The following is a 57122-nucleotide window of genomic DNA, read 5'->3' as shown; positions in this document are numbered from 1 at the left end:
CTGCCGGGCAACCGCTTCCGGCTCGAGATCGAGGACAAACTGATCTTGCCGCGCACCGCCGGCGGCAGTGTCGACGTCCATGGCACCACCCAGCTGCTCAACGACGTGGTCGAGCGCTGGGTGCGCGAGGATCCCGGCCAGTGGATGTGGTTCCACAAAAGATGGGAAATCAGCGGCCCGCGCGGGCAGCACAAGCGGGCGAGGAACCGCGGCGAAGCCGCCTGAGTAGAAGTGAGTGACAGCAATTATGCTATTGTTGGCAATGTTCTATTGCGCCACCGACCCCGCCCGGTTGCCGAGGCGGGTTTTTGTTTGGTCACCGATCACTCTGTGGCCTGTCCTGGCAAGACCAATCAGCCAACCGAAGGGGCGCCATAGCGAAGCCCGTCCACCAGCAAGCCAACCATCCGTCGTGCCTGGTCGGGGCCTCCGCCATAGCGGTCTGGTGAGCAGAGCCTGGCAATCGCGAACAATAGTTCTTTCGCATCAACGTCCGAGCGAACGTCGCCCGCTTCGGTCGCGGCATCCAGCAAGCTCTGCAGCGCGGGCCGAAGTTTCTCAAGAAAATACAGCGGCAAGGACTCATATGCCGGATCGCCGGAGGAGAAGGCCGCGGCGAGTCCACGCTTGGCAGCGATAAAGTCCACGTAACGCTGCATCCATCGGGCGAGCGCTTCGCCGGGTTCATATTCGGCGGCAATGGCAGATGCAGCATTTGCGCAGGCATCCACTTCGTTACGGAAGACCGCCACGATCAGGTCCGAACGCTGCGGAAAATGCCGATAGAGCGTACCCACGCCAACGCCGGCCTTATCGGCGATCTCTCGCACCGGAGCATCGACCCCCGAAGCTGCAAACACTGCCATTGCCGCTTCGAGCAGCGCCTTGGAGTTGCGTTGCGCGTCCGCACGCACGCGTCGATCCGTCGAGTTTACGGGCTCCAAGCCACCACCCCGCTCCTCCGATTTGTCGTCCATGATTTTTCCACTTGATAAACGGAACGATGTTCCGTATAAAACGGAATGCAGTTCCGATTGGGAAAATTAGCACAGCATGGCGCCGTTGCCTACACGTCAATGCAAAAAGAGGAGATCACCATGCGGGTCAAACCTATTGCCCTGGTCACTGCGGCCAACAAGGGAATCGGCCTCCAGATCGCCAGGGATCTGGCGACGCACGGCCTCACCGTGCTCGTAGGGTCGCGCAAGCTCGAGCATGCGAAGACGGCTGCAAACAGCATCGGCGCGGATGCCCGCGCCGTCCAACTCGATGTCACGAAACAGGCCTCGATTGCCGCCGCGGCAAAGCGTATCCGTAACGAGTTCGGTCGCCTCGACGTCCTGGTGAACAATGCAGGCACTTCCGATGCGGGAAAGCAGGGCATCTCGCATGCGGCGCCCCTCGAGGGACGCGCGGTGTTCGAGACCAACGTGTTCGGCGTCGTCGCCGTCACGCAGGCGATGTTGCGGCTGCTTGGTGAAGCGCCGGCGGCACGCATCGTCAGCGTCGACCCGTCCAGTCCACAGCGCGCGTTGTTCGGCCCTGTTTACAGCCCCTCGGAGACTGCCCTCGATGCGACGACGCTCGCCTTCGCCATCGAATTTGAGGATGCCGGCGCCGACGCTGCCTGCCCCGGCTTCACTTCGACGAACCTCAACAGCTTCGAGGGCACGGCCGAACGGGCCGCGTGAGTCCTTCGCCTCGCGCTCCTCGACGCTAACGGGTCCGATGGGCATGTTCCCCCAGGATCAGGCGGCGCACCCTGGCTCCGGTGCCGATCGAGCCCACGTCGTGATCTGCGATCTTGGGGCGGGTCGAAAGGGTCTATCGAGATTGATACCGGAAAGCCGCGACAAAGGCTGCAAACGCCGGCGATTGATTGCGTCGGCTGGGATAGTAAAGATGATAGCCTTGAAAGGTCGGGCACCAGTCGGCAAGGACTTCCTCGAGCCGACCACCCTCAACATGGGGTTGAACAAGAGCCTTCGGCGCATAGGCCAAACCGATGCCGTCGAGGGCCGCGTCAAGTGCCGGCGCGATATTGTTCAGGGTCAGCTGGCCGTCCACACGGACGCTGAACTCGCGTCCGTTCTTCCTGAATTCCCAGGCATATAGCGCGCCTGAGCTGGGAAGCCGCAGGTTGATGCAGTTGTGGTCGGTCAAGTCCTGAGGGCTTTTCGGCGCAGCCCGACGAGCGAAATAATCGGGTGAGCCGGCGACGCAATAGCCGACATCGGGACCAATGCGAACGGCCACCATGTCGCGGGCGATTGCCTCGCCAAGTCGAACACCGGCATCGAACTGACGCTCGACGAGTTGGTGAAGCCGTTGTCGACAATGAGCTCCACATTGATGTCCGGGTAGTTTCGCAGGAACGCTGGCAGCCTGGGGCGAAAGACCAGATTGACGGCATCATCGGGGCACACGATACGGATCTGGCCCGAGGGCTGGCCGCGCAGGGCGCTGATCGCGCTGATCCCGGCGGCAATGCTTTCGAAATGCGGCTCGATGCTTTCGACGAGGCGTTCTCCGGTCGCCGTGGGCGCCACATCGCGGGTCGTGCGAGAGAGCAGACGGACGCCAAGCCGTTCCTCCATTGCCCTGATCGTATGGCTGAGGGCCGATCGGGTAACACCCAACTTGGCCGCCGCTCGCGTAAAACTGCGCTGCCGAGCGACCTCAAGGAAGGCTCGCATCTCACTGAACTCGTCACGCGGCATTGGTGAGCTCCGTTCACTACGACATGCAGATTATAGCTGCTAGTCTGACAAGACCAGGCCCGGCTACCTAGTCTGTCGACGGACAAGAGCGCACGAATGCCCATCGACCTGACACTGGATGACACGCTGGCGGCTGAAAGTGCGGTAACGCCGTGGGCCGCCGTCACCTGCCTCTCGTTTTTGACCTTTCTCCTGGTCGGCCTGGAATTCATGCCGGTGAGCCTGTTGACCCCGATTGCGCAGGACCTGGCCATCTCGGAAGGCCAGGCCGGACAGGCGATCGCCGTGTCGGGGCTCTTTGCCGTGATCACCAGCCTGTTCGGCAATGCGCTCCTGGCCAAGCTCGACCGCAGAACCGTCGTCCTGCTCTACACGGCAGTGCTGGTCGCATCGAGTTTGGCTGTTGCCCTCGCTCCCAACTTCCTGGTTTTTCTGGCCGGACGGGCCCTGGTCGGGATCGCGATCGGCGGCTTCTGGTCGCTCTCCACGGCCATTTTGGCGCGCCTGGCCTCAGGCTCCGACCTGCCCAAGGCGATCGCGCTGCTGCAGGGCGGAACTGCATTCGCGATCGTCATCGCCGCACCGCTCGGCAGCTTCCTCGGCGAATTGATTGGGTGGCGGGGCACCTTCTTCATCACAGTCCCAGTCGGCCTCGCGGCGCTCCTCTGGCAGTTCGCCGTTCTGCCGAAGATGCCGCCGAAGGAGGCCGTTTCGGTATCCAGCATGTTCCGTCTGCTGCGCAATCGGACATTCACCATCGGCATGGCCGCAACGGGGCTCGCCTTCATGGGAATGAATTCGCTGTCGATCTATCTGCGCCCATTCCTTGAAAGCGTCACCGGCCTCGACGTGAACGTCCTGTCGCTGGTGCTCCTGGGCCTCGGCCTAGGAGGCCTGGCGGGACTGTCCATCGCCGGCTTCGTGCTCCGGCGAAACCTCACCCCAGTGCTGATCGGGTTGCCGAGCGCGCTTGCGCTCCTCGCCCTGCTCCTGATCGCAGTGGGACCGGTGCTTTGGGCCACGGCTTCGCTTCTGGTTCTTTGGGGGCTGTTCAACACCCCGATTCCGGCGGCGTGGGGTACATGGATGGCTCAGATCATTCCCGACGATCTTGAAGCTGGAGGCGGGCTGCAGGTCGCATTGATCCAGTTCGCCATCGCCGGCGGCGCCTCCGCGGGCGGCATGCTGTTCGACGCTGCCGGCTGGTGGAGCGCCTTCCTGCTCGCCGCCGCCCTGCTGGCGGGCTCAGCCCTGCTCGCCGCTGCCGCCAGCCCTCGCGCTGCTGCGGTGCAGAACCTTTGATCGCGGAGGGACAGCGCCCGGACAGTGAAGGATCACTACAGAGCGCTTTTATTCTGAACCGCCGCATTCTTGGCTGGGCTGGGCATTGCTGCGCTGCCCGACTTCCTTACCGAGGTGCCGATCGCGGAGGGTACATTGAGACAAGTGATGGCGGATCATCCCTTGCCAGAGGCGGGGATCTATGTGGTGCGGCCACCTGGCGGGATTGCGCCCAGAAAGGTGCGTGCGCTGATTGACATCCTCATCGAATGGTTCGGCGCCCGTTGAGCGCAATCATTGCGACCTTCGGGTGGTGATCGCGGCGCAACAGCGAGAAAGCGCAGCCAACACCGGTCCCTTCGCCATCTCGGGCCACAATCTCGATGGACTTAGAGCGGGTGGTTTTAGCCGCATTTCTGCGACGCCAGGAGAAAAGTGATCCTGATTGGTCAAAGCATTGCCTCATCGGCCGTAAGTGCATGCTCTCGCGTGCCGGAGACGATGATCTCCAGGACCTCATGCTCGTCGGTGTTTTTGATGTAGCGATCGCCGACGTTCTCGCCGCGCTTAAGCACCATCACGCGGTCGCCCACAGCGAAGATGTCAACGAGGCGGTGGGAGATGATGATCTGGGCAACGCCCTGCTTTTTCAGTTCCAGCATGGTTTCGAGCAGCCGCTCGGTCGCCATCACCGAGAGATTGGCGGTCGGCTCGTCGAGTATCACCACGCGCGGCTGAAAGGAGATAGCGCGGGCAATCGCCACCGATTGCTGGCGGCCCCCCGAAAGGCTCTCGACCTTTTGATAGACGGAGTTCACGTCGACCTTGAGCCGCTTCAGCACACTGTCGGCTTCCGCGTACATTTTCCGCCGATTGACGAAAAGGCCCCTGCGCGGCCAACGGCCAAGAAAGATATTCTGACCGACATCCATATTCCCGCAAAGAGCGAAATCCTGGTAGATCATCTCGATGCCGGCGTCGCGGCTTTCGTGCGGGCTCTTGAAGTGCACCGGCTGCCCGGCGACGAAGATCTCGCCGCCCGCGTCGCGCTGGTAGGCGCCGGTCAGGATCTTCATCAGCGTCGACTTGCCGGCCGAGTTGTCGCCGACGAGGCCCAGGATCTCGCCTGGATAGAGCACGAGGTCGACGTTGCGGAGCGCCTGCACCGCACCGAAGGCTTTTTCGATGCCCCGCATTTCTACGATCGGTGCGGGCCTGGTCGCGTCACGCATGGGTCGTTTCCGCCGTTCTTGTGCGCCGCGCGAGGCGCGCCCGCAGGCGGCCGAAGATGTTGGCCTGGCGCACCCAGATGTCGATCAGCACCGCCACGATCAGGATGCCACCGATGAAGACGTTGATCCAGTGCTGCGGCATAGTAAAGCCTTGGACGTTGAGCTGCAGCAGCGCCCGGATCAGGGTGATCACCGCCGCCCCGGCGAGCGCCCCGATCACGGTGCCGTAGCCGCCGAAGATCGAACCACCGCCGATGATCACCGAAGCGATGGCGTCGAGCTCGCGGAACTGGCCGGCTACCGGGTTGAAGCTGCGGAAGTAGGCGACGTTGATGATCCCGGCCATTGTCGCGCAGAGCGCCGCCAGCATGAGCGCGAAGAACCGCACCCGGTTGGTGTTGATCCCGGCATAAGCGGCGGCGCGAATGTTGCCGCCGGTCGCATAGACCTTCTGCCCGAACGGCATGTAGGCGAGCACGACGCCGGCAATGAGGGCGACCAACAGCATCCAGATAGTCTGGACGCTCACCACCTCGGCGATCGAGCGCAGCAGCCCGTCCGGCAGCGAGATGCGGTAGTGCAGCAGGATGTCGTTCACCTTGCGGCCAAGCAGGTTGTAGCCCTCGGGCCAGCCGGTGAGCTGCTGCCCGGCGACGAACCAGGCGGCGAGGCCGCGGGCGATGTAGAACATGCCAAGCGTGGCGATGAAGGCCGGCAGCTTGAAGCCGACGGTGACGATCGCGTTGACAAGGCCGGCGCACATGCCCGCCAGCAGGCCCATCGCCACGGCGGTCACGGGGTCGGCGCCGAGGACCTTGAGGAAATAGGCGGCTGTGCTGCCGGCGAGGGCAAGCACCGCCCCGACGGAGAGGTCGATATCGCCGGCGGCAATGACGTAGGTGAGCCCGATGGTGATCAGCGCAAGCTCGGTGTAGTTGAGCAAGATAGCGAAGCTGTTGGACAGGTTCCACCAGTAGTCCGGCCGGAGCGCGAGGCCGGTCAGCCACAGGAGCGCGGTCAGGATGATGGCGAGCGCGTCGCGCCGGGCGAGGAACTTGCCGAACCCGGTGGCCGACAACGCCATGTCGGTCGCCATCGCGCCCTTGGTCTGCACCCCCTCGATCGCGATACCGCCGATCTCGTAGGCCGGTGGCGGCGGCCGGCCGCGGAGCCAGGCCCAGAGGCGCCCTGCCACCTGGCGGCGGATGAGATAGGGCTCGATGAGCACAGCGACGACGAGTAGCAGCCCGAGGAACACCGGCACCGCGCCGACCGGTAGCGAGAAAACGGCGTTGACCGTGATCTCCTCGTCGACGATCTTGATGATGCGCGTGATCGGCCAGCCCTCGCGCAATACCTTGTCGAGCAGCACCACCAGAAGGGCGCCAAGGCAGGATCCGGCGACCCGGCCGCGGCCGCCGAGGATCGAGGCGCCGCCGATGATCACGGCGGCAATGACGGTCAGCTCACCGCTGACGCCGTAGAGCGGCGTCACGCCCTTGTCCTGCGCAGCTGACATCAAGCCGGCCAGCGCCGCGCAGAGCGAGGAGATCAGGAAGGCTCGGATGCGCACCCAGTTGGTCGGGATGCCGGCATAGGACGCCGCCTGCTCGTTGCCGCCCGTGGCGAAGGTCTCGTAGCCCCAGCGCGTCTTGGCAAGCACATAGGCGCCGATCACGGCGACAACGAGGAAGATCACGATCTGGTTGTTGAAGCCGAGGAGGTTGGTCTCGCCGAGGTGAAAAAAACCCGGATAGCCGGTCGCCTTGGCAGGGTAGTAGATCGCCTGGCCGTGAGTGAGCGCCAGCACGAAGCCGCGGCCGATGAAGAGGACGGTCAGCGTGGCGATGAACGCCGGCACCTTCAGGATGGTGACGAGCACGCCGTTGATCAGCCCGATCAGCGTGCCGAGCAGCAGGCAGAGGATCGCCGACGTGACGACGCCGAGGTCAAGGAAGTTCGGCGCGAACAGCCTGGCAAAGACGACGGCGACTAGGCCGTAAGTTGAACCGACCGAAAGATCGAGGTCCTTGTTGACGATGACGAAGGTCACTCCGACCGCGATGATGGCAACCCGCGAGGTGTCGCGGAGCAGCGAGTGAAACGCTCCTGTTGACCCGAAGAACGCGGGATTGACGAGAGCGCCGCCGAGATAGAGCAGCAAAAGCAAGGCAACGAGCCCCACCTCCCAGCCGCCGACAATCTGGGACGGCGCACGGCCGAGCGATGTGGTCGCGGTAAGCGCCATGATCTCTTCTGGTCGATTTCCTGCTGCCGCATTGCGGGAGAGCCTGCGCTCTCCCGCAATGATTTCAGACGTTCCGAGTGGACTCAGTTCTCGAAACGCTTGCCGACGTCCTCGACGGTCTCCTTCGTCACCAGTTGGGCGCGTGTGTCGAGGTTGGCCGCCGCGATGCCGCGGTCGATCTCCAGATAGAGCTGCATGACCGGCCAGAAGCCCTGCAAGAAGGGCTGCTGCCCGAGCGCGCCGGTCAGATCGCCGCTCTTCATCGCGTCCTGCTGGGCCGGGCCGAGGTCGAAACCGTAGGCGCAGATCTTGCCGGTCAGTCCGGTCTGAGCGACGGCCTTGGCAAGCGCCGGCGTGAACACGTTGTTGCCGGCGAACGCGCCAACGACGTCGCCGCGCGATTCAAACAGCGTCACGATGCCGTTCACCGGGTCATTCGGATTGGTGTCGATACCGGTGTTCTCCGGACCCGCGTCGACCTTGAAGGCATCAAGCTTGCCGGCATCCTTCAAGCCCTTGACGATGGCGTTGAAAGCCGAAGTGACGCGGTTGTTCACCTCGATGTTGCCCATTGCGGTCGACGACGGCAGGACGATCGAACCCTTCTCTATACCCTTGTCCGCGAGGCACTTGACGAGCGCCTCGCCGGCGATTGCGGCAGCGGAGGCGTCCTGGCCGGTGTGGCCGATGCCGCTGCGGTTGAGGATCGTGCCGTCAAAGGAATTGGTCGTAGCGACCGGTATGCCCTTCGCCTCGGCGGCCTTGACGATGTCGTTATAGGCGCCGACCTGGGGCGTTGTCATGATCAGCCCGTCGATCGTCGGATCCTGCACGATCTGGTTCAGGATTTCGATCTCGCGGGCAGGGTCGTCAGTCGGCGATTCCGAGCCGAGCAGCAGGACCTTGGCGCCGATCAGGTTGCCGGCGACGGTCGCGCCGACATAGACCGGATCGAAGAAGCCATTGCCGGCAGTGTGTGTCACGATAGCGAAAGTGAGGTGACCATCGGCCGAATGGAAGTCCTTGGTACCGGGGGCCTCCTTTGCGGCTTCTTCAAAGCTGTAGCCGCCGACCGCCTTGTCGACGCCGCCCGATTGTGCGTAGGCGTTCGACACGCCGAGCGATAACGCCGCGGTACACGCCGCGAGCGAGAAAATACGTTTCATGAATATCCTCCCTTGCAACCAACGGTCGGAAGCCGTTCGGGCGCATTATTCAGGGATTCCGAATGCTTCCTCCCACCCCGTATATTCTGCCCAAAGTCTGCCCACGTAAATAGTGCTAGCGCGACGCGGTGTCAGACAGACGAGGAGACTTGGTGTACTATGATCCCTACCTGGGCCGCATTTCAAAAGGGAGCGACACGGAGAGCACCAAAAAAAGTTTCACAAACGCGCAGGGAGGATACCGCGATGAATCTGCGACCAGACCCCACATTCTATCCGTCACCTCGGCTGGCTATGGAAGGGCCGCCGGAAACTCTGGCCTACACGTTGATGCTTAGCCCGGACTTCTCGCAACCCGACGGTTTGGCTGTGGTGAATGTCGATCCAAATTCGCCGGATTTCGGCAAGATCGTCCACACTGTGATCATGCCAAACAAGGGCGATGAGTTTCATCACTTCGGCTGGAATGCGTGTTCTTCGGCGCTATCACCACTGACTGGCCACGCCTTTTTGGAGCGTCGTTATCTGATCATTCCGGGCATTCGTTCGTCGCGCATCTACATAATTGATGTGAAGGGCGGGCCGACAGCCGCCAAGATTCACAAGATCATCGAACCCGCAGAAGTCTTTGCCAAGACGGGCTATTCCCGCCCGCATACGATCCACTGCGGACCCGAGGGCATTTATGTCTCGACCCTCGGCGGCGGTGGCAAAGACGGTACCGACGGTCCTCCGGGCATTTTCATCATGGATTGCCAGACCTTCGATGTCATTGGCCGCTATGAGATAGATCGTGGCGCCCAGGACAAGCACTACGATTTCTGGTGGAACCTGCCGCGCGACTACATGGTCAGTTCCGAATGGGCTCTGCCGCCGCAGTTCGAAAACGGCATCGTCCCTGAGGATCTACTGTCCAACAAGTACGGCCACCGCATGCATTTCTGGGATCTGCGTGCGCGTAAGAACATTCAGACGATCGATCTGGGCGCCAATCACCAAATGGCGCTCGAAATCCGCCCGGCGCATGATCCAGTCCAGCAATACGGCTTCTGCGGCGTTGTGGTCGATACCACCAATCTCGAAGGCTCGATCTGGACTTGGTGGCGCGACGCAGATGGCAAGTTCCAGGCCAAGAAGACGGCGGTCATCCCGCCTCAACCGGCCAATGCCGACGATCTGCCGGATCTTCTGAAGGGTTTCTCGGCGGTGCCCCCTCTGGTCACCGACATCGACCTCAGCCTCGACGACAAGTATCTCTATGTGGCTTGTTGGGGTACGGGTGAAATGCATCAATACGATGTCAGCGACCCGATGAAGCCGGTTCTGGCGGGCAAGGTCGAACTGGGTGGGATCGTCAAGAAGACCAAGCACCCCTGTGGCAAGGTCTTCGGCTATGGGCCACAGATGGTCGAGATTAGCCGCGACGGCAAGCGTGTCTATTGGACCAATTCGCTCTACTCGACCTGGGACGATCAGTTCTATCCCGGTGAGCGCGGCGGGGCGATGGTGAAGGCCGATGTTGGCGCCAATGGTGGGCTGACGCTCGACACCAACTTCTTCGTCGAGTTCCCCAAAGGCTATCGAACGCACCAGATCCGGCTTGAAGGCGGCGACTGCTCTACCGACAGTTTCTGCTACCCATCGGCCTAGGTGTCGCCCGAACTCCTTTCGACCACAGCCGGCCTTTGGCTTGCTGTGGTCGCCAGCGGGATTTACCATGGCGTAAACCCGGGTATGGGCTGGCCGCTTGCTGTTTCGGCCGCCCTGATGGAACGGCGAGCCCATGCGCTGCCGGGCGCGCTTCTGGCGCTGGCGTTCGGGCATCTTGTCGCCATGACGGTGGTCCTCTTGCCCTTCGCGCTGATGACCATGCTGGTTGATTGGCAAACCGAGATCCGCGTTGGCGCAGGTCTAATTGTCGTCGCGCTCGGAGTCTGGCTGCTCTTCAACCGGCGGCATCCTAGATTTCTGGCGCGCGTGCCGCCGTCGCGACTGGCGCTCTGGTCCTTTCTCGTCGCCGTCGCGCATGGCGCCGGCCTGATGCTGGTGCCGATCTACCTCGGCCTGTGCGGCGTCGTTGAAACGGATGCCGGGCACCGTGCCGCGACCGCCCTCATTACACGAACTGCAGCGCTCTCGATCGGCGTGGCAGCGGTCCACACCGGCGCGATGATCACTGCGGGCGGCGCTTTGGCCTTCGGCGTCTATCGGTGGCTGGGATTAAGGTTTCTTTCGAAAAGCTGGTTTGATCTGGATGTGATCTGGGCGCTAAGCCTGGTTCTGGTCGGGGCGATCGGCGTGTTTTCCGCGCTCTAGTTGGTCACCACGATCCGCGTGTTGCGAAAGCCAGCTTGCCGCACCATGGAATAGAAGGCGGCGGCATTGGACGGGTGCAGCCGCACGCAGCCATGCGACGCTGGGCGCCCGAGAGATTTTACTGCGCCTGTGCCATGGATGGCATAGCCGCCGCGGTAGAAGACCGAATGAGGCATCGGCGACATGTCGTATTTGCGCGAATACCACATCCGTGCCGTTCGTTGCGGCCGGTAGCTGCCGCGCGGCGTGATATAGCCTTTGCGCGCCGTGGATACGCGCCATCGGTAGACCGCCCTGCCGTATCTTACAGTCATCGTCTGCGATGACACGTCGATCCTTGCAACCAGCTTGGCTGCCCAGCCCTCGACCGAAGAACCGAACAGCATCGTTGCCAGTGCCGCTGCCATGAGAACGGTCTTTTTCATGCGATCAAACCCCTTTGATTGCCCTTGCCTGCCTGCCTTCACGCTATTCTTCATCCTTTAATCGCAAGTGAATGAGGTAACCACACACCTCTGACGAATTCACCAATCCAAAGCAGCGAATTTGAACGATTTCCCGCGATAGTTGCCGTGGCGACATGTAACCACATAACTAGGGCGCGACCCGCCAACAGGCTTGCCAAAACGCACCGTTGGCTGCTCAATTCGTCGAATGAACGAACTCCTGCTGAAAGCGGTCGATGATCGGGTCGACGACCTGGTCGCGCTGACCGCGGACCTGATCCGCTTTCCGACTATCAACCCGCCCGGCGAGGCCTATCGGCCATGCGCCGAATACGTCGGAGCGCGGCTGAAAAAGCGCGGTTTCGAAGTCGAATTCATCCGCGCCGATGGCACGCCCGGCGACACCGACCGCTACCCGCGCGTCAACGTCGTCGCCCGCTTCGATGGCCCCTCGCCCGGCGCCTGCGTGCATTTCAACTCGCATATCGACGTGGTCGAAGCCGGCGACGGCTGGAGCTTCGATCCCTTCGCCGGCATCGTCAGGGATGGCAAGGTCCATGGCCGCGGCGCCTGCGACATGAAGGGCGGCCTGGCCTCCTCGATCATCGCCGCCGAGGCCTTCATGGAGGTTTTCCCCGACTTCCCGGGCGCCATCGAGATTTCGGGCACGGTCGACGAGGAGTCCGGCGGTTTCGGCGGCGTCGCCCATCTGGCAAAGCTCGGCTATTTCTCCAAGCCGAAGGTCGACCACGTCATCATCCCCGAGCCGTTGAACAAGGATCGCATCTGCCTTGGCCATCGCGGCGTCTGGTGGGCGGAGATCGAGACCAAGGGCGAGATCGCGCACGGCTCGATGCCGTTCCTCGGCGACAATGCGGTGCGCCATATGGGCGCCGTGCTAAGGGCTTTCGAGGACGAGCTGTTCCCGTCGCTCGACCGCAAGGTGACGCGCATGCCGGTCGTGCCCGACGGGGCCAAGCGCTCGACCATGAACATCAACTCGATCCATGGCGGCCAGACCGAGGATTTCCGGCCCGGCCTGCCCTCGCCCAATGTCCCCGATTCCTGCCGGCTGACCATCGACCGCCGCTTCCTGCTCGAAGAGGACCTTGGCACGGTCAAGAGCGAGGTGACCGATATCCTCGACCGGCTGAAGCGCGAGCGCAAGAAATTCGACTACGAGATCCGCGATCTCATGGAGGTGCTGCCGCTGATGACCGAGCGCGATGCGCCGGTGGTCAAGGCGGTGGCGCGGGGCATCATGGAGATATTCGACCGCGAGCCCGCCTACGTGATCTCGCCCGGCACCTACGACCAGAAGCACATTGCCCGCATCGGCCACATCTACGACTGCATCGCCTATGGCCCGGGCATTCTCGACCTCGCCCACAGGCCCGACGAATGGGTGGGGATATCAGACATGGTCGAATCGGCCAAGGTGATGGCGATCGGGCTCAACGTGCTGCTGAGGGGCGGGGGCGCTCGGTAGCCGGTGATGGGCGGAAAAACATTCCTGCCGGCGCCGCCGGAAAGCACGAAACGCAATTTACTCCTTGGTGAAATCACGCTTCTATCCACCGGGTTTCGAGCATGTTTTTGAGCATATCGGGAGTTGCACGATGAAATTGTGGAAAACTATTCTCACCGCTGCGGCCCTGGTGCTGTCTGCCGGAACATCGGCATTTGCCGCGCGCGATCTGGTCATCGGCATCACGCTCGAACCTCCGCATCTCGATCCGACCGCAGGTGCTGCGGCGGCGATCGACGAGGTGCTTTACGCCAATGTGTTCGAGGGGCTGACCCGCATCGGCCCGAACGGCGAGGTGCTGCCGGCTCTCGCCGAAAGCTGGACCGTTTCCGACGACGGCAAGGTCTACACCTTCAAGCTGCATAGCGGCGTGAAATTCCATGACGGCACCGACTTCAATGCCGACGACGTCAAATTCTCGCTCGATCGCGCCCGTGCCGACAACTCCGTGAACGCACAAAAGGGCCTGTTCGCCGCCATCGATACGGTCGAAATGGTCGATCCGGCGACGGTCAGGATCACGCTGAAGAACCCGCAAAGTTCGTTCCTCTACAATATGGGCTGGGGCGACGCGGTCATCGTCGCGCCGGAGACAGCCGACACCAACAAGGAAACGCCTGTCGGCACCGGCCCGTTCAAGTTCCAGAACTGGGCCAAGGGCTCGTCGATCACGCTGATCAAGTCCGACGCTTACTGGGGTGCCCCGGTCTCCCTCGACAAGGCCGAGTTCCGCATCGTCACGGATGCCGCAGCCGCCGTTCCGGCGCTGCTTTCCGGCGATGTTCAGGCCTTCCCGTTCTTCGATCCCGACAGCGTCGCCCAGATCCAGGGCGACCCGCGCTTCAAGGTGGTGATCGGCGCGACCGAGGGTGAGACCATCCTCTCGATGAACAACAAGAAGCCGCCTTTCGACCGGCTGCAGGTCAGGCAGGCGATTTCGTTTGCGCTCGACCGCAAGGCGATCATCGACGGCGCCTCGGCCGGCCTTGGCGTGCCGATCGGCTCGCACATGTCGCCCGCCAACAAGGCCTATGTCGACCTCACCGGTCTCTATCCGCACAATGTCGAGAAGGCCAGGGAACTCTTGAAGGAAGCCGGCCTGGAGAACGGCTTCAAGGCGACGCTGAAACTGCCACCACCCCCCTATGCGCGACTTGGCGGCGAGATCATCGCGTCGCAGCTTCGCGATGTCGGCATCGATCTGCAGATCGTGCCGGTGGAATGGGCGCAGTGGCTGGACCAGGTCTTCACTAAGAAGGACTACGACCTGACCATCGTTTCCCACACCGAACCCAACGACATCGATATCTATTCGCGCAAGGATTATTACTTCAACTACGACAACCCGACCTTCGACAAGATCATCGCCGATCTGAACCTCACCTCCGATGAGGCCAAGCGCATGACGCTGCTCGGCGAGGCGCAGAAGATACTGGCCGACGATGGCGTGGTCGGCTTCCTCTACGAACTGCCGAAAGTCGGCGTCTGGGACGCCAAGCTCGAGGGTTTTTGGGCAAATGCGCCGATCCAGGCCAATGATTTGACCAAGGTGAAGTGGACGGAGTGAGGGGCTGCTGGCCAAAGGGGCGAAGCTTGCAGCCGGTGGCACCCCCCTCTGTCCTGCCGGACATCTCCCCCTCAAGGGGGGAGATTGGCAGTTGCCATGCCGGTGCTAGCCCTGCAACGCTGATGATTAGCGAAAGCATCAATGAGGGCTTAATCTCCCCCCTTGAGGGGGAGATGTCCGGCAGGACAGAGGGGGGTTGGCGGGAACGCAACCTTCATCCAGTTGCCGCGCTGAACGGACCTGCGGTCCTCCCCCCATGACCGCCTATCTCCTCAAGCGTCTTGCCATCGCGCTCATCACGCTGGTCCTGGCCTCGACGGTGGTCTTCGCCGTGCTGGAGATCATTCCCGGCGACCCGGCGCGGCTGATGCTGGGCATGAATGCCAGCGCCGACCAGGTCGAGTTACTGCGCAACCAGATGGGCCTCAACGCGCCGCTCGCCGCGCGCTATCTGCACTGGGCCGGCGGCTTGCTGAGCCTCGATTTCGGCCGTTCCTACACCTATTCGGTGCCGGTCATCGACCTGGTCCGCGAGCGCATCGTGGTCTCGCTGCCGCTGGCCCTGATCGCGCTGGCGCTGTCCACCATCATCGCCATTCCGGTCGGGCTGTTTTCCGCCGGCCGGCACGGGCGGGCCGGCGACACGATCGCGATGGGCGCCGCCCAGCTTGGTGTTGCCGTGCCGAACTTCTGGTTTGCGCTGATGCTGATCTACCTGTTTGCCGTCTGGCTGCGGCTGGTGCCGGCCGGCGGCTTTCCGGGATGGAGCGCCGGCGTCTGGCCGGCGCTGAAATCGCTGGTCCTGCCGGCGATCGCGCTCGCGCTGCCGCAGGCGGCGATCCTCGCCCGCGTCACCCGCTCGGCGCTGATCGAAGTGCTGAACGAGGACTATATCCGCACTGCCCGCGCCAAGGGTCTGCCCCATCGCGCGGTGCTGTGGCGGCACGCGCTGCGCAACGCAATGATCCCGGTGCTGACCATTCTCGGCCTGCAGTTCGCCTTCCTGCTCGCCGGCACCATCATCATCGAGAACGTCTTTTATCTCCCCGGCCTCGGCCGGCTGGTGTTCCAGGCGATCACCCAGCGCGACCTGATCGTCGTCGAAAGCGTCGTCATGCTGCTGGTCGCCGCCGTCATCGCCGTCAACCTGCTTGTCGATCTCTCCTATGCGGTCGTCGATCCGCGGCTGAGAAGCCGCCAATGACGCTGCGCTTCGACATCCCGGAGGAAAATTTTGCCGACATCCTCGTCAAGGCTTTCACCAACCGCTCGTTCCTCACCGGCTTCGTCATCACTGCACTTGTGGCGGCGGTCGCCATCGTTTCGTTCTTCTGGACGCCTTTTGACGTCACCAGGCTGATCATCGCCGACAAGACCCAGGCACCCTCGCCGGCGCACTGGTTCGGCACCGATCATTTCGGCCGCGACATTTTTTCCATGATCATGGTCGGGGCCCGCAATTCGATCGCCGTGGCGCTGGTGGCGGTCGGTATCGGCATGGGCGTTGGCGTGCCGCTCGGCGCCCTTGCCGCGGCGCGCGGCGGCGTCGTCGACGAGGCGGTGATGCGGCTGAACGATGTCGTCTTCGCCTTCCCTGCCCTGCTGTCGGCGATCATGATCACCGCCATCTTCGGCCCGGGCGCGCTCAACGCCATCATCGCCATCGGCATTTTCAACATCCCGGTCTTCGCCCGCGTCGCCAGGGCCGGCGCGCTGGCGATCTGGCCGCGCGAATTCATCCTCGCCGCGCGTGCCGCCGGAAAAGGCAAAGCACTGATCACCATCGAACACGTGCTGCCCAACATCGTTACTTTGCTCCTGGTGCAAGGCACCATTCAGTTCGCGCTCGGCATCCTGGCCGAAGCCGGGCTTTCCTATGTCGGGCTCGGCACACAGCCGCCGATGCCGAGCTGGGGGCGGATGCTGTTCGACGCCCAGACGCGCATGGGGATGGCGCCGTGGATGGCGATCTTTCCAGGCATGGCGATCGTCGTCACCGTGCTTGGACTGAACCTGCTCGGCGACGGTATTGCCGACATCCTCGACCCAAAATCGCGGCGGCAGCGATGAGCCTGCTCGAAATCGAGAAATTGTCGCTGACGATCGGCGACACGCCGATCCTGAGGGATGTCGAACTCGCCGTCGCGCCCGGCGAGGTGATGGGGCTGGTCGGCGAATCCGGCTCGGGCAAGTCGATCACGGCATTGACGGTGATGCGGCTTCTGCCCTGGGCGGCGCGCGCCAGCGGGCGCGTCGTCTTCGACGGCATCGACATCCTCGCGGCCAGCGAAGACCAGATGTGCGCGCTGCGCGGCGATGATATCGGCATGGTTTTCCAGGAACCGATGACGGCGCTGAACCCGGTCAAGACCATTGGCGAGCAGGTCGCCGAAGGCATCCGCTGGCACACCAGGGCAAGCCGCGCCGACGCCGAGGACCGCGCTCGAAAAATGCTCGACCGGGTCGGCTTGCCCGCAGCGCAATTCCCGCTGTCGCGCTATCCGCACGAGCTTTCCGGCGGCCAGCGCCAGCGCGTCGTCATCGCCATCGCCTGCGCGCTGAAACCAAAACTGTTGATCGCCGACGAGCCGACGACGGCGCTCGACGTCGTGCTGCAGGCGCAAATCCTCGACCTGTTGCGCGATCTGGTTTCAGAAAACCGCATGGGTCTGCTGTTGATCTCGCATGACCTCGCGGTGGTGACCGAAATGGCGGAGCGCATCACCATCCTGCGCCACGGCGAAGTGATGGAGGCCGGCGACACGGCCCGCACCCTGTCCGAGCAGCTTCATCCCTACACAAGACAACTGGCGCAGGCCTCGATGCATGTGCCGGCGCGTGCCAGGACAAACGAGGTCGGCCAAGACAACCCCATGCTCCAGGCCAAACCTCTGCTTCAGGTAGAAAGCGTGACGCGGGACTATCCGGGACGGCGCAAATCGCTGCTGAAGCGCGCGGTTCCGACCCGCGCCGTCGACGATGTCTCGTTCTCGATCGATCCTGGGCAGTCTGTGGCGCTGGTCGGTCGTTCCGGTTGTGGCAAGTCCACGCTTGCCCGCATGGTCCTGGCGCTGGACGGGCCGACATCGGGAACGATCCGGTTTCGCGGCGACGTCATCACCGACAAGAGCGAGGCGGAGCTCAAGCCGGCGCGCCGCGACATGCAGGTGGTGTTCCAGGACCCATACGGCTCCTTCGATCCGCGCCAGAAGGTGGAAAAACTGGTCGCCGAGCCACTGCATGTCCTGGAGAAAAGGCCGACGAATGCAGAGCGGCGCGAGATGGTGGCAAAGGCCTTGCACGAGGTCGGCCTTGGTCCACGCGACATGGACAAATATCCGCACGAATTTTCAGGCGGCCAGCGCCAGCGCCTGTCGATCGCCCGCGCCATCATCACCCGCCCCAAGCTGGTCGTCGCCGACGAGCCGGTCTCGGCGCTCGACGTCTCGATCCGCGCCCAGATTCTCGATCTGTTCGCCGAGCTCAACCAGAAGCTCGGCGTTGCGTATCTGTTCATCACCCACGATCTGACCGTTGCCCGCGCCATTACGGACCAGGTGATGATCATGCATGCCGGCAAGATCGTCGAGCGCGGCAGGACGAGCGCGGTTCTCGACCATCCGCAGTCCGAAGCCGCCAAGGCGCTGGTCGCTGCGGCCCCGGACCTGCACCGCGCGATTGCCCGGCGGTTACAGGAACAGGGGTAAACAGCCGACCGTCGGGAGAGGCTTACTCTTCGGCCTTCACCACATCGGCGGGGCTGATGTCGAGCAAGTCGAGGGTGCGGCGCAAGAGCTGCATCTCTGTCCCGGCAAGTTGCGAATCGGCCTTGGCGATCTCGGCCATATGGCGGGCAAGCAGGCTGCGCCTCTCGACGTCGAGGTCACGGAACTGCGCGATGGCTTGCGAGCCGTTGGTCTCGTAGCCGAACTCGTTGAGATACTCGATGACGCTGTCGATGCTGGCTTCCGGAATGCCGAAGGCTTCCCGGCAGATGCGCCTGAAGGCGGCCATTTCACTCTCGTTGACCGTGCCGTCGGCCAAAATCATGCGAAACAGCATCAGCAGTTCCGCCGACAGCACCGGATCGTCCGCGACCTTGCGCACGCCGGGATCGCCGTCGAAGATCGAGCGTATCTGCTCCAGCAGTGCGAATGCCATCAGCGACCCCTTTCCGATTCGTTGCAAATAGGTAGCGCGGAATCGGCCTTGCGCAAATGGTCGGCTGTGGTTCGACAGAGCAATCGCTCCTGCCTGCCGGCATCCTCTCCCCGTATAGTGACGGGGAGAGGGGCGCTCCCATCGAAGGTTTCGCCAATCACCAGCGTTGCAGAATGTTCACCGAGGTCGCCACCGCCCTCTTCTCCCCGTCCCTATACGGGGAGAAGTGCCCGGCAGGGCGATGAGGGGCGGCGCCAAGATCGACAATTGGTGGTCTCCGCCGCTGCGCACGCTGATTGGTGTGTGAACGGGGCGCCTGATAGGATGCGGTTGTACGAATCATGTCGGAGGAGCCACACATGAATCTCAGTGCGCCTACGCAGCTTATTTTCATCATATCCCTTGTTATCGCCATCATCGGTCTTCTCGCCGCTCTCGGCGTTTTTGCGTTCATTCCCCTGGCCGCCGTGTGGATCGTCCTCATCGCTTATGTCGTGCTTGCCGGCGGCTGCCTGGTTCGCGGCGTTTAAGCCCTCAGATCTCTCAGGCAACTCGGAGCGCCCGGCCACAAGCCGGGCACTTTTGATTCTGAGGGTTGGTCTGCTACCATCCGCGGGCGGAGGAAAGCTCATGTCTGCCCAGAGCGAAGACGGCAGCAACCAGCACAGTCCTGGCCTCGACCGGTTCGAGATGGTTCGGCGTGTGCCTGGCCCTTGGCTCCAGGGTTCAGTCACTGACATCTGCGGCTACCGCGAAACCATGCCCGGCCATTTCCGCAACGTCGAATACGCATCGCTGACCGTGCCGCTGGTCATCAGCTTTGCCGAACCCTTCGCCATCGGGCTCGGCAAGGAGCCGGGCGACAACGACCGCTTCGCCAGTTTCGCCGCCGGCCTCTACGCCGGTCCGGTGGTGATCGAATCCCGCGGCGGCGCCTGCTGCATCCAGGTCAATTTCACCCCGCTCGGCGCCCGACGCTTCTTCGGCCTTGCGATGAGCGAACTGACCGACCGCATGGTCGGCCTCGACGATGTGCTCGGGATCGAAGGCATCGCGCTGCGCGAAAAAAATTGGCAATGCGCACGGCTGGAGCGCACGTTTTGCCATTGTCGAGACGTTCGTCGCCGCGCGGCTGACTGACGCCCGCGAAATGCAGGCCGAAATCGCCTGGGCCTATGACCGGATCATCGTCTCGGGTGGCCGCATTCGCGTCGCATCGCTCGCCGACAGGCTGGGCTGGAGCCGCAAGCATCTCGCGGGAAAATTCTCCAACGCGATCGGCGTCGGCCCCAAGACGCTGTCGCGCATCGTCCGCTTCAACCGGGCGCTCGGCCTGTCAAGGCAGCGCAAATCCGATTGGGCTGATATCGCCGCCGATTGCGGCTATGCCGACCAGGCGCATCTGGTGCGCGAATTCCGCGACCTTGCCGGCGAAACGCCGACGGCGCTGGCCGCCCAGGCATAGAGGCGCAGGTAACATTTCTTCAAGACGTGGGAAAAGCCTTCGCCCAGACTGGATTATCGTCCAATCCAATTGAAGGAGATCGTCATGACCATGTCAGTCGAACCGCCCAGGCTCTATCCGACCTTGCGCTACCGCAATGCCGCGAAAATGATCGACTGGCTGGGTGAAGCCTTCGGCTTTGCCGTTCATGCCCGCGACGGCGAAGGCGACATCGTCCAACACGCCGAACTGACTTTCGGCTCCTCGATGATCATGCTGGGCACCGCACGCTACGACAAGTTTGGCCAGATGGTCGGCGCACCGGGCCCCGGTGGCGGCAGATCGGTCTATGTTGCCGTCGACGATGCCGATGCCGCTTATGCCAGGGCCAAGAAGGCCGGCGCCGAAATACTGGAAGTGCTCACCGACCGCGACTATGGCAGCCGCGAATTCATCTGCCGCGATCCGGAAGGCAATGTCTGGTCGTTCGGCACCTATTGGCCAAAGGCCGGTGAGCCCGCCAGCTAACGCGCCAGACCAAAGATGGCGTCGCAGTCGAGGTGGGTTTCCAGTTCGGCTGCGACCTCGTCCAATGCCCGTTCGACCTCGGCGCGATAATCGATGCCGCCGCCTTTGACGCCGAGATTTTCCAGGAATTTCGCCCGAAAAGCGTCGGCGGAAAACAGCCCGTGCAGATAGGTCCCCGACACCTTGCCGTCGGCGGAGACGGCGCCGTCATCGGCGCCGTTGATGACGGCGGACGGCCGCAGCGTGTCGGGACCGGTGGTGCGGCCGAGATGGATCTCGTAGCCCTCGAGCGGCAGATCGAACTGGACCGAGCGCGCGCTGACATTGCGCACCGTCTTTTCCGGTTGCATCACCGTTTCGACGTCGAGCAGGCCGAGCCCCTCGGTCTCGGTGGCGCTGCCCTCGATGCCGTCGGGATCGCGCACGACACGGCCGAGCATCTGGAAGCCGCCGCAGATGCCGACGACGTGGCCGCCGCGCTTGCGGTGGGCGACAAGGTCGCGGTCCCAGCCATTCTCGCGGAATCTTAGCAGATCGCCGATCGTCGACTTCGAGCCGGGAATGACCACCAGCCCAGCGTCGGCCGGCAAATGCTGGCCGGGCGGCACGAAGACGACCTCGACCTGCGGCTCGGCCTTGAGCGGATCGAGGTCGTCGAAATTGGCGATGCGCGAAAGCATCGGCACGGCCACCTTCAGCGCGCGCTTCTCGCCGGACGCCAGGCGTTCGAGCACAACCGAATCTTCCGAGGGCAGCCGCGCCGCCGCCTTCAGCCACGGCACGACGCCAAAACAGCGCCAGGCGGTGAAGCTCTCGATCGCCTTGATGCCGTCATCGAACAGCGAGACATCGCCGCGGAACTTGTTGATGAGATAGCCGACGATCATGCGCCGGTCCTCTTCCGGCAAGATCAGATGGGTGCCGGCGACCGAGGCGATGACGCCGCCGCGATCGATGTCGCCGACCAGGATCACCGGCACGTTGGCGCGCGTCGCAAAGCCCATATTGGCAATGTCGCGGCTCCTGAGATTGATCTCGGCCGGCGAGCCGGCGCCTTCGACGATGACGAGGTCGGCACCCTCGCCGACCTTGGCCCAGGAGTCGAGCACGGCATCCATCAGCCGGGCTTTCAGCGCCTGGTAGTCGCGTGCCCGCGCCTCGCCGAACACCTTGCCCTGCACCACCACTTGGGCGCCGATATCGGTCTGCGGCTTGAGCAGCACCGGGTTCATATGGACGGTGGGCGCAACGCCGCAGGCGATCGCCTGCAGCCATTGGGCGCGGCCGATCTCGCCGCCGAGTTTGTCGCCCGGTATATAGGCGACGGCGGCGTTGTTCGACATGTTCTGCGGCTTGAACGGCCGCACCTTCAGCCCACGCTTTTTCGCCACGCGGCAGAGGCCCGCGACCAGCACCGTCTTGCCGACATCGGAGCCTGTGCCCTGCAGCATGATCGCCTTGGCCGCCATTAATTCCTGCCCTGTGAAACGCTGCCGGTGATCGTGGATTTCGCGGCCAGTGGTCCGCCGCGCCAGATGTAGAGCGCCAGCAGAGGCTCCTTGCCGGTGCGCATGGCATGGCTGACATCAGAGGCATGGTGGATCACCTCACCCGCCTCTCGCTTGCGAAAGTCGTCTTCGTCCATGCGCCATTCGGTGCCGCCGGTCAGCGGAATGTAGATCTCCTCGGCGACATGATGGTGGTCGGGATAGACGATTTCAGGTCCGAGGATCAGAAAGCCGGCCGCGACCTCGTCGTTGACGAAATGGCCGCGCATGCCGAAGACCTCCAGCCAGCCGTACTTGTCGATGAATGTCTTGCCGAGATCCGCCTCGCTGTAGGTCTGCCCCCAGCGCAGCTCGCCGCGACGCTCCGCAAGCAGCCGCGCCAACGGCTGGGCGTTGGCCGGAGCAAGCTCGACGATGCGGTCGAGCTCGCGCAGGCAGGCAAGCGGACGCGGCTCGAGCGGACGCGCCGGCATGGCCCAGCCGATCCGGGCCACCGCATCGCGCACCAGCGCATCATCGAATGTTTCGAGCGTGGCGTGGAACCGTTCAAGCAGCTCATCGAAATTTGTCGTCACGCCTTGCCCCAGACACGCATTATCACACAGCCGCCCCCAGATCGTTGGATGGAGCTAGTCGGCTTGCGCGGCGGCATCATTGGTCTAGATTGAACCGCGCGCAAAGCCAAAAACGACAGGCCAGGAGGCCGAAGACATTACGGAGCACGCCATGGACGCCGCTGTTGATGCGGGCACCAGCCAGTTCGAACTCAACGAGGACCAGCGCGCCATCCAGCAAATGGCCGGGGCCTTCGCTGCCGATCGCGTTGCGCCGAACGCGCTCGACTGGGACCGCAACAAGCATTTTCCGGCGGACGTGATCCGCGAGACTGGCCCGCTCGGGCTTGGCGGCATCTATGTCGGTGACGATGTCGGCGGCTCAGCGCTCGGCCGGCTCGACGCGGTGCTGATCTTCGAGGCGCTTTCGCGCGCCGATCCGGCCTTCTCCTCCTTCATCTCGATCCACAATATGGTGGCTTCGATGATCGACCGCTTCGGCAGCGACGAGCAGCGCCAGCACTTCCTGCCGAAGCTGACCTCGATGGAATGGCTGGCGAGCTATTGCCTGACCGAGCCGGGTTCGGGATCGGATGCTGCGGCGCTGAAGTCGCGTGCAGTGAGGAGCGGCGGCGACTATGTGCTGAACGGCGTCAAGCAGTTCATTTCGGGCGCCGGCGACAGCGACCTTTACATCGTCATGGCGCGCACCGGCGCCGACGGTCCGAAGGGTATTTCGACCTTCGTCGTGCCGAAAGATGCGCCCGGCCTGTCTTTCGGCGCCAACGAGCACAAGATGGGCTGGCACATGCAGTCGACCCGCCAGGTCGTCTTCGAGGACTGCAAGGTGCCGGGTGAAAACCTGCTCTCGGACGAAGGCGCCGGCTTCGGCATCGCCATGGCCGGGCTCGACGGCGGCCGGCTCAACATCGCCGCCTGTTCGCTGGGCGGGGCGCAATCGGCGCTCGACAAGGCGCTGTCCTACACCGCCGAACGCAAGGCCTTCGGAGCCAAGATCAACCAGTTCCAGGCGCTGCAATTCAAGCTGGCCGACATGGAGACCGAGTTGCAGGCAGCACGGATATTCCTTTACGCCGCTGCCTCGAAGCTCGACCGCAAGGCCGCGGACGCCTCGAAATGGTCGGCGATGGCGAAGCGCTTCGTCACCGACGTCGGCTTCAACGTTGCCAACGACGCGCTGCAACTGCATGGCGGCTATGGCTATCTGCACGATTACGGCATCGAGAAGCTGGTGCGGGATTTGCGCGTTCACCAGATTCTCGAAGGCACCAACGAGATCATGCGCGTCATCATCGCACGCGCCCTCATCGGCCGGTAAGGCAGTAGGCAGTAGGATGACCGGCAAGATCAGTTCGTACAAGGATCTCATCGTTTGGCAGCAGGCGATGGATCTGGCCGTCACCACCTACGCCTTGACCAGGGCATGGCCAAAAGAGGAATTGTATGGGTTGACCAGCCAGATCCGCCGCTCGGCAACCTCTATCCCTGCAAACATCGCGGAAGGTTATGGCCGAGACAACCGAGGCTCTTATCAGCAATTCCTCCGGATAGCCCAAGGGTCGTTGAAGGAGTTCGAGACGCACCTGCAGATCGCTGAACGCATTGGCCTAGCTACGCATGATCAAGCTTATCAGGTGCTGCTAGCGACCGAGGGCATCGGAAAAATGCTTCGCCAACTTATTAGCAAACTCGCGCCCGAATAGGCCGCCTACTGCCTACTGCCTACTGCCTACTGCCCACTGCCTACTGCCTTACCCACACCACGGAGTGCCATCATGACCACCATCGCCTTCATCGGCCTCGGCAATATGGGCAATCCGATGGCAGCCAATCTCGTCAAGGCTGGATATGCCGTTCACGGCTTCGACCTGATCCCGGAAAATCTCGCCAACGCCAAGGAGCATGGGGTCGTCGTCATGGCCAATGCCGTTGCCGCGGTGAAGGAGGCCGATGTGGTCATCACCATGCTGCCGGCCGGCAAACACGTTCTGTCGGTCTATGAAGACATCGTGCCAAAAGCGAAAAAAGGCGCGCTGTTCATCGATTCCTCGACCATCGACGTCGAATCGGCACGAAAAGCCCACGCCATTGCCGCCAGACACAAGCTGCTGTCGATCGACGCGCCGGTTTCCGGCGGCACCGGCGGCGCCGCCGCCGGCACGCTGACCTTCATGGCCGGCGGCGCGAAGGAAGCTTTTGCCAAGGCCGAACCAATCCTCAAGCCAATGGCCGGCCGCATCGTCCATTGCGGCGATGACGGCGCCGGACAGGCGGCAAAGATCTGCAACAACATGATCTTGGGCATTTCGATGATCGGCGTCGCCGAAGCCTTCGTTCTGGCGGAAAAGCTCGGCCTGTCGCACCAGGCGCTCTTCGACGTCGCCTCGAACTCGTCGGGCCAGTGCTGGTCGCTGACCACCTACTGCCCGGTCCCTGGTCCGGTGCCGACATCGCCGGCCAACAATGGCTACAGGCCGGGGTTTGCCGCGGCACTGATGCTGAAAGACCTGAAACTGTCGCAGGAAGCCGCGCAAAGCGCCGGTGCGGTGACGCCGCTGGGCGCCGAGGCCGCCCAGCTTTATGCGCTGTTCAACGCCCAGGGGCATGCCGCTGCTGACTTCTCCGGCATCATAAATTTCCTGCGCGGCACCCCGGCGTAATGCATGTCGCCCAAAAGCTTGGCTTAACCCCCCAAGGGTGCGCAAAGCGTGCGCAGCAGACGCGACGCGCTTTCAGCCTCGAACTCGACCGGCTTTCGGTTTCCGGCAAGAAACGCGGAAATTTAGATTTGCTTAAACTATCGATAACCACCCGGTAACGATGTCCCTGTAGAACGGAGTGCGAGGCGGCCTATCGCAACCGCCCGGCGCTCCGGATCAGGTCTCGCGTACCGGAGCCCGTAAGTTTCGCCAAGTGTTCAGTCAGCGAAGCGCCATGCGTATCTGGCAAAGCCGCGTTCCCGATGGAGCGCGGTTTTTGCATTCACGCAATGCGGTTCAATCCAACATGGCCGGGCAGCAGATCAAGGAAGAGGCCAAAAAAACGAAGCCGACCGCATCCGCGCTGACGTGGAGATCAAGCGGCTTGAGCGGACATCATTGAAACCTTCTGATTTCCAAGCCGTTATCGCCGGTATGTCCGGGGCTAAATCCAAGCCGAAATCGGTCTCCAAATCACGCGATGCCGAGAAGTCGCGCCAGGAGAAGCAATCGACTGTCGAAGCCGCGTCTGAGACCGTCGGCGCGGCCCCGCCGCCGCTGGAGTTCGTCGAACCCGATCCGGAGCTGACCCCTGAGGAGGCCGAGCAGGCGCGCAAGAGATACTTGCTGAGGCGTTTCTGGATCAGCGCGCGCGGTTACTGGGGCCGCGGAGGCGATAGGCGGGCTTGGCCGTACACGATCGGGTTATTGCTCCTGATCGTCATCAATGTCGGCTTCCAGTATGGGATCAATGTCTGGAATCGCGCAATTTTCGATGCCCTTGAGCAACGCAATGCGCGCACCGTCTATGTCCTGAGCGCCGTTTTCGTGCCGCTCGTGCTCGGAAGCGGAAGCCTTGTCGTTGCACAGGTCTTCCTTCGCATGACGATGCAGCGCCGCTGGCGTTCCTGGCTCACCAACGCGGTCATCGCGCGGTGGCTTGCAAGCGGCCGCTACTTTCAGTTGAACCTCGTCGGCGGCGATCACCAGAACCCCGAAGCCCGCATCACGGAGGATTTGCGGATTGCCACCGAATCCCCGGTCGACTTCATCGCCGGTGTCATCAACGCGTTTCTGTCGGCCTCGACCTTCATCGTGGTGCTCTGGACGATCGGCGGGGCCCTGACCCTGACGATCGCAGGTTCGACGGTGACCATTCCCGGCTTTCTCGTCATCACCGCGGTGCTCTATGCGGCGATCACATCCACCTCGATGGCGGTCATTGGCCGCCATTTCGTCCACCTCTCCGAGGAAAAAAATCAGGCGGAAGCCGAATTCCGCTACACGCTGACCCGCGTGCGGGAAAACGGCGAGAGTATCGCATTGCTCGGCGGCGAGGAGGAAGAGCGTAGCGGCATCGACAAGACGTTCGCCTATGTGCTCAGGCAATGGGCGCTCCTTACAGGTCAGCACATGCGCACAGCGCTGGTATCGCAGGGGGCGAGTCTGTTTGCGCCTGTCGTGCCGGTTTTGCTTTGCGCTCCAAAGTTTCTCGAAGGCGGCATGACACTTGGCCAGGTCATGCAGGCTGCCTCTGCCTTTGCCATCGTGCAGGGCGCGTTCGGATGGCTGGTCGACAACTACCCCCGTCTCGCCAATTGGAACGCCTGTGCACGGCGCATCGCCTCGCTGATGATGTCGCTCGACGGGCTCGAGCGCGCGGAACAGAGCAACACGCTCGGACGCATAAAGCGCGGCGAAGCTGCAGGCGATGCGATGCTCAGCCTGAACAATCTGTCCGTGTCGCTCGACGACGGCACCGCCGTGGTCAAGGAAACCAAGGTCGTGATCGAATCAGGCGAGCGGGTGCTCGTCGCCGGCGAATCCGGCTCAGGCAAGAGTACGCTGGTGCGGGCCGTCGCAGGTCTGTGGCCGTGGGGCGGCGGCAGCGTCAACATCCACGCCGACAGACGGCTGTTCATGTTGCCGCAACGGCCTTATGTCCCCACCGGGACGCTTCGCCGCGCAGTCGCCTATCCAGGCGCCGCCGATCGCTGGACGCTGGACGAGATCAAGGCTGCCCTCGAAAAGGTCGGGCTCGATTATCTGAACGACAAGATCGAGGACGACGCGCCATGGGACCAGACCCTCTCGGGTGGCGAAAAGCAGCGGCTCGCCTTCGCGCGTCTTCTGCTGCACAGCCCCGATATCATCGTGCTGGATGAAGCAACGTCAGCACTCGATGAAAAGAGCCAGGACAAGATGATGGAGATGATCGTTCACGAATTGCCGAAGGTCACCATCATAAGCGTGGCGCATCGCGCCGAGCTGGAAGCCTTTCATAGCCGCAAGATCACCTTGGAGCGGCGCGAGGGCGGCGCAAAGCTTGTCAGCGATATCGATCTTGTCCAGCGCAAGAGAAGACGGAACTTGCTTGAGCGATTTATGCGGCGCCGGCGCGCCGCACCGAAGCGCAGCACGACCTCGAGCAAAGCGGCGCTGCCCGAGACAGAAAAGTGAAATCCGCCGATCGGGCCTTGGTGAGCGGCTCCTCCGGCTGGCAGAATCCGGCATTCAAACGCCGGGCGTCCGGTTGCAGGACGCCCGGCGATCGTTTTATCTCACAGCTTGCGCAAATCCGCCTGCGCCAGATCAAGCGCCTTGGCGATGCGGCCGCAGGCCATATCGATCGTCTCGCGCGTCCAGATCAGCGGCGGCGACAGGATCATCGTATCGCCGGTGGCGCGCAGCATCATGCCCTGGGCAACTGCGTGGTCGCGGACGGTCACGGCCGCGCTCCCGGCCGGCAGGAAGCGCGCCTTGGTCGCCTTGTCGCTGACGATCTCGATCGCCCCCATCAGGCCGATCGAGCGCACCTCGCCGACCAGATCGTGACCGCCGACGTGCTCCTGCAGCGCCTTGGCGAAATAGGGTCCGGTGTCGTTCTTGACCCGATCGACCAAACCCTCCCGCTCGATGATCTCGAGGTTCTTCAGCGCCACAGCGCAGGCCACGGGGTGGCCGGCATAGGTATAGCCGTGATTGAACTCGCCGCCCTTCTCGACCAGCGTCGCGGCGATGCGGTCACCGACCAGCAGCGCCGACAGCGGCTGATAACCGGAGGTCAGCGCCTTGGCGGTGGTGACGGTATCGGGCTCGATGTCGAATGTCTGAGCTGCGAACCACTCGCCGGTGCGGCCATAACCGGTGATGACCTCGTCGAGCATCAACAGGATATCGTATTTGCGGCAGATGCGCTGCACTTCCGGCCAATAGCTCATCGGCGGTATCTTCACGCCGCCTGCTCCCATCACCGGCTCGCCGATGAAGGCGGCGACCTTGTCGGCGCCGGCTTCGAGGATGGCATCCTCGACGGCCTTGGCCGCGCGCAGGCCGAAATCATGGTCGCTTTCGCCGGGCAGAGCCAGCTCATAGGCATAAGGCAGCATCACATGGACGATGTTGGGAACCGCGCCGTTGAGCTGCTTGTGCATCGGCTCCATGCCGCCCAGCGACGTGCCGGCGATGGTCGAGCCGTGATAGGCGCTCTTGCGCGAGATGATGCGGTTCTTCTCCGGCTTGCCTTCCAATGCCCAATAGTGGCGCACGAGGCGCAGCGCCGTGTCGTTGGCCTCCGAACCGGACGAGCCGAAGAACACCTGGTTGACATGCTTCGGCGCCAGTTCCGCCAGCTTTTTGGCCAGCAGCACCGGTGTAGGGGTCGAGCATTTGAAGAAGGAATTGTAATAAGGCAGTTCCTTCATCTGGGCGTAGGCGGCGTCGGCCAGCTCATCGCGGCCGTAACCGATGTTGACGCACCACAGCCCGGCCATGCCGTCGAGGATTTCCGTGCCTTCGGAATCGTAGATGAACGGCCCGTTGGCGTGGGTGATGATGCGTGAGCCGGCCTCGCGCATCTCCTTGTGGTCGGTGAACGGATGAAGGTGATGCGCAGCATCGATCTGCTGAAGCTGCTTCAGCGAATAATTCTGATAGGTCATGTCTGATCTTTCTCTTGAACCAATCCGGCAATTGCAGACAATCCGGCAATTGCAGCGGGGGCGGATTCGTCAGAGGAAGGCGGGCGGCGAATAGCCGATGCGGGCGCAAAGCCGCAAAAGCTCGGCGCGAAGCGTGCGCGGCGACGGCGTCACCGCCACCCCAAACGCGCATGATGCCTTCATCCAAGCCATGCAGCATCTTAGGCGGTCTGATGCGATCAGTTCAAGCCGTTCCGTTCAAGCCGTTCCGGCCAGCGCCCGTTGCAGGAAGACATACTTCATCGCCGCCTGTGCCGCTTGCGGCCGGCGATCGCCGCGCCCGCCATGGCCGCCCTCGGTCTCCTCGAAAAACAGCGTCTTCGCGTGGCCGGCAGCCTGCAGCCGCGCCGCCATCTTGCGCGCATGGCCGGGATGGACGCGGTCGTCGGCCGTCGATGTCGTCAGCAGCACCGGCGGATAGGCGGCATCGGGCTCGACATGCTGATAAGGCGAGTAAGCCGCCAGCGACGCCGCCTCCTCCGGCTTCGCCGGATCGCCATACTCGGCCATCCAGGATGCGCCGGGCGGCAGTTCGGTGTAGCGCAGCATGTCGAGCAGCGGCACGTCGATGATCACCGCGCCGAAAAGCTCGGGATGCTGGGTCAGCGAAACGCCGGTCAGCAAGCCGCCATTCGAGCCGCCCTGGATGCCGAGCGTCGCCGGCGTGGCGATGCCGCGTTTCACCAGGTCTTGCGCGACCGCGGCGAAATCGTCGAAGGCGTTCTGGCGATTGGCCTTGAGCGCGGCCTGATGCCAGTTCGGACCGAACTCGCCGCCGCCGCGGATATTGGCCTGCACATAGGCATTGCCCTTTTCCAGCCACAGCCGGCCGCGCACGCCGGCATAGCCGGGCAGCAGCGGCACTTCGAAGCCGCCATAGCCGTAAAGCAGCGTCGGCACCGGCCCGTCCTGGTCGCGCCGCCTGACGACGAAATAAGGGATTTTGGTGCCGTCCTTCGAGCATGCCTCGAACTGTTCCGAGACCAGCGACGACGCATCGAAACGCGCCGGCTGCGATTTCACGGTTGTCAGCATCGCTGCATTGTCGTCCGACCAGATGATCGAGCTCGGCGTCAGGAAGTCGGTGAAGGAGAAGGACACGCTGGAGCCGAAACGCTCGGCGTGGCTGATGCCGACACTGCCGTTTTCGGGCAGCGCCACTGGCTGCAGCGACCAGCCGCTGCCGCTGCGATCGCAGGCGACGACCTTGCCGCGCACATTGTCCATCAGATTGATGAACAACCGGTCCCGCGTGCGGGCAATGCCGGCAATCGAGACACGATCCGCCGGCTCGAGCACGGTCTCGACAGGTCCGAGCGCATTGGTCTCGATCCAGCGCGCGAAGTCCAGCGAATAGAGGCCATCAGGTTTGCACAGCGTGCCGTCCGGCGCCGTCCACGGGCTGCGCACTCCAAAGACGAACTGATCCCTGAACAGCACCGCGTCGGTCACGTCGTCCGGCAACGGGATGCGCCTGTTTTCACCGGAGGGCAGACGCAGAAAACTGTGCGAGGCAAAGAAATCGAGCGTCCGGGTCAGCAACAGATGACGCTTGTCGCCGTCGAATTCGAGGGAACCGCCGGCGGCGAGATCCTGCTTCTGCGCCTCAAAAATCGGCGTCGCATCCTCCAGCCTGGTGCCGCGCTGCCAAAGCTTGACCACGCGCGGATAACCGGACTGGGTTTTTTCGTCCTCTTCGAAGGCAGCCGAGACGATGACCGTGTCCTTGTCCAGCCAGTTGAAGCCCGACTTCGAGGCAGGAGCACGAAAGCCGCCCTCGACAAAGGACTTGCTGTCGATGTCGAATTCGCGCATTTCGCTGGCGTCGCCGCCATCCGGCGACAGGCTGAGCAGGCAGCGGCTGAAATCGGGGTAAAGCCGGCTGGCGCCGCTGAACACCCATTTCACACCCTCTTTGGCTGACAGACTGTCGAAGTCGATGATCGTCTCCCATTCCGGCTTCTCGGTCTTGTAGGAAGCGACCGGAGTGCGCCGCCAGAGGCCGAGCACGTTGGTCTTGTCCTGCCAGAAATTATAGACGTGGCCGTTGAGCGCAGACCCGACGGCAATGTTGTCTTCGGCCGTCATCAGGTCCAGTGCGGTTTGGAAGCAGGTCTGGTAGGATGGATCGCCCTGCAACTCGGCGACCGTGATCTCGTTCTGACGGTGAACCCAGTCGAGCGTTTCCTTGCCCGTTCTGTCCTCCAGCCAGAGAAAGGGATCCTCAGTCGCCGAATTGGGACGCGCCTTTGTGTTCGAACTGGTCATGTGGTCTCCGATAAATTCGTCAAGGCTCGGCAACGTCGTCTTGCCACTATCGGTAGTCAACTTGGAACGCAAAAGGAGCCATTGCGCTGTTGGCCTCCTAAGGTGGGGCCGCCTGCCGCCCGCAGGCCACGAGGGAATCCATGCAACATCTGTACATTGCCAAAGAGAAGTTCGGTCCTTTCAGCGGCACTGCTTGGACCATGTACATAAACTGGTCCGGCCTCACCCAATTAAGCGAGGTCGTCTCACTCGATGGAATGCTCGGGCCGGTCGCGCTGGGAGAGGTAAAGGACAGCTACTGGCCCCATATTGTTAACGAGGACTACATGCTCGATTTCTTTGTGGACCTGGACTTCCTCCTTTCGGAGTTGGCCGATCCGGGCGACTTGAATGTCCTTAATGTGATCCGAAGACCATCGCTTGACGTGCGTTCACTCGACTGGAACGGATTTACCTTCCTGGGCTACGACTTGTTGGATCAAGACGTCTCCATAAGCGCTCTGACCAACTGCGGAGGATTTCCTGACGTGTTTGCGAACACGGAACTGTCCGATGTTGGATTGATACCCGATTTTGATCGTGCCGTTGAAATTCGAGACCTTCTACGCAGGATGCATCCCTCTGAACACCATGCCGAATGTGATTTATGGGCGATTTCCAGATGGCAAGGAAATGAAGGCACCCCGCAATTGTATTAATGCATGTCGCGCAAAAGTGTGCAGCGGTTTTGCGGTAACGACATGCATAAAAACAACAACCTAAAGCGCGTCGCATGAGGCCGTTCAAATGTGACGCGCTTTAGACCGCTCGCCCCCGCAATACGGTTGTGACCGCCAACGCCAGACAAATGGCGCCAAGCGTGATCGGCAGGCCGTCCGCACCGAGAATATCCATGGCGCCGCCCGCCAGCGGCGGCACGGCGATGCCGCCGACGCCCCACATTAGCGAGAAGGCGGCGTTGCCGGCGACCAGTGCCGAGCCGGTGAACCGCTCGCCAAGCTCGATGATCGACATCGTGTAGATGCCGTAGGAAACCGCACCCCAGACAAACACGCACGGCCAGATCAGCGGCGTCTCGATGAGAACCGGCAACAGCACGCATCCAAGCACCGTTAGCGATACACAGATAAATCGCACCAGACGCGCCGTCAGCCGTTCCGCCAGCAGGCCGAGCGGCACCTGCATTGCGATGTTGCCGGCGATCATGACAGACAGCAGCGCCGACATGCGCGCCTCCGCGATGCCATAATGCGCTCCGTAGACCGGCAGCAGTGCCAGCACCCCCTGTTCGAAACCGGCGGCCACCACCACCGCCGACAGCAGCAGCCATGCCATCGGCATGAACCCCATCACCGAAACCTGGTGCCCGGCTTCATCGACCTTTGGCAGCCGTCCCAGCACCAGCGCCAGGCAGGCGCCGCAAAAAACGAATGCGGCGATGCCGACGAGAAACGGCGGCCATCCTTCGGTGCCGACCGCAAGCAGGCACAGCGGGCCGGCCGCGAAACCTGCCGAAATGACTGTAGAATAGATCCCCATCACGCGACCGCGGCGCGCCGGAGGCGCCAGCGCGATCACCCAGATCTCGCTCAGCACATAGAGCGGATTGGTCACCACGCCGATCAGGAAGCGCAGTGGAAACCAGAGATAGACATTTTGCGTCCAGCCGATCAGCGCCAGCATGATCGCGGAAAGGGCCGCGCAGGTCAGCGCCGTGCGCCCTGCCCCGAACCGGCGCGCCAGCGCCGGGATAAGCGGCGACGAGACGATAAAGCCGACCGGCGTCATTGCCGCCGACAGGCCGATCATGGCCGGCGAGACGCCCTGGCGCTGCAGGATGAAGCTCAGCAGCGGGTAGCTCAGCCCTTGCGCGATGGCGAACACCGAAACGGTGGCGATCACGCCGGTGATCGCCGCCCACTGCATTGTCTGGTCGCTGTTCTGTTCCGCCCGGTCCATGATCCGCACCACGAAGCCTGCACGATTAGCGCTTCGGCGGCGTGCCGGGAAGCACCGGCGGCAGGAACCGCTTGCGCCAGCCAGAGCATGCCTTGTAAGGACTCCGCGACGCCATTCAGGCCACTACGGAAAATACCGGGCAATCGCCCCCTTCCTGCCCTCCGCGTAAGGCTTCAGCCACTTGTCGTCGATGGAGAGCCCGTCATTGTCCGACGGTCCTTCTCCAATCGTTCTGCGCCAGGCGCGGAACTTGTAGTGGTCGAACACGTCGAGCATATGCACCGCAAAGGCCGCAGCGAACGCCTTGTCGCCTTCGACGATCACCATGTTCTCGTCGTTTTCATAGGACGCCTTGTAGCCAAGGTTGTGGCTGCCGGCGATGACGGTCGCATTGTCGGCCATCGGATCGATGATCACGATCTTGTCGTGCACGATCGCATGGCCGACGGTCAGCACTTCCGCCTGGAAATCTCGCGCAACGGAGGCCCCCGTCAGGTTGGCCGCCCTGACGATGGAGACGTTCGGCGCCTCCCAGGCCTTCTCCGGAAAGACGAATGGCGACTTGCCGTCCTTGTTCGATTTGTTGGTGACTGGATCCCGGGTCGGAGCAATATAGTTGGGCATGGCAGTGTGATCGCTGATTGCGCCCTGCACGATCAGCTTTGGATTCGCCGTCGCCGCCGCGACAGCCTGATCGATGACCGAATTGTTGCCAAGCCGCGACGGATTGAACACGAGAAAGAGCACCGCCTCCTTTGCCGCCTTGATCCGTGCGAAAACATCTTCGAGATCGACAGGCCGCACCGAGATGTCCTTTTTGCTGCGGTCGGGATCGTTTGGCGAGAACCAGATGGTGGTCCCATCGACATGGTTCGGTGTGCGATTCTTCAGGCGAAACGGCCTGCCTTGCTTCTGCGCCACACGTCCGGCGGCGCTATCGCTCGCCGGCGGCGGGAACACGTCGGCCTTCATCCGTTCCCAATAGGCATCGAACACTTCGGCCATGGCAGGGTCGTCGCGGATGAAGGCGTTGTTGGACTGTCCGCAAATGCCCGTCGACGTCCAATTGGTGCTGCCGGTCATGACCGCTTGCGAATTGCCCTGTGCATCGCGGTAGACGGCAAACTTGTTGTGGCCGATATGGTTGTTGTTGAACAGACGATCGGTCAGCACGACGCCGGCGTCGCGCAGCCGCTTTCTGAAGGGCGCGTTGCCCGCGTCCCACGCCTTGGTTTGTTCATCCCTGCCCGAATTCGAAAGAATGACGCCGACGACATCCTTGGCGTCGATGATCGCGTCGCACAACTCGTCATCGCCAAGCTCATAGAGGGCAAGCCTGACAGTGCCGCCCTCGGCCTTGGCCCGTTTCATCAGGCTGGTGAGCACATCCGGAACCTCGCCGTGAAGATAGGCGCGGATCTTGCTGCCGGGACGCTGAAGCTCGGCCCTGATCTTGTCGCGCTGCCCGACCTTGATGCCGGCGTCTTCCAGCGCTCGCGACAGCCATTGCGTCGAGAGCACGCCGTTGGTGAAGGCGAGCCGCGCCTTGCCGAACATCGATCCCAAGAAGATGGTCGGGCTGACGGCGCCTTGTCCGAGATAGCCGAGCGGCCGAGCCGCTCCGGTATAGGCTTTCTCGGGCCGCACCGGCACCGGATCGAGGCCGGGCCGCATGTCGCCGACTGGACGCACCCGGTAGGCGACCAATTCGCCATCCGGCCTGATTTCGACGCTGTCGCGGCGCCGCCGCACCGTAAGATCGCGCCAGAATGTCTTCTGCACCGGCCAGACGCCGGTATCCTGCGGAATCCAGTCCTTGTTGCGTTGCCCCCGGAAAGGCACCCAAGACGCCAGACAGCGTTCCTCGCCGGTCCCGGGATAGATGCGGACGATCTCGAAGCCGAGACAGCCGTCGATCATTCCGTCAATATCCCAGGCAATGAAAGCGACTTCGTTGTTGGTCGCTGCACGCACGCTGATAACATCCGACACGGAAATAGTCTCCCTCAGGACAGTTTGTATTAAATGTACTTACTCAATATGACGTGATCGCAACGTGACATGTTTCACAGTTCGGGCACAGATCTGGATTCGCCTTGGTGCGTCCGGCTGGCGAACGTCCATGTCGCTTCCCTCGTCCTAGTGGTCGCCGCCTCCGCAATGGCGGGACGGCGGTCGGTCCATTATGCCGCCGCACCGTCGCAGCGTACGAGGACTATCATGACCGCCGCCCTTCATCCCGCCGAACCGGCATTGGCAAACGACCGCGCCCGTCGCGGCGGCCGCGCGGGCAAGCGCGCCGGCGCAGCGGCGGCGTTCGAGCAGCCGCCTTTCCGTCAGCTGAAAATCCCGCTGACGCCGACCAGGCTGGTCTCCGACGACGAGCTGGAATCGATCCACCTCGCCTCGCTGCGCGTTCTCAGGGAAATCGGCGTCGACGTGCTGCACGACGAGGCAAGGCGCATCATGAAGGCGCATGGCGCGGACGTCCGCGAAGGCAGCGAGCGGGTGCGCTTCGACAGCGACATGATCCTCGAGCTGGTATCGCACTGCCCCTCGGAATTCACCATCCATGCCCGCAATCCGGCGCACAATGTTCGCTTCGGCGGCGACAATCTGATCGTCTCGATGATGGCGTCGGCGCCCAATTGTTCCGACATCGACCGCGGCCGCCGCCCCGGCAACCAGCAGGACTACCGCAACTTCCTCAAGCTTGCGCAGATGCACAACATCCTCAACTGCACCGGCGGCTATCCGGTCGAGCCGATCGATATCCATCCGTCCGTCCGCCACCTCGAATGCATCCGCGATCTGAGCGTGCTCACGGACAAGGTGTTCCACATCTACTCGCTCGGCAAGGAGCGCAATGTCGACGGCATCGAGATCACCAGGATCGCGCGCGGCATCAGCGACGAACAGCTTCTCGAACAGCCGTCGGTGTTCACCATCATCAACACCAATTCGCCGCTCAAGCTCGACGTGCCGATGATGGAAGGCATCATCCAGATGTCGAGCAAGGGCCAGGTCGTCATCGTGACGCCGTTCACCCTGTCGGGCGCCATGGCCCCGGTGACCATCGCCGGTGCGCTGGTGCAGCAGAATGCCGAGGCACTGTCCGGCATTGCCTTCGCCCAGATGGTGCGCAAGGGCGCGCCCGTCGGCTATGGCGGCTTCACCTCCAACGTCGACATGAAGTCCGGCGCGCCGGCCTTCGGCACACCGGAATACATGAAGGCGCAATTGGTCGGCGGCCAGCTCGCTCGCCGCTACAACATCCCCTACCGCACCTCCAACACCTGCGCCGCCAACACGGTCGACGCACAGGCCGCCTATGAAAGCGTGTTCTCGCTGTGGGGCGCCATCCAGGGCGGCGGCAATCTGATGATGCATGCGGCCGGCTGGCTGGAAGGCGGCCTGCGCTGCTCCTACGAGAAGACCATCCTGGACATCGATCTGCTGCAGATGGTGGCGGAGTTCCTGACCCCGCTCGACCTCTCCGAGGAGGCCCTCGGCTTCGACGCCATCCAGTCCGTCGGTCCGGGCGGCCATTTCTTCGGCACGCAACATACACAGGACCGCTACAAGACCGCATTCTATTCGCCTATCATCTCCGACTGGCGCAATTTCGAGACCTGGGCGGAAGCCGGATCGCCGACAGCTATCGAAAAAGCCAATCGGGTGTGGAAGGAGCGGCTGGCCTCCTATGAAGAGCCCTACATGGATCCGGCTATCCGCGAGGAACTCGACGCCTTCGTCGACAAACGTCGGTCCGAAGGCGGCGCGCCGACTGATTTTTGATCATCTGTATTGGTTTGATGAACAGTCGACTCCCACTTCGTCGAGTTTCGCTCGACACCTCTCCCCCGATCGACGGGGTAGAGGAAGGGCGTGAGATTATTCCAGCCAGCGCCCTTCCTCGCTTTATCTTCACGCCCCGCTCACTCGATTCAATCTCTTCAAAAACGGAACTATCTTCATGAAATCTCATGCAAAAGCGGTTGTCATCGGTGGCGGTGTCGTCGGCTGCTCGGTGCTTTACCATCTGGCCAAGGCCGGCTGGACCGACATCATGCTGATCGAGCGTTCGGAGCTCACCTCCGGTTCGTCCTGGCATGCGGCGGGCGGCTTCCATACGCTCAATGGCGATCCCAATGTCGCCAAGCTGCAGGCCTATACGGTGCAGCTCTACAGGGAGATCGAAGAGCTTTCAGGCCAGTCCTGCTCGCTGCACCTGACCGGCGGCGTGATGATGGCCGACACGCCGGAGCGCATGGACTTCCTGCGCCTTGCTCACGCCAAAGGCCGCTATCTCGGCATGGACACCGAGCTGATCACGCCGTCAGAGGCCAAGGCGATGTTCCCGCTGATGGACGAGACCAATTTCGTCGGCGCCATGTGGGATCCGGTCGAAGGCCATCTCGATCCTTCCGGCACCACCCACGCCTACGCCAAGGCGGCCAGGAAGCTCGGCGCCGAAATCGTGCTGCGCAACCGCGTCGTCGAGCTGACGCAGGAGGTCGACGGCACCTGGAACGTCGTTACCGAGCAAGGCACGGTCAAGGCCGAGCATGTTGTCAACTGCGGCGGCCTGTGGGCGCGCGAGATCGGCCGCATGGTCGGCGTCGAGCTGCCGCTGCTGGCCATGGAGCATATGTACCTGTTGACCGAGCCGATGCCGGAGGTCGAGGAATTCAACAAGTCGACCGGCCGCGAGATGATCGGCGTTATGGACTTCAAGGGCGAGATCTACACCCGCCAGGAACGCAACGGCATCCTGCTCGGCACCTATGAAAAAGCCTGCAAGCCGTGGTCTCCGGTCAACACGCCGTGGGATTTCGGCCATGAATTGCTGCAGCCCGACATCGACCGCATCGCGCCGTCGCTGGAAATCGGCTTCAAGCATTTTCCCGGCATCGAGAAGGCCGGCATAAAGCAGATCATCAACGGTCCCTTCACCTTCGCGCTCGACGGCAATCCGCTGGTCGGCCCGGTGCAGGGCCTGACCAATTTCTGGTGCGCCTGCGCCGTCATGGCCGGTTTCTCACAAGGTGGCGGCGTCGGGTTGGCATTGTCGAACTGGATGGTCCATGGCGATCCCGGCTTCGACGTCTGGGGCATGGACGTCGCGCGTTTCGGCGAATGGGCGACGCTGCGCTACACCAATGCCAAGGTCCGCGAAAACTATTCGCGCCGTTTTTCCATCCGCTTTCCCAACGAGGAACTGCCGGCGGCACGCCCGGCCCAGACCACCCCGCTTTACGACACGATGCTGGCCAACAACGCCGTCATGGGCGACAGCTGGGGCCTCGAAACCCCGCTCTGGTTCGCCCCGAAAGGCACCGAGCCGAAGGACATCGTTTCGTTCCATCGCTCCAACGATTTCGGGCCGATCGGCGAGGAAGTGCGCGCCACCCGCGACAAGGTCGGCGTCACCGAGATCGCCAACTTCGCCAAATACGAAGTCTCTGGGCCGGGATCGGAAGATTTCCTCAACCGGCTGATGACCAACCGCATGCCGAAGACCGGCCGCATTGTGCTGACCCCGATGCTGAACGAGTTCGGCAGGCTGATCGGCGATTTCACCATCGCCAAGGCGGGCGAAGAGCGCTTCATGATCTGGAGCTCGTCGGCGGCGCAGAAGTATCACATGCGCTGGTTCGAGAAGCACCTGCCGAAGGATGGTCCAGGGGCGTCACAGGTCCGCATTCACCGCTTTGACCAGACGCTGGTCGGCTTGTCGATCGCCGGGCCGAAATCACGCGACCTGCTGCAGAAACTGGTTGACGCCGACATCTCGACCAAGGCCTTCCGCTTCATGGACTTCCGCGAGATGGCGGTCGGCGGCGCGCCCTGCATGGTCAATCGCATCACATATACCGGTGACCTCGGCTACGAGATCTGGATGGCGCCGGCCTACCAGCGTCTCGTCTACAAGGCGATCAAGGATGCCGGTGAAGAGTTTGGCCTGGTCGATTTCGGCATGCGCGCCCTGCTCTCGATGCGCCTGGAAAAGAATTTTCCGACCTGGTTCCGCGAACTGCGCCCGATCTACGGGCCGTTCGAGGGGGCGATGGACCGCTTCGTCAAGCTGGAGAAGAACGACTTCATCGGACGCGACGCGGCAGCCAGGGAGCAGGCCGAAGGGCCAAAACTGCGCCGTGTCTCCTTCATCGTCGATGCCGCAGACGCCGACGTGATGGGCGACGAACCGATCTGGGCCAAGGTCGGCGGCAAGGACTACGGCACGGTGGAAAAGCCGCACGGCTATGGTGCGGCGCGTTTCGATACGGACGGCAAGGAAGTGCGCGGCTCGAGCGCCGCGGAAGGCGCTTCGGCCGTGCGCGGCATCGTCGACGGCGACTGGCGCGTCGTCGGCTGGGTCACCTCCGGCGGCTATGCCCATTATATCAAGAAATCGATGGCGCAAGGCTATGTGCCGGCGGCCTTGGCCGCGGACGAGAGCGCCGGACTGTTCGAGATCGAGATCCTCGGGAGCCGACGACCAGCCCGCATCAATGTCGAGCCGCCTTTCGACCCGAGCGGCGAGAAGATGCGGGCCTGAAAGCATTGGACCCAAAGGCCCGCCCTCGGGCCTGACCCGCGCGGCCGATTGATATCGGGAGGATAGGAAAATGAGCGATCCGGGCGTCGAGCGACGGTTCGGTCGTCATCGCAGGATCGCGCCGTTCGAGCCGGACGAAGCAGGCTCAATCGATGCGTTGCGCCTGAAGTCGCGGCAGAAGGCCGCTGAACTCAACCAGCATGTGCTTGGCTACGGCGCACCGGCGGAAGCCGAGTGGCACGCCGCCGGCATTGCTGCTCCCGACCTGCCCGCCATGCGCCAATACCGGCTCGACCGCATCCGTGCCGAGCTGAAGCGCCGCGGCTATGCGGGAGCCTTGCTCTACGATCCGATCAACATCCGCTATGCGACCGACTCGACCAACATGCAGCTCTGGGTCGCACACAATCCGACAAGACATTGTTTCGTTGCCACGGAAGGTCCGGTGGTGCTGTTCGACTATTTTTCCTGCGAGCATCTTTCCGACCACTCCGGCGTCGTCGACGAGGTTCGGCCGGCAGTGTCGTGGATGTATCTCTACAGCGGCGAACTCACCGAGCAAAAAGTCCGCCGCTGGGCCGCCGGGATCGCCGATCTGGTCAAGCAGCATGGCGGCGGTACCGGCCGCATCGCCGTCGATCACATCAATCCCGAGGGCGTCGAAGCGCTCGCCCGCCTCGGCATCTCGATCGGCAATGGCGAAGCGCTGATGGAAAATGCACGCCTGATCAAATCGCCCGACGAAATCCTGGCCATGCGCCGGTCGATCGTCGCCTGCGAGGCGGCGATGGGTGAGATGGAAGCAGCATTGAGGCCAGGAATTTCCGAAAACGAACTGTGGGCCGAACTCCACCGCGGCAACATCGCGCGTGGCGGCGAATGGGTCGAAACCCGGCTGTTGACGTCCGGCCCGCGCACCAATCCCTGGTTCCAGGAATGCTCGTCGCGAACGATCGCAGCCGGCGATCTCGTCGCTTTCGATACCGATTTGATCGGCCCTTACGGTTTTTGCGCCGACCTGTCGCGCACCTGGCTCTGCGGCGACACCGAGCCATCCAACGAGCAACGCGAGCTGTTTCGCATCGCCGCCGACCAGATCGCCCACAACATCGGCCTGATGCAGCCGGGCACATCGTTCCGCGATCTTGTCGAACGCTCGGCGGTGCCGCCCGCAGATTGTTTCCCGACGCGTTACGGCGTGCTCTATCACGGTGTCGGCCTGGCCGACGAATACCCGACGCTGCCGCATGCCATCGACTGGACCGAAGACACGCCCGACGGCGTTCTTGTGTCGGGCATGGTGCTTTGCGTCGAGAGCTATATCGGCCGGCTTGGCGGACGCGAGGGCGTCAAGATCGAAGAGCAGATCCTGATCACCGAAACCGGCAACGAGCAGCTTTCGACCTATCCGCTCGACGAGCGGCTGCTCGGCGACTGATTTTTTATGCGGTCGCCGCGACCGCCTCGCGCAGCGCCTCCACGATCTTTTCCGGTGTCGTTCTGGCAGTGATGAACGGCAGGCCCTTGCGCCGCCTTGTCCAGCCGACGACTGTGACCGCTTTCGCTGCCGGCTCGAAGCGCCGCGCATTGGCCCAGCTCTGGCAGTCGATGGCCGCGACATCGGCCTTGCCCTCGGCAATGGCGACGATCGAGGCGCGGTGGCCACCGCTTTCGCTGCGCTCGGAGAAGATGTCCAGGCTTTCGCCCAGCGCCTCCAGGTCACGCGTCGGCGCGATAATGCCCGACATGGAATCGAGGCTGTTGAAGGTAAAATGCTTGCCACGCAGGACATCGAGCGGGATGAGCGGGCTGCCGTCGGACGGTGAGCCAACCGTTGGCGCTTCACCTGCGCGCATCACCAGCGCGCTCGAATAGAGTTCACCCTGCCCGCCCTCGAACGCGTCGTAACGCGGCTGGCCGACCAGTTGAACATGCGTCGCCAGCCCGAGTTCCATCGGACCCCAGCAGGTCTGTGCGAACAGCAGCGCCGGATGCAGCCAGAGGCCGAAAAAATCCAACTCGTCCGGCGGCAGCGTCGCCGGATCGGGCGCCATGACCTTTCCGGCGGCGTCGCGGATGCCGCCTTCCACAGGCCGCAGATCGGCATTGACGCGAGCGATGGTCTGCGGCGCGTCGATGCCTTTTTGCCGGAAGGCATCACGCAGCCGCGCCCATTGGGCGTCGACCTCGCTCCGCATTTCAGACCAGTCGTACATCGGCAAGCCGGCAACGAAATCGCTCATGCCGGGACTTTGATCGTTACGCTGAGAAAAATTGACGAGGCCATTGACGCGCACCTGGGCATCGCTGCCGGCAATACCCAGAAATTCATTCTTTCGGCGGCTCGGCCGGTACCGGCGCACTGCCAAGCCCATTGAGGCTGCGCGCCCTGACGCGCGGCTTGAACGCCCGGCCCGGTTCCGGCGTGCGCCGCAGCACCGGGTGGACGATCGGCTCCTTGGCCTTGAAGGCATATGCCTTGAGCAGCGCGAAATAGTTCGGATAGGCATAGCCATTGTTCATCCGCAGCCACTCGCCACGGCGCTCGCGAAACAGCTTCGGCAGCCGGTACCAGGCCACCGTCGGGCTCTTGTGATGAACGAAATGCAGATTGTTGTTGAGGAACAGGAACGACAGCGGCGAACGTTCGACGATCACCGTACGGCCTTCCGGATGCTCCGACCACTGATGCTCGGCGAAGGTGCGGATCGAGATCAGCGACTGGCCCAGCCACACCGGCACCAGGATGTAGAGCCATAGCGGGATGCCGAAGCCGAACTGCACGACCGGCAGCACCACGGCGAGGCCGATGGCGTGCAGCAGCCATGCCTTGCGGATCACCTTGTCGCCGGCAAGCATCTGCCTGGCATCGTCGATGAAGAAGCCGCTGCACGACAGCCACGGGCCGAGAATGAGCCGGCCGATCATGGTGTTGTTGATCTTCAGCAGGAACTTCATCGCCGGCGGCAATTCGTCATGGTGCCACAGCGCCTTGTAGTAGCTTTCAGGATCGTCAAGCGGATCGGTCAGCCGTTCGTCGGCATGATGGCGCAGATGAATGGTCTTGAACCGCCGGAACGGCCAGACAAGACCAATCGGCAGGAAGACGAAAGCTTCGTTGAGCTGCGTATTGCGGGTTGGATGGCCGTGCAGGACTTCGTGCGCCAGCGAGGATTGCAGCGCCGCCATCAGGGCCAGGACGACGAGCGCCAGCAGCGGATAGGACGGCCACAGGAACAGGCCGGCTGCGAGCCAGGTGCCGTAGCAGAAAAACGCGAGGAAGACGGTCGGCCATTCGATGGCCGGTGCCTTGCGTCGTCTGTTATTCCTGCTTGTCATGGATCGACCACTGCCCTTCCAGTCGCCGGAACCGTTTTGATTCCTGACAGCATTGTGTCAGGAGCGTCGTGATGCTGCAACGCGACAAAGCGCACAAAATGTTGCGATTGCGCATTTTCAGCCGCATGTGTTATCTATTGTAAACAGACTGGAGGATTAATTTACGCCCAAAGTGCCACGTTTGCGGGTTCGGCGAATTTTTTTTCTCGCAATGGCTGGAATGACGATATGGACAAACGCGACCTGTCGACGGTGTTTCGGGAGCGCCTGAAAATGCTCCTGACACGATCGGATCTGAACCAGTCCGCTTTCGCGACTGCGGTGGGCATCGACCGCTCGGCGCTTTCGCAGCTGCTGTCCGGCACCTCGACACGCCTGCCCCGCGCCGAAACGCTGCTCAACATCGCCGCCGAATTCAAAGTGTCGCTCGACTGGCTGCTCGGCCTCAGCCAGGACGAAGGCGTCACCGGTGAAATCCGCGAGAGCCTGGAGATCGAGGAAGCGCCTGACGGCTTCGACCGCACGCTGCTGGCCAGGTGGCATGCGGAGGCCGCCGGCACGAAAATCCGTTACGTGCCGGCCGGCATTCCCGATCTTCTGCGCACCGAAGCGCTCGTCGATTACGAGGCTGGTATCACCAACAAGAGCCGTGAGGCCCAGGCCGGCGAGACGCAGTACCGCATCGACTACAACCGGCGGCCGGAAACCGACATGGAAGTCTGCATGCCGCGCCACACGCTGGAGATCTTTGCGCGCGGTCTGGGCGTCTGGGACCGTTTCCCTGAGGCCGCCCGCCACCAGCAGCTTCTGCACATGGCGACGCTGCTCGACGACCTTTATCCCACCTTCCGCCTGTTTCTCTATGACGGGCGGATGCGGTATTCGATCCCCTACACCATCTTCGGGCCCTATCGCGCCGCCATCTACGTCGGCGACATGTATCTGGTGCTGAACGCGACCCAGCCGGTCCGCACGCTGACCAGCCATTTCGACAATCTGATCCGCGCCGCCGATATCAACGCGCACGAAGCAGCCAGCTTCACGCAAAGGCTGGCGGAAATGCGATTTTGACGGCTTGCGTCCTGCACCAACATTGACGCCATATAAAGATTTCTTTATATCCTTATCTCGACAAAGAATCCCGGAAGGCGTAATTTCCAATGACCAATCCAATTGACGCTTTGCTTGCCGAAAAGGGCGTTCTGCTCGCCGATGGCGCCACCGGCACCAATCTGTTCGCCATGGGGCTCGAGGCCGGCGAGGCTCCAGAGTTGCTGAACGAGACGGCGCCAGACATCATCACCAGTCTGCACCAGAACTTCGTCGAGGCCGGCGCCGACATCATCCTGACCAACTCCTTCGGCGGCACCCGCCACCGGCTGAAGCTGCACCATGCGCAAGACCGCGTGCATGCGCTGAACAAGCGCGCCGCCGGGATCGCCCGCGCTGTCGCCGATAAAGCAGGCCGCAAGGTCATCGTGGCGGGCTCGGTCGGCCCGACCGGCGAGTTGCTGGTGCCGCTCGGCGCCATGACCTATGACGAGGCGGTCGAGGCCTTTGCCGAACAGATCGAGGGCCTGAAGGCCGGCGGCGCCGAAGTCGCCTGGATCGAGACCATGTCGGCGCCGGACGAAATCCGCGCCGCAGCCGAAGCCGCGATCCGCGTCGGCCTGCCCTATACCTATACCGGCTCCTTCGACACCGCCGGCCGCACCATGATGGGGCTGTTGCCGAAGGACATCCATGGCGTCGCCGATGGGCTGCCGCAGGCGCCGCTCGGTGTCGGCGCCAATTGCGGCGTCGGCGCCTCCGACATCCTCGCTTCACTGCTCGACATGACCGAGGCGAAGCCGGAGGCGACGGTGATCGTCAAGGGCAATTGCGGCATTCCGGAATTCCGCGGAGCCGAAATCCATTATTCCGGCACCCCCGAACTGATGGCCGACTATGTCAGGCTGGCCGTCGATGCCGGCGCCAAAATCGTCGGTGGCTGCTGCGGCACCTCGTTCGCCCACCTCGCCGCCATGCGCAAGGCACTCGATGCGCACACAAGGTCGGATCGCCCGACCGTCGAAAAAATCGTCGAGCGCATCGGCCCGATGCGCAACAAGCAGGCGACGGTCAACACCGTCGAGACCAGCGAAGCCCGCCGCGAGCGCCGGCGCAGCCGCGCCTGACGCAATTGAAAAAGGCCGGCAAGGTTTTCCCTGCCGGCCTGCCTCACCGCCCATCGGTCGGTTTTCCGTATCAGAACGATCCCATCTGAGGAAAACCGGCCGTCACACCCACTACCTGTTGCCGCCGAGCGCCGAGGCAAGGCGCACCAGCGAGAGGAACTCGGAGCGGTAGCCAAACGGATCGGCTCCACGGGCGGCAGTGGCAATCTCGATGATCTTGTCGTAGCCGAACTTCGCGGTCGCATCCTCGTCGCGCAGCTTCTGGCCAAAAGCTGCGACGGCAACGGAGAAGCGCTGGTCGGTGCTGGCCCGGTCGAAATCAGCAACTTCGTTGGCCGATGTCACCGGCGTGGTGATCAGCTTCGAGGTATCCTCGTTCGGCAGCTTGTAGCGGATCTTGACGAAGGCATATTCGTCGGCATTGGCGACGCCGCCATTGCTCACGGACGCCTGGCCGTAGCGCAGCGGATCGATCTTCTCGCCGCCGCTGTCCCTCGGCGTGATCTCGTAGATCGCGGTAACCGAATGCCCCGAACCGATCTCGCCGGCGTCGATGCGATCGTTGTTGAAATCCTCGCGGTTCAAGGCGCGGGTCTCGTAGCCGATCAGCCGGTATTCCGAGACTTTTTGCGGGTTGAACTCGACCTGGATCTTCACGTCCTTGGCGATGGTGAACAGCGTCGAGGACGCATCCTCGACCAGCACCTTCTCCGCCTCGGCCAAAGTGTCGATATAGGCGGCGGTGCCGTTGCCGTTCTGGGCGATGGCCTGCATCATCTGATCGTTCAGATTGCCGCGGCCGAAACCGAACACCGACAGGAACACCCCGGTTTTGCGTTCCTTTTCGATCAACCGCTTCAGATCGTCGTCGTCGGTCTGGCCGACATTGAAGTCGCCGTCCGTGGCCAGCATCACCCGGTTGATGCCGTCGTTGACGAAGGATTTCTGCGCCAGCCGATAAGCTTCCTTGATACCTGCCTCGCCGGCCGTGCTGCCGCCGGGCGCCAACGTGTCGATGGCATTGAGGATCTTGTCCTTCTCCGAAACCTTCGTCGGCTCCAGTACAGTGCCGGCATTGCCCGCATAGGTGACGATCGAAACCGTGTCGTCGGGCTTCAATTTGTTGACCAGAAGCCGGAAGGCCGACTGCAGGATCGGCAGCTTGTCCTGCTCGTTCATCGAGCCCGACACGTCGATCAGGAAGACCAGGTTGGCCTTGGGCTGCTCGGCCGGCTTGGCGTCGAAACCCTTGATGGCGACATGCATCAGCCTGGTGTGCTCGTTCCACGGCGTCGGCATGACGCTGACGGTCGAGTTGAACGGCGTCGAGGCAACGTCCGGACCTTTCCAGTCACAGGGAAAGTAGTTGATCATCTCCTCGACGCGGACCGTGTCGGCCTGCGGCAAAGCACCTTCCCTGAGCGAGCGCCGCACGAAGGAATAGGAGGCCGTGTCGACATCGATCGAGAAGGTCGAGACCGGGTCTTCGAGCGCGGCACGCACCGGATTGCTCTTGAAATCCCCGACGCGGTCGCGGTTTTGCTCCGGCAGCATCTGGTCGGCCGGCATGGCCTGCGGCTGTACCATCAGCTTGGATTCAGCGCCCTGCATGCGGCCAGGCTGCGTAGCTCCGTCGGCTTTCGGAGGAGATACAGACATCATCACTCTGCCAGACGGCGCAGCTCCACCATCCTGTGCGAACTCACCTTTCGGCACAGGTGCCGGCTTGGGCGCCACATTGCGGGCCAGAGCGTCCTGCTGCGCCAAGCCGCCGGCAGCCGATTGTGGCTTCGGCGGCGATGCCGGCGCGACAAGCGCCTCGGCTGCGACGCGGTTTTCGGCGTCGGCATCGGCTTTCTTCCGCTTGTCGGCCTCGGCTACGGTGAGCGGCCTTGCCGGCGCTTTAGCCGCTGGTTTATCGGCCAGCGTTTCAGCGATCTTCTCGTCCCCACCGGAATAGAACGGCTGCTCCTGCAGCATATAGATCGTGGCGTATCCGGCGATCGGCAGGGCGACGAGCCCGGCAATGGCCGGGGTGGCGAAGAGTTTCTTTTGCATGATTTCGCTCCAGAGCTTTTGTGCTCGCTCTGTGAGACGAAGCTCTTTCGCCGATCCTTGGGCGGCAGGTGAAGTTTTTTCGCCCATGTCGTAGACACGCATGGCCGCCCCGAAGGCACGCGCCTTCGCGTCGTTGCCGGGTGCCGGTGCTGCGATGTCGCGCAGCCTGTTGAGTTGGTTGTCGTCGACCATGATCACACTTCCCCGGCTGAAAGCATGAGCGCCTTCAACCGTTTCTTCGCTTCATGGATGTGCCAGGAAACCGTCGTCTCCGAGATGCCCATCGCCTCGGAAGCGAGTGCGTGGCTCAGCCCTTCGCCATAGACGAGCAGCACTGCATCGCGCTGCTTGTCCGGCAGCATCCGCACCGCCGCCCAAAGCGCCTCGGCTGGATCTTCGGGCTCGGCCGGGGCCTCTCCCGAGATCAGCTCGTAAGCCCCATAGGCTTCGGTCTTGATCGCCTCGCGGACGCTCTTGCGCATCATGTCGCGTGCCGCATTCAGCGTCATGGTGTAGAGCCAGGTGGTGAAGGCGCCGCTGCCATGATAGTCGCGGATCGCCCGGCCGAGCCGGACGCAGACTTCCTGGGCGATATCCTCGGCATCGGCCTTTTTCCCGCACCAGCGATAGGCGGCGCGATAGACGAAGTCATAGTGCCTTTCGAGCAATTTGCCGAAAGCCCCCCTGTCACCGCCCTTCGCACGACCGATCAGCTCGGCGTCGGAGGCTTCGCTTTCATCCAGCATCATCGCCATCATTTGCGTGTTAGACGAAGGCTAATGGCGATTCCTTGGGATGATGGAAGGATTTTTTTGCAGGGCGGTCAGATGACCACGAGCGGGCAATCGGGGTCGCAATGCGGTGTTCAAGTTTCGTGCGGCATTCGGCGACGCTACAAGCCCGCGAACGCGACCATGTGGAAGGCTTGAACCTGTGGCGGATAGCGATAGGCCGTGCCGTAGGGACAGGCGTTGCGGTCGAGACAGCCGCCGGTTCGGCAAGGCGCGCCGTTGTGCCCACGCACATGCGCCAGACAGGTCTTGTGCGCGAAACCATCCGCAGAATAGGCATCGACCGGACAGGATTTCAGGCAGGGTTTGTCAACACATGCATCGCAAAGGTGAACCACTTCGCGAGTTTCCCCAAACGCAATCTCGTCCTCGAACAGCAGCGCGCCGCGATAGGCGTGCCAGAGCCCGTATTGCGGATGCATGAGGATGCCGAGCGGCGACGGTTTCAGACCCTCCGCCTGCATCGCCCATTGCTGGAACGGCAGATACGGTCTGTCGGACGGCGACACGGCGCGCGCGCCGAATGTCTTCGCCACAGCGCCGATCACTTCGCGCGACCATGCATCGAGCGGATCGGCAACAGTTTGCGATTGGCCTTCCCGCCAGCGCAGAAAATGCGGCCACGGCGCGGCGCCCGCCTGCCCCACCAGCAGGACGGATCTGCCGGCAGCTCCGGAGAGACCGGAGGGTGTTTCCTCACCGCCTGCAAAATTGAAGCCGCCGCGCAGGATGAGGCCGTGGGCGGAAAGCGCCGCCGCTATATCTTCGACCATGCTGCGCTCAAGGATCATCCCTTCCTGTCCGGCTCGGAGAAGGCGCTCCGCCAGACTTCCTTGTGGATGATGTTGGCGACTTTAGCCCCGCCTGACTCGGGCTCCTTTCAGGTGAAGGCGTCGGCCATCGACGCCTTCTTGCTGGCGATAAAATCCTTCAGCCCGTCGTCGATGCCCTGATCGAGATGCGGCGCCTCGTAGCTTTCCAGCCAGCGGCGGGCGAGTTCATTGGCGCGCTGCGGCGCGGTTTTTTCGCCTTCGGCCAGCCACTGCTCGTAGGAATTGTTGTCGGCAATGCTGGAACGGTAGAAGGCGGTCTGGAAATTGGCCTGGGTGTGGTCACAGCCGAGATAATGGCTGCCCGGGCCGACCTGGCGGATGGCGTCCATCGCCTGGCCGTTTTCCGACAGGTCGACGCCTTCAGAAAACTTCTGCGTCATGCCGAGCTGGTCGATGTCCATCATGAACTTTTCGTAGCAGGAAGCGAGCCCGCCCTCGAGCCAGCCGGCCGAGTGCAGCACGAAATTGGTGCCGGCGAGGATCGTCGAGTTCAGCGTGTTGGCGCTCTCATAGGCCGCCTGCGCGTCCGGGATTTTGGAGGCGCAGAGCGAACCGCCGGTGCGGAACGGCAGGCCAAGCCGGCGCGCGAGCTGCGCCGCGCCATAGGAAACCAGTGACGGCTCCGGCGTGCCGAAGGTCGGCGCGCCAGACTGCATCGAGATCGATGAGGCGAAGGTGCCGAACAGCACCGGTGCGCCCGGCCGGATCAGCTGTGTGAACGACGCGCCAGCCAGCACTTCGGCCAGGACCTGGGTCAGCGTGCCAGCGACCGTCACCGGGCTCATTGCGCCGGCGAGGATGAACGGCGTGACGATACAGGCCTGGTTGTGGCGCGAATAGACTTTCAGCGCCCCCAGCATGGTCTCGTCGAACACCATCGGCGAATTGGCGTTGATCAGGCTGGTCAGCACCGTGTTGTTCTCGACGAAATCGTCGCCGAACACGATCTTGGCCATCGCCACCGTGTCTTCGGCGCGCTCCGGCGCGGTGACCGAGCCCATGAACGGCTTGTCCGAATATTTGATGTGGCTGTAGATCATGTCGAGATGGCGCTTGTTGACCGGCACGTCGACCGGCTCGCACACCGTGCCGCCCGAATGGTGGATCGACGGCGCCATATAGGCGAGCTTCACGAAATTGCGGAAATCCTCGATCGTCGCATAGCGCCTGACGCCGTCGAGGTCGCGCACGAAGGGCGGGCCGTAGACCGGTGCGAAGACCGTGGCGTTGCCACCAATCTGCACCGAACGTTCGGCATTGCGGGCATGCTGGGTGTAGACGGACGGCGCGGTCTTTAGAAGTGAGCGGCAGAGCCCCTTCGGGAAGTGCACGCGCTCGCCCTTGACGTCCGCGCCGGCCTCTTTCCACAGCTGCAGCGCCTCGGCGTCGTCGCGAAAGATGATGCCGATCTCCTCGAGCACCGTGTCGGTGTTCTTCTCGATCAGCGCCAGCCCTTCCTCGTCCAGCACCTCATAGACGTTGATCTTGCGCTTGATGTAGGTGAGCTGGGTGCCGGGGCCGCCACCCGACCGCGCCGCCCGCCGGGCAGCGGCACCACCACTGGCGGCGCGCCCGCGCCGCGCGTTTGACGCTTCCTGGTCGACCGGCGCGTTCTCACTCATGATCGTTCTTCCCTGACTTTTGTTCTGGCACAATTATTACGGCCGCATATCGCGGCTTCTGGCGGGATCGTAGTCATGCACCCTATTCGAAACGGCCCGCCAGCGCCAACGCCTGTCGCAAAATCGACAAGAATTCCAATAGATTTGCAGTCGCTTTCCTTTTGCGGGAAGTCGCAAATCAGCTATGGACGCAAGCCTGTAGCGGGTTAGGTATTGACGTGATATTTGAGGCCCCGCAATTGCATCTGTGCGGCAAGGAGCTGGATTAAAAATGGCCGACGACGAGATCATCCTTTCCGAGCTTTCCGACGACGAACTCGTGCAGCAGATGCACGACGACCTTTATGACGGGCTGAAGGAGGAGATCGAGGAAGGCACCAACATCCTTCTCGAGCGCGGCTGGGCGCCTTACAAGGTGCTGACCGAGGCACTGGTCGAAGGCATGCGCATCGTCGGCGAGGATTTTCGCGACGGCATCCTGTTCGTGCCGGAAGTGCTGTTGTCGGCCAACGCGATGAAGGCGGGCATGTTCATCCTGCGTCCGCTGCTTGTCGCCACCGGCGCGCCGAAGCAGGGCAAGATGGTGATCGGCACCGTCAAGGGCGACATCCACGATATCGGCAAGAACCTTGTCGGCATGATGATGGAGGGCGCCGGCTTCGACGTCATCGACCTCGGCATCAACAATGCGGTGGAAAAATATCTCGACGCCATCGAACAGCACCAGCCTGACATCATCGGCATGTCGGCGCTGCTGACGACGACCATGCCCTACATGAAGGTCGTCATCGACACGATGAAGGAAAAGGGCATCCGCGACGACTACGTCGTGCTGGTCGGCGGCGCCCCGCTCAACGAGGAATTCGGCAAGGCCGTCGGCGCCGACGCCTATTGCCGCGACGCGGCCGTGGCAGTCGAAACCGCCAAGAATTTCATGAAGCGCAAGCACAACGTCCGCGCTTCGGCCTGAGCTGACGAGGAGGACACAAGAGCATAAGTACGGAGCCCGTACTTATGCTCTTGCAGACGAGGCGCCGCGTAGCGCCGGCATGTCAAGACTTCAACAAGCAACAGCGATCCGCGCAGCGGATCGAATCGCCTATTCAGACTCTTTCGCCTCTTCCTTTTTCAGGATCGGCGTGTCGGCGGTTGTATTCGCGACGCTTGCGACTGTGGTTTGCTGATTTACGCTTGCAGCTTTGGTTTGCTGATCTACGGAAGCCGTCGTTTTGTTGTGGCCGACACATTCCGCTGCGGCGCCGGATACTGAAAGGCCCAGAGCGGCGACAACTAAGAGAGCGGTCTTCATTCTATGCTCCTAGCTTCGTTGTTGAGATACAGGGAAAGACTACCGGCATGTCCCGCATTCGAAAAGTCAACTTTTTGTGCCTGCCGTGACGATAGGGAATTGCGGAGAGGTGGACACCCAAGCCTGCGCTTCGGCCCATCTCCGCGAACGCGCATGGACAGCAGACCGAACCACGCCTTGCGGCGCGGCTTTGTTGTTCCTATATGTTACAAGGACTTAACGCGCATCGCTTGAACTTTCTCGATAGCGATGCGCCTTGTTGATATCCGCGAGATCAGGGATTTTGGACCGTATCCTCGACCGCGTTGGCTGTCGATTTGACGTCCCTGCCGACGCCGCGAATGGTGTTGGCGCAGGCTGAAAGCGCCAGGGCGCAAGCGAGAATGGCGACGGGTGTCAGGCGCAACAGTCTCATGGACGGTGTCTCCCTCGTTCGATAGAATCGAAACCAATAGCAACGAAACCGCTTCTATGGGCGCCATGCGAAAACTACAACCCGATCAAGGTGACAGGCTGCTCGTCATCGCTTGCGGGATGATTGCGCGCGAAATTCTGGCCGTCAAGGAACAGTTGCGGCTCGACCATCTCGACCTGACCTGCTTGCCGGCGGAGTTCCATTTCTACCCGGACCGCATCGCGCCGGCCATGGACAAGGCGATCGAAAACGCCAAGGCGGACGGCTACAGCAACATCTTCGTCGGTTACGCCGATTGCGGCACCGGCGGCCTGCTTGACCGTATCTGCGAGAAGCATGGCGTCGAGCGCATGGCCGGGCCGCATTGCTTTGCCTTCTACCAGGGCATGGACGCCTATGCGAAAATCGCCGACGACGACATGATGTCGTTCTACATGACCGACTTCCTGTGCCGGCAGTTCGACGCCTTCTTCATGAAGCCGCTCGGCCTCGACAGGCATCCGGAGCTCATCAAGGACTATTTCGGCAACTACCAGAAGCTGGTCTATATCGCCCAGACCGACGATCCGGAACTCGACAAGGTCGCCGAAAAGGCCGCGAAAATGCTCGGCCTCGCCTATGAGCGCCGCTCGACCGGCTACGGCGATCTGACGAAGGAACTGGCCAGCGCCGCCGGACACGGCTGACCATTCGATCAGGCCGCCCCTTCTTCCGCTGCAAGCGCGGCGAGCACAGCGGCAAAGCTCGTCTTGCAGACGAAGCCCAGCCTGTCCCGCGCCCGCGAGGCGTCGTAGACACGATCGATCGAAGAAAACATCGTCCAGCCCTTTCGCGCATAGAGCGCCGGAAATTCCGGAAAATAGCGGGCGACGACGGGTGGCGCGTCAGCGATCAATGCCTCGCAATCGTCAGGCCGGAACGGCGTTGGCGCCGAGACGATGAAGATATCGAAGCCCAGTTGCGGCACCTTCTCCAGCGCCGCGACATGGGCCTCTGCGGCATCGTCCACGGTCAGCCGGCGGAACAACAGCTCATTGGCCTTGGTGTTGGCGTCCGACTGCTCGATCGCATGCGCCATGTCGTCTGCCTCGGGAAAGAACCGGGCGGTACGCAGCACGATCACCGGCAGTCCGGACTGGATGTGATAGAGGCGGCAAAGATGTTCGGCCGAAAGCTTGGTTACGCCGTAGATGTTGCGCGGCTCGGGCGACATGTCTTCCGTCAGCCAGGCGGCCTTGCGCGCACCGCCGGTGAGGCCGGCGCGTATCGCTTTCGAGATCATCAGCGAGGTCGTCGACGTGAAGACGAAGCGCTGAACGCCTGACAACACCGCCGCGTCGAGCAGGTTGAGCGTGCCGCGCACATTCGTCTCGATGAAATCCTCATTACGTTGGTGTTCGATGTCAGGCTTGTGCAGCGCGCCGCTGTGGACGATCGCCTCGATGCGGTTTTCCCTGACCATCCGCATCAACAGATCACGGTCGGCGACCGAGCCGATCATCTGCGTTTGCGGCGACGGGACCGGATCCAGCCCGATGACGTCATGGCCAAGCGCCCGCAGGCGCGGCGCGAGCGCGCTGCCCAGCCAGCCTGACGACCCCGTAAGCAAGATCCGCATCGGCAAAACCACGAGTTTTAAGCTGACCGCTGTTAAGCACGGATGACAGGCCGCCGCGAACCGGTAAGTTGGATGCCAAACGAGAAAACACGCTGTTCCAGCCGTCGACGGGGAAACGCACCGATGATCGCTCGCCTCCTGATTGCCGCAGGCGTTTTCTGCTTCGCCCTGCCCGCGCTCGCCGATGGCGAGGTGCAGAAGCTGATCACGCCCGCCGACAAGGTGCGGCTCGACAAATATGACGAGACGCGCAAGGCAGCCCTTGATGAAGCCAGGGCCGGCGACGACGCCGAGGTCAAGCAGCTCGACGCCTTGCTGGCAAGGCCGCTGGTCGCGTTTTCCGGCAAGGACCTGGCCGGCAGCTGGCAGTGCCGCACCATCAAGGCCGGCGGACTGAGCCCGCTCGTCATCTATGGCTGGTTCAAGTGCAAGGTGAGCGACGATGGTTCGGGCTGGATGCTGGAAAAGCGCACCGGTTCGCAACGCACCAAGGGCCGTTTCTTCGACGACGGCGAAAAGCGCGCGATCTATCTCGGCTCCTTCTTTGTCAACAACGATCCCGCAAAACCCTATGGCAGCGGCCCGCAAAGCGACCAGGTCGGCTATGCCTTTCGCAACAGCGCCAACGAATGGCGCATCGACTTCCCGGCCCCCTATCACGAATCGAAGCTCGACATCCTTGAGCTCAGGCGCTGAGCCCGCTGCCCTGATCCCCAGGCCGATGATCAGGGTTAACCCGGCGGTCCAAAGCGAACCCACGCGCTGGTGGTGAAGTCCTGACGCTTGGTACACACGTAGAAGGACGCGAGACGACCCCTTGCGGACCATCCCTGATGAGAGGTCAAGGGAACGTCGTGACCCTTTCGCGACCTTGGCGCGGGCGTGGTTTAAGGACAGCTGTGGGGATCTGCCGTTCGTTCCAGCGATCTGAAATTCGGCAGGGTTCAAAGACCGGACGGTTGATCCGCCTACCTCGCTAACACGCCGGCCGCTAGAAGCCCGTCGGCCACAACTTCCATGACGTTGCATAGGACCCCAGTTGTGTAAGACTGCCGGACTGTTGCCGAAGGAGCCCTCCGGCGTCTCCACCGCGGAAGTGGGACATGGACATTGAGGAGTGGCTGCGCAGCTTAGGGCTGCAGCAATACGGCACGGCCTTTCGTGAGAACAACGTCGAGGCCGAAGTGCTCCTGCGGCTGACGGCCGAGGATCTCAAGGACATCGGCGTCAGTTCGGTAGGGCACCGCCGGAAGCTTCTGGAGGCTATTGCCGAGCTGCGGGAAAGTTCCTCTGCAATCTCAGCTGAAGGTGTCAAAGCCTTGACTCAAGTCGCCGAACTTGCGTCGGCACCGGCGTCCCCAACCGGTGCCGAGCGGCGGCAACTGACCGTGATGTTCGCTGATCTGGTCGGCTCCACCGCGATTTCGGCTCGGGTCGATCCCGAGGAGATGAGTGAGATCATCCGAGGCTACCAGAATTGTTGCGCAGGCGAGATTACCCGCTTCGAGGGACACATTGCGAAATTCATGGGCGATGGTGTGCTGGCATATTTCGGCTGGCCACGAGCGCATGAAGATGATGCCGAGCGGGCGGTGCGCGCAGGCTTGGCGGTTGCCAGTTCAGTGGCGCAACTGCGGGCGCCGGATGGCAAGCCGCTTGCGGGCCGGGTGGGGATCGCGACGGGTCTCGTGGTGGTCGGTGAGCTTGTCGGCGACAAGGAAGCGCGCGAGCGGGCGGTGGTCGGCGAGACGCCGACCTTGGCCTCGCGACTGCAGGACTTGGCCCGGCCGGGCAGCGTAATTGTCGCCGAGAGCACAAGACATCTGCTGGGCGATCTGTTCGAGTTGGAGGATCTGGGACCACAGGTTCTGAAGGGCTTCGAGACGGCCTTGAAAGCCTATTCCGTCAGAGGCGAGGGCCGGGCCGAAAGCCGCTTCGAGGCATTCCACACCGGCGCGCTGACGAAGCTCGTTGGCCGCGAGCAGGAGCTGGCTCTGCTTCTGGAACGCTGGTCGCGGGCGGAGGAAGATGAAGGACAGGTGATCCTCCTCTCCGGGGAGCCGGGGATTGGCAAGTCGCGCATTGTGCGCGCCTTGCGCGAGCACTTGGCCAACGAATCGTACATCCCGCTCAGCAATTACTGCTCGCCGTACCACACCAACAGTGCGCTTTATCCGGTGGTCGGACTTTTGGAGCGGGCGGCGCATTTCGACCGTGATGACACCGCCGAGATGAAGCTCGATAAACTTGAAACTCTGCTCGCTCGGGGCGGCGAGCAGGACCGGGAGGCGGCGCAAGTACTGGCCGCTCTGCTTGCGATCCCAACCGAAACACGCTACCCACCAATCGATCTGCCGCCACAGCGCATCAAGCAACGCACGCTGGAAATCTTGGTCGAGCAGCTCGCCGGCCTAGCCAAGCAGAAGCCTGTGTAGGGCCGTATACGAGGATGTGCATTGGATCGACCCTTCGACACTAGAGCTGCTGGGCCTGGTAATTGAGCGGGTCCAGCGTCTGCCGGCACTGGTTCTGATCACCTTCCGGCCGGAATTCAGCCCACCCTGGACCAGCCATGCCCATGTGACCCAGCTCTCGCTTTCTCGTCTCACGCGACGGCACGGCGCAGCCGTGGCTCTCCGCGTCACACGCGGCAAGGCGCTACCGCGCGAGGTTCTGGACCAGATCATGGCGCGAACTGACGGGGTTCCGCTATTCGTTGAGGAACTGACCAAGACAGTCCTGGAGTCAGGCCTTTTGCGGGACGTCGGCAAT

50 protein-coding genes and 2 pseudogenes (2 of these 52 only partly in view) are annotated in these 57122 nt (G+C 62.6%); 29 read left to right on the top strand and 23 right to left on the bottom strand.

The window, feature by feature from the left end:
• A protein-coding gene (locus AC0L18_RS07580) for a lipid A biosynthesis lauroyl acyltransferase (protein WP_473491379.1) crosses the window boundary here: on the top strand, positions 1-225 show its 3' end. Its footprint begins 771 nt before the window's first position; only the last 225 of its 996 coding nucleotides appear in the window; the start codon falls outside the window, past its left edge; the stop codon is at positions 223-225.
• Between the two features lie 128 nt (positions 226-353).
• Here the strand turns inward: AC0L18_RS07580 and AC0L18_RS07575 are convergent, their stop codons facing one another.
• Positions 354-977 (bottom strand): TetR/AcrR family transcriptional regulator, encoded by a 624-nt coding sequence (locus tag AC0L18_RS07575; RefSeq protein ID WP_473491378.1) that lies wholly within the window; start codon positions 975-977, stop codon positions 354-356.
• Positions 978-1097: 120 nt separating this feature from the next.
• On the opposite strand from AC0L18_RS07575, the gene AC0L18_RS07570 reads away from it, so the two are divergent.
• Positions 1098-1691, top strand: a complete 594-nt coding sequence (locus tag AC0L18_RS07570; protein ID WP_473491377.1) for an SDR family NAD(P)-dependent oxidoreductase — start codon at positions 1098-1100, stop codon at positions 1689-1691.
• Positions 1692-1824: 133 nt separating this feature from the next.
• On the opposite strand, the pseudogene AC0L18_RS07565 reads toward AC0L18_RS07570, so the two are convergent.
• A pseudogene (locus tag AC0L18_RS07565) lies at positions 1825-2720 on the bottom strand (LysR family transcriptional regulator).
• A 96-nt stretch (positions 2721-2816) separates the two neighbouring features.
• Between AC0L18_RS07565 and AC0L18_RS07560 the strand changes: the two are divergent.
• Complete coding sequence (locus AC0L18_RS07560) at positions 2817-4022, top strand: MFS transporter (RefSeq protein WP_473491376.1); 1206 nt, start codon at positions 2817-2819, stop codon at positions 4020-4022.
• Positions 4023-4091: 69 nt separating this feature from the next.
• Positions 4092-4289, top strand: a complete 198-nt coding sequence (locus AC0L18_RS07555; protein ID WP_473491374.1) for a LysR substrate-binding domain-containing protein — start codon at positions 4092-4094, stop codon at positions 4287-4289.
• Between the two features lie 161 nt (positions 4290-4450).
• Here the strand turns inward: AC0L18_RS07555 and AC0L18_RS07550 are convergent, their stop codons facing one another.
• The 3 genes from AC0L18_RS07550 to AC0L18_RS07540 form a co-directional block, all read right to left on the bottom strand.
• A complete protein-coding gene (locus AC0L18_RS07550; protein WP_091598255.1) occupies positions 4451-5233 on the bottom strand; it encodes an ATP-binding cassette domain-containing protein in 783 nt (260 codons plus the stop codon).
• Positions 5226-7481, bottom strand: a complete 2256-nt coding sequence (locus tag AC0L18_RS07545; protein ID WP_473491373.1) for an ABC transporter permease — start codon at positions 7479-7481, stop codon at positions 5226-5228. The genes AC0L18_RS07550 and AC0L18_RS07545 overlap by 8 nt, the downstream gene beginning before the upstream one ends.
• An 83-nt stretch (positions 7482-7564) precedes the next feature.
• Positions 7565-8647, bottom strand: coding sequence for a substrate-binding domain-containing protein (locus AC0L18_RS07540; RefSeq protein WP_473491371.1), 1083 nt, complete (start codon positions 8645-8647; stop codon positions 7565-7567).
• A gap of 246 nt (positions 8648-8893) precedes the next feature.
• Between AC0L18_RS07540 and AC0L18_RS07535 the strand changes: the two genes are divergently transcribed.
• On the top strand, positions 8894-10297 hold the full coding sequence (locus tag AC0L18_RS07535; RefSeq protein ID WP_128176814.1) for a selenium-binding protein SBP56-related protein: 1404 nt from the start codon (positions 8894-8896) through the stop codon (positions 10295-10297).
• Between the two features lie 117 nt (positions 10298-10414).
• Positions 10415-10963 carry a hypothetical protein gene (locus AC0L18_RS07530; protein WP_473491370.1) on the top strand — a complete coding sequence of 183 codons (549 nt, stop codon included), beginning with the start codon at positions 10415-10417 and terminating at the stop codon, positions 10961-10963.
• Here AC0L18_RS07530 and AC0L18_RS07525 read toward each other — a convergent pair.
• Entirely contained in the window at positions 10960-11388 is a 429-nt protein-coding gene (locus tag AC0L18_RS07525; RefSeq protein WP_023802989.1) for a L,D-transpeptidase, read from the bottom strand. The two genes, AC0L18_RS07530 and AC0L18_RS07525, sit on opposite strands and share 4 nt — an antisense overlap.
• 229 nt (positions 11389-11617) lie before the next feature.
• Here AC0L18_RS07525 and AC0L18_RS07520 point away from each other — a divergent pair, with 229 nt between their 5' ends.
• The 5 genes from AC0L18_RS07520 (at position 11618) to AC0L18_RS07500 (ending at position 18211) form a co-directional block, all read left to right on the top strand.
• Positions 11618-12898 (top strand): acetylornithine deacetylase/succinyl-diaminopimelate desuccinylase family protein, encoded by a 1281-nt coding sequence (locus AC0L18_RS07520; protein ID WP_473491369.1) that lies wholly within the window; start codon positions 11618-11620, stop codon positions 12896-12898.
• Between the two features lie 130 nt (positions 12899-13028).
• Positions 13029-14504, top strand: coding sequence for an ABC transporter substrate-binding protein (locus AC0L18_RS07515; protein ID WP_473491368.1), 1476 nt, complete (start codon positions 13029-13031; stop codon positions 14502-14504).
• Between the two features lie 256 nt (positions 14505-14760).
• Positions 14761-15708 carry an ABC transporter permease gene (locus AC0L18_RS07510; RefSeq protein WP_473491366.1) on the top strand — a complete coding sequence of 316 codons (948 nt, stop codon included), beginning with the start codon at positions 14761-14763 and terminating at the stop codon, positions 15706-15708.
• Positions 15705-16574 (top strand): ABC transporter permease, encoded by an 870-nt coding sequence (locus AC0L18_RS07505; RefSeq protein ID WP_473491364.1) that lies wholly within the window; start codon positions 15705-15707, stop codon positions 16572-16574. The genes AC0L18_RS07510 and AC0L18_RS07505 overlap by 4 nt, the downstream gene beginning before the upstream one ends.
• Positions 16571-18211, top strand: coding sequence for an ABC transporter ATP-binding protein (locus tag AC0L18_RS07500; protein ID WP_473491362.1), 1641 nt, complete (start codon positions 16571-16573; stop codon positions 18209-18211). The genes AC0L18_RS07505 and AC0L18_RS07500 overlap by 4 nt, the downstream gene beginning before the upstream one ends.
• A 22-nt stretch (positions 18212-18233) precedes the next feature.
• Here the strand turns inward: AC0L18_RS07500 and AC0L18_RS07495 are convergent, their stop codons facing one another.
• A complete protein-coding gene (locus AC0L18_RS07495; RefSeq protein ID WP_023802995.1) occupies positions 18234-18665 on the bottom strand; it encodes a TerB family tellurite resistance protein in 432 nt (143 codons plus the stop codon).
• A 359-nt stretch (positions 18666-19024) separates the two neighbouring features.
• Here AC0L18_RS07495 and AC0L18_RS07490 point away from each other — a divergent pair, with 359 nt between their 5' ends.
• The 3 genes and pseudogenes from AC0L18_RS07490 to AC0L18_RS07480 all read left to right on the top strand — a co-directional run bounded on the left by AC0L18_RS07490 (position 19025) and on the right by AC0L18_RS07480 (position 20637).
• A complete protein-coding gene (locus AC0L18_RS07490) occupies positions 19025-19195 on the top strand; it encodes a hypothetical protein (RefSeq protein WP_473491360.1) in 171 nt (56 codons plus the stop codon).
• 100 nt (positions 19196-19295) lie between these two features.
• Positions 19296-20130 (top strand): annotated as a pseudogene (locus tag AC0L18_RS07485) (helix-turn-helix domain-containing protein).
• A gap of 84 nt (positions 20131-20214) precedes the next feature.
• The gene (locus AC0L18_RS07480) at positions 20215-20637 is read left to right on the top strand and encodes a VOC family protein (RefSeq protein WP_473491358.1); all 423 of its coding nucleotides are present in this window, start codon (positions 20215-20217) and stop codon (positions 20635-20637) included.
• Here AC0L18_RS07480 and AC0L18_RS07475 read toward each other — a convergent pair.
• Both AC0L18_RS07475 and AC0L18_RS07470 read right to left on the bottom strand, forming a co-directional pair.
• Complete coding sequence (locus AC0L18_RS07475; protein ID WP_473491357.1) at positions 20634-22106, bottom strand: cobyric acid synthase; 1473 nt, start codon at positions 22104-22106, stop codon at positions 20634-20636. The two genes, AC0L18_RS07480 and AC0L18_RS07475, sit on opposite strands and share 4 nt — an antisense overlap.
• Positions 22106-22720: a dimethylsulfonioproprionate lyase family protein gene (locus AC0L18_RS07470; RefSeq protein WP_473491355.1), complete on the bottom strand. Its 615-nt coding sequence runs from the start codon at positions 22718-22720 to the stop codon at positions 22106-22108. Before AC0L18_RS07470 ends, AC0L18_RS07475 begins: the two co-directional genes overlap by 1 nt.
• A 151-nt stretch (positions 22721-22871) precedes the next feature.
• Here AC0L18_RS07470 and AC0L18_RS07465 point away from each other — a divergent pair, with 151 nt between their 5' ends.
• The 4 genes from AC0L18_RS07465 to AC0L18_RS07450 all read left to right on the top strand — a co-directional run bounded on the left by AC0L18_RS07465 (position 22872) and on the right by AC0L18_RS07450 (position 27879).
• The gene (locus tag AC0L18_RS07465; protein ID WP_473491354.1) at positions 22872-24038 is read left to right on the top strand and encodes an isobutyryl-CoA dehydrogenase; all 1167 of its coding nucleotides are present in this window, start codon (positions 22872-22874) and stop codon (positions 24036-24038) included.
• A gap of 16 nt (positions 24039-24054) precedes the next feature.
• Entirely contained in the window at positions 24055-24423 is a 369-nt protein-coding gene (locus tag AC0L18_RS07460; protein ID WP_473491353.1) for a four helix bundle protein, read from the top strand.
• Between the two features lie 72 nt (positions 24424-24495).
• Positions 24496-25380 (top strand): 3-hydroxyisobutyrate dehydrogenase, encoded by an 885-nt coding sequence (gene mmsB / locus AC0L18_RS07455; RefSeq protein ID WP_027154477.1) that lies wholly within the window; start codon positions 24496-24498, stop codon positions 25378-25380.
• Between the two features lie 474 nt (positions 25381-25854).
• Entirely contained in the window at positions 25855-27879 is a 2025-nt protein-coding gene (locus AC0L18_RS07450) for an ABC transporter ATP-binding protein/permease (RefSeq protein ID WP_473491394.1), read from the top strand.
• A 101-nt stretch (positions 27880-27980) separates the two neighbouring features.
• Here AC0L18_RS07450 and AC0L18_RS07445 read toward each other — a convergent pair whose 3' ends face one another.
• From AC0L18_RS07445 to AC0L18_RS07435, 3 genes are all read right to left on the bottom strand, one after another.
• A complete protein-coding gene (locus AC0L18_RS07445; protein ID WP_473491352.1) occupies positions 27981-29360 on the bottom strand; it encodes an aspartate aminotransferase family protein in 1380 nt (459 codons plus the stop codon).
• Positions 29361-29429: 69 nt separating this feature from the next.
• Complete coding sequence (locus AC0L18_RS07440; protein WP_091599613.1) at positions 29430-29552, bottom strand: capsid protein; 123 nt, start codon at positions 29550-29552, stop codon at positions 29430-29432.
• A gap of 45 nt (positions 29553-29597) precedes the next feature.
• Positions 29598-31667 carry a prolyl oligopeptidase family serine peptidase gene (locus AC0L18_RS07435; protein WP_473491351.1) on the bottom strand — a complete coding sequence of 690 codons (2070 nt, stop codon included), beginning with the start codon at positions 31665-31667 and terminating at the stop codon, positions 29598-29600.
• Positions 31668-31807: 140 nt separating this feature from the next.
• Between AC0L18_RS07435 and AC0L18_RS07430 the strand changes: the two genes are divergently transcribed.
• Complete coding sequence (locus AC0L18_RS07430; protein ID WP_473491349.1) at positions 31808-32365, top strand: hypothetical protein; 558 nt, start codon at positions 31808-31810, stop codon at positions 32363-32365.
• Between the two features lie 100 nt (positions 32366-32465).
• Here the strand turns inward: AC0L18_RS07430 and AC0L18_RS07425 are convergent, their stop codons facing one another.
• Together AC0L18_RS07425 and AC0L18_RS07420 are read right to left on the bottom strand one after the other, a co-directional pair.
• Positions 32466-33626, bottom strand: a complete 1161-nt coding sequence (locus AC0L18_RS07425; RefSeq protein ID WP_473491347.1) for an MFS transporter — start codon at positions 33624-33626, stop codon at positions 32466-32468.
• 123 nt (positions 33627-33749) lie between these two features.
• Positions 33750-35618 carry a phospholipase D-like domain-containing protein gene (locus AC0L18_RS07420; protein ID WP_473491346.1) on the bottom strand — a complete coding sequence of 623 codons (1869 nt, stop codon included), beginning with the start codon at positions 35616-35618 and terminating at the stop codon, positions 33750-33752.
• A gap of 228 nt (positions 35619-35846) precedes the next feature.
• On the opposite strand from AC0L18_RS07420, the gene AC0L18_RS07415 reads away from it, so the two are divergent.
• The 3 genes from AC0L18_RS07415 (at position 35847) to AC0L18_RS07405 (ending at position 41626) form a co-directional block, all read left to right on the top strand.
• Complete coding sequence (locus AC0L18_RS07415; protein WP_473491344.1) at positions 35847-37424, top strand: trimethylamine methyltransferase family protein; 1578 nt, start codon at positions 35847-35849, stop codon at positions 37422-37424.
• 178 nt (positions 37425-37602) lie between these two features.
• The gene (locus AC0L18_RS07410; RefSeq protein ID WP_473491343.1) at positions 37603-40188 is read left to right on the top strand and encodes a GcvT family protein; all 2586 of its coding nucleotides are present in this window, start codon (positions 37603-37605) and stop codon (positions 40186-40188) included.
• Between the two features lie 70 nt (positions 40189-40258).
• Positions 40259-41626 (top strand): M24 family metallopeptidase, encoded by a 1368-nt coding sequence (locus AC0L18_RS07405; RefSeq protein WP_473491341.1) that lies wholly within the window; start codon positions 40259-40261, stop codon positions 41624-41626.
• A 4-nt stretch (positions 41627-41630) separates the two neighbouring features.
• Here the strand turns inward: AC0L18_RS07405 and AC0L18_RS07400 are convergent, their stop codons facing one another.
• Positions 41631-42431: a phosphate/phosphite/phosphonate ABC transporter substrate-binding protein gene (locus tag AC0L18_RS07400; RefSeq protein WP_473491339.1), complete on the bottom strand. Its 801-nt coding sequence runs from the start codon at positions 42429-42431 to the stop codon at positions 41631-41633.
• Positions 42432-42516: 85 nt separating this feature from the next.
• Positions 42517-43527, bottom strand: a complete 1011-nt coding sequence (locus tag AC0L18_RS07395) for a fatty acid desaturase (RefSeq protein WP_473491337.1) — start codon at positions 43525-43527, stop codon at positions 42517-42519.
• A 228-nt stretch (positions 43528-43755) separates the two neighbouring features.
• On the opposite strand from AC0L18_RS07395, the gene AC0L18_RS07390 reads away from it, so the two are divergent.
• Together AC0L18_RS07390 and bmt are read left to right on the top strand one after the other, a co-directional pair.
• Entirely contained in the window at positions 43756-44598 is an 843-nt protein-coding gene (locus AC0L18_RS07390) for a helix-turn-helix domain-containing protein (RefSeq protein ID WP_473491335.1), read from the top strand.
• A gap of 89 nt (positions 44599-44687) precedes the next feature.
• The gene (bmt, locus tag AC0L18_RS07385) at positions 44688-45704 is read left to right on the top strand and encodes a betaine--homocysteine S-methyltransferase (protein WP_473491334.1); all 1017 of its coding nucleotides are present in this window, start codon (positions 44688-44690) and stop codon (positions 45702-45704) included.
• A gap of 111 nt (positions 45705-45815) precedes the next feature.
• On the opposite strand, the gene AC0L18_RS07380 is transcribed toward bmt, so the two are convergent.
• The 4 genes from AC0L18_RS07380 to AC0L18_RS07365 all read right to left on the bottom strand — a co-directional run bounded on the left by AC0L18_RS07380 (position 45816) and on the right by AC0L18_RS07365 (position 51008).
• Positions 45816-47954, bottom strand: coding sequence for a vWA domain-containing protein (locus AC0L18_RS07380; RefSeq protein WP_473491332.1), 2139 nt, complete (start codon positions 47952-47954; stop codon positions 45816-45818).
• A 2-nt stretch (positions 47955-47956) separates the two neighbouring features.
• Entirely contained in the window at positions 47957-48517 is a 561-nt protein-coding gene (locus AC0L18_RS07375; protein WP_287342793.1) for an RNA polymerase sigma factor, read from the bottom strand.
• A 137-nt stretch (positions 48518-48654) separates the two neighbouring features.
• Positions 48655-49344 (bottom strand): hypothetical protein, encoded by a 690-nt coding sequence (locus AC0L18_RS07370; protein WP_473491330.1) that lies wholly within the window; start codon positions 49342-49344, stop codon positions 48655-48657.
• Positions 49345-49433: 89 nt separating this feature from the next.
• Positions 49434-51008 carry a trimethylamine methyltransferase family protein gene (locus tag AC0L18_RS07365; protein WP_473491328.1) on the bottom strand — a complete coding sequence of 525 codons (1575 nt, stop codon included), beginning with the start codon at positions 51006-51008 and terminating at the stop codon, positions 49434-49436.
• A gap of 271 nt (positions 51009-51279) precedes the next feature.
• Between AC0L18_RS07365 and AC0L18_RS07360 the strand changes: the two genes are divergently transcribed.
• Positions 51280-51978 (top strand): corrinoid protein, encoded by a 699-nt coding sequence (locus AC0L18_RS07360; RefSeq protein ID WP_473491326.1) that lies wholly within the window; start codon positions 51280-51282, stop codon positions 51976-51978.
• Between the two features lie 129 nt (positions 51979-52107).
• Here AC0L18_RS07360 and AC0L18_RS07355 read toward each other — a convergent pair whose 3' ends face one another.
• Both AC0L18_RS07355 and AC0L18_RS07350 read right to left on the bottom strand, forming a co-directional pair.
• Complete coding sequence (locus AC0L18_RS07355) at positions 52108-52317, bottom strand: hypothetical protein (RefSeq protein ID WP_473491325.1); 210 nt, start codon at positions 52315-52317, stop codon at positions 52108-52110.
• A gap of 274 nt (positions 52318-52591) precedes the next feature.
• Complete coding sequence (locus tag AC0L18_RS07350; RefSeq protein ID WP_473491323.1) at positions 52592-52732, bottom strand: EncA/B family entericidin; 141 nt, start codon at positions 52730-52732, stop codon at positions 52592-52594.
• Between the two features lie 56 nt (positions 52733-52788).
• On the opposite strand from AC0L18_RS07350, the gene AC0L18_RS07345 reads away from it, so the two are divergent.
• Positions 52789-53418 carry a DUF1638 domain-containing protein gene (locus AC0L18_RS07345; RefSeq protein WP_473491321.1) on the top strand — a complete coding sequence of 210 codons (630 nt, stop codon included), beginning with the start codon at positions 52789-52791 and terminating at the stop codon, positions 53416-53418.
• A gap of 8 nt (positions 53419-53426) precedes the next feature.
• Here AC0L18_RS07345 and AC0L18_RS07340 read toward each other — a convergent pair whose 3' ends face one another.
• Positions 53427-54350, bottom strand: a complete 924-nt coding sequence (locus tag AC0L18_RS07340) for an NAD-dependent epimerase/dehydratase family protein (RefSeq protein ID WP_473491320.1) — start codon at positions 54348-54350, stop codon at positions 53427-53429.
• Positions 54351-54473: 123 nt separating this feature from the next.
• On the opposite strand from AC0L18_RS07340, the gene AC0L18_RS07335 reads away from it, so the two are divergent.
• From AC0L18_RS07335 to AC0L18_RS07325, 3 genes are all read left to right on the top strand, one after another.
• On the top strand, positions 54474-55046 hold the full coding sequence (locus AC0L18_RS07335) for a DUF4893 domain-containing protein (protein ID WP_473491318.1): 573 nt from the start codon (positions 54474-54476) through the stop codon (positions 55044-55046).
• A gap of 407 nt (positions 55047-55453) precedes the next feature.
• Complete coding sequence (locus AC0L18_RS07330) at positions 55454-56785, top strand: adenylate/guanylate cyclase domain-containing protein (RefSeq protein ID WP_473491316.1); 1332 nt, start codon at positions 55454-55456, stop codon at positions 56783-56785.
• 16 nt (positions 56786-56801) lie between these two features.
• Positions 56802-57122, top strand: partial view of a hypothetical protein gene (locus AC0L18_RS07325; protein WP_473491315.1) — the beginning only. Its footprint extends 1728 nt past the window's final position; 321 of the gene's 2049 nt are visible here — the first part of the coding sequence; it begins with the start codon at positions 56802-56804; its stop codon lies off the right edge, out of view.

The sequence above is a fragment of the Mesorhizobium sp. WSM4819 genome (genome assembly GCF_055811215.1).
The sequence above is the reverse complement of the archived record's forward strand: the minus strand, read 5'-3'. Positions and strand labels throughout refer to the sequence as shown.

Coding starts and splice junctions, on each gene's coding strand:
- AC0L18_RS07575 (WP_473491378.1), bottom strand. CDS start 977: ATGGACGACAAATCGGAGGAGCGGGGTGGTGGCTTGGAGCCCGTAAAC.
- AC0L18_RS07570 (WP_473491377.1), top strand. CDS start 1,098: ATGCGGGTCAAACCTATTGCCCTGGTCACTGCGGCCAACAAGGGAATC.
- AC0L18_RS07560 (WP_473491376.1), top strand. CDS start 2,817: ATGCCCATCGACCTGACACTGGATGACACGCTGGCGGCTGAAAGTGCG.
- AC0L18_RS07550 (WP_091598255.1), bottom strand. CDS start 5,233: ATGCGTGACGCGACCAGGCCCGCACCGATCGTAGAAATGCGGGGCATC.
- AC0L18_RS07545 (WP_473491373.1), bottom strand. CDS start 7,481: ATGGCGCTTACCGCGACCACATCGCTCGGCCGTGCGCCGTCCCAGATT.
- AC0L18_RS07540 (WP_473491371.1), bottom strand. CDS start 8,647: ATGAAACGTATTTTCTCGCTCGCGGCGTGTACCGCGGCGTTATCGCTC.
- AC0L18_RS07535 (WP_128176814.1), top strand. CDS start 8,894: ATGAATCTGCGACCAGACCCCACATTCTATCCGTCACCTCGGCTGGCT.
- AC0L18_RS07530 (WP_473491370.1), top strand. CDS start 10,415: ATGGAACGGCGAGCCCATGCGCTGCCGGGCGCGCTTCTGGCGCTGGCG.
- AC0L18_RS07525 (WP_023802989.1), bottom strand. CDS start 11,388: ATGAAAAAGACCGTTCTCATGGCAGCGGCACTGGCAACGATGCTGTTC.
- AC0L18_RS07520 (WP_473491369.1), top strand. CDS start 11,618: ATGAACGAACTCCTGCTGAAAGCGGTCGATGATCGGGTCGACGACCTG.
- AC0L18_RS07515 (WP_473491368.1), top strand. CDS start 13,029: ATGAAATTGTGGAAAACTATTCTCACCGCTGCGGCCCTGGTGCTGTCT.
- AC0L18_RS07510 (WP_473491366.1), top strand. CDS start 14,761: ATGACCGCCTATCTCCTCAAGCGTCTTGCCATCGCGCTCATCACGCTG.
- AC0L18_RS07505 (WP_473491364.1), top strand. CDS start 15,705: ATGACGCTGCGCTTCGACATCCCGGAGGAAAATTTTGCCGACATCCTC.
- AC0L18_RS07500 (WP_473491362.1), top strand. CDS start 16,571: ATGAGCCTGCTCGAAATCGAGAAATTGTCGCTGACGATCGGCGACACG.
- AC0L18_RS07495 (WP_023802995.1), bottom strand. CDS start 18,665: ATGGCATTCGCACTGCTGGAGCAGATACGCTCGATCTTCGACGGCGAT.
- AC0L18_RS07490 (WP_473491360.1), top strand. CDS start 19,025: ATGAATCTCAGTGCGCCTACGCAGCTTATTTTCATCATATCCCTTGTT.
- AC0L18_RS07480 (WP_473491358.1), top strand. CDS start 20,215: ATGACCATGTCAGTCGAACCGCCCAGGCTCTATCCGACCTTGCGCTAC.
- AC0L18_RS07475 (WP_473491357.1), bottom strand. CDS start 22,106: ATGGCGGCCAAGGCGATCATGCTGCAGGGCACAGGCTCCGATGTCGGC.
- AC0L18_RS07465 (WP_473491354.1), top strand. CDS start 22,872: ATGGACGCCGCTGTTGATGCGGGCACCAGCCAGTTCGAACTCAACGAG.
- AC0L18_RS07460 (WP_473491353.1), top strand. CDS start 24,055: ATGACCGGCAAGATCAGTTCGTACAAGGATCTCATCGTTTGGCAGCAG.
- mmsB (WP_027154477.1), top strand. CDS start 24,496: ATGACCACCATCGCCTTCATCGGCCTCGGCAATATGGGCAATCCGATG.
- AC0L18_RS07450 (WP_473491394.1), top strand. CDS start 25,855: ATGTCCGGGGCTAAATCCAAGCCGAAATCGGTCTCCAAATCACGCGAT.
- AC0L18_RS07445 (WP_473491352.1), bottom strand. CDS start 29,360: ATGACCTATCAGAATTATTCGCTGAAGCAGCTTCAGCAGATCGATGCT.
- AC0L18_RS07440 (WP_091599613.1), bottom strand. CDS start 29,552: ATGGCTTGGATGAAGGCATCATGCGCGTTTGGGGTGGCGGTGACGCCG.
- AC0L18_RS07435 (WP_473491351.1), bottom strand. CDS start 31,667: ATGACCAGTTCGAACACAAAGGCGCGTCCCAATTCGGCGACTGAGGAT.
- AC0L18_RS07430 (WP_473491349.1), top strand. CDS start 31,808: ATGCAACATCTGTACATTGCCAAAGAGAAGTTCGGTCCTTTCAGCGGC.
- AC0L18_RS07425 (WP_473491347.1), bottom strand. CDS start 33,626: ATGGACCGGGCGGAACAGAACAGCGACCAGACAATGCAGTGGGCGGCG.
- AC0L18_RS07415 (WP_473491344.1), top strand. CDS start 35,847: ATGACCGCCGCCCTTCATCCCGCCGAACCGGCATTGGCAAACGACCGC.
- AC0L18_RS07410 (WP_473491343.1), top strand. CDS start 37,603: ATGAAATCTCATGCAAAAGCGGTTGTCATCGGTGGCGGTGTCGTCGGC.
- AC0L18_RS07405 (WP_473491341.1), top strand. CDS start 40,259: ATGAGCGATCCGGGCGTCGAGCGACGGTTCGGTCGTCATCGCAGGATC.
- AC0L18_RS07400 (WP_473491339.1), bottom strand. CDS start 42,431: ATGAGCGATTTCGTTGCCGGCTTGCCGATGTACGACTGGTCTGAAATG.
- AC0L18_RS07395 (WP_473491337.1), bottom strand. CDS start 43,527: ATGACAAGCAGGAATAACAGACGACGCAAGGCACCGGCCATCGAATGG.
- AC0L18_RS07390 (WP_473491335.1), top strand. CDS start 43,756: ATGGACAAACGCGACCTGTCGACGGTGTTTCGGGAGCGCCTGAAAATG.
- bmt (WP_473491334.1), top strand. CDS start 44,688: ATGACCAATCCAATTGACGCTTTGCTTGCCGAAAAGGGCGTTCTGCTC.
- AC0L18_RS07380 (WP_473491332.1), bottom strand. CDS start 47,954: ATGGTCGACGACAACCAACTCAACAGGCTGCGCGACATCGCAGCACCG.
- AC0L18_RS07375 (WP_287342793.1), bottom strand. CDS start 48,517: ATGGCGATGATGCTGGATGAAAGCGAAGCCTCCGACGCCGAGCTGATC.
- AC0L18_RS07370 (WP_473491330.1), bottom strand. CDS start 49,344: ATGATCCTTGAGCGCAGCATGGTCGAAGATATAGCGGCGGCGCTTTCC.
- AC0L18_RS07365 (WP_473491328.1), bottom strand. CDS start 51,008: ATGAGTGAGAACGCGCCGGTCGACCAGGAAGCGTCAAACGCGCGGCGC.
- AC0L18_RS07360 (WP_473491326.1), top strand. CDS start 51,280: ATGGCCGACGACGAGATCATCCTTTCCGAGCTTTCCGACGACGAACTC.
- AC0L18_RS07355 (WP_473491325.1), bottom strand. CDS start 52,317: ATGAAGACCGCTCTCTTAGTTGTCGCCGCTCTGGGCCTTTCAGTATCC.
- AC0L18_RS07350 (WP_473491323.1), bottom strand. CDS start 52,732: ATGAGACTGTTGCGCCTGACACCCGTCGCCATTCTCGCTTGCGCCCTG.
- AC0L18_RS07345 (WP_473491321.1), top strand. CDS start 52,789: ATGGGCGCCATGCGAAAACTACAACCCGATCAAGGTGACAGGCTGCTC.
- AC0L18_RS07340 (WP_473491320.1), bottom strand. CDS start 54,350: ATGCGGATCTTGCTTACGGGGTCGTCAGGCTGGCTGGGCAGCGCGCTC.
- AC0L18_RS07335 (WP_473491318.1), top strand. CDS start 54,474: ATGATCGCTCGCCTCCTGATTGCCGCAGGCGTTTTCTGCTTCGCCCTG.
- AC0L18_RS07330 (WP_473491316.1), top strand. CDS start 55,454: ATGGACATTGAGGAGTGGCTGCGCAGCTTAGGGCTGCAGCAATACGGC.